At 70.5% G+C, this 57671-nt stretch carries 48 protein-coding genes and 1 pseudogene (1 of these 49 running past the window's edge); 21 read left to right on the forward strand and 28 right to left on the reverse strand.

Going from position 1 to position 57671, the window contains the following annotated elements:
- Together AB0E94_RS43280 and AB0E94_RS43285 are read left to right on the forward strand one after the other, a co-directional pair.
- The coding region (locus AB0E94_RS43280) for a hypothetical protein (RefSeq protein ID WP_360339166.1) at window positions 1–214 on the forward strand (214 nt) is incomplete at its 5' end.
- Window positions 215–225: 11 nt separating this feature from the next.
- The gene (locus tag AB0E94_RS43285) at window positions 226–702 is read left to right on the forward strand and encodes a hypothetical protein (RefSeq protein WP_360339169.1); all 477 of its coding nucleotides are present in this window, start codon (window positions 226–228) and stop codon (window positions 700–702) included.
- On the opposite strand, the gene AB0E94_RS43290 is transcribed toward AB0E94_RS43285, so the two are convergent.
- Together AB0E94_RS43290 and AB0E94_RS43295 are read right to left on the reverse strand one after the other, a co-directional pair.
- Complete coding sequence (locus AB0E94_RS43290; protein ID WP_360339172.1) at window positions 693–1133, reverse strand: SRPBCC family protein; 441 nt, start codon at window positions 1131–1133, stop codon at window positions 693–695. The genes AB0E94_RS43285 and AB0E94_RS43290 overlap by 10 nt on opposite strands.
- Window positions 1134–1919: 786 nt before the next feature.
- Window positions 1920–2579: a hypothetical protein gene (locus AB0E94_RS43295; protein ID WP_360339175.1), complete on the reverse strand. Its 660-nt coding sequence runs from the start codon at window positions 2577–2579 to the stop codon at window positions 1920–1922.
- Between the two features lie 205 nt (window positions 2580–2784).
- Between AB0E94_RS43295 and AB0E94_RS43300 the strand changes: the two genes are divergently transcribed.
- The 4 genes from AB0E94_RS43300 (at window position 2785) to AB0E94_RS43315 (ending at window position 6982) form a co-directional block, all read left to right on the forward strand.
- Window positions 2785–3276 (forward strand): CAP domain-containing protein, encoded by a 492-nt coding sequence (locus AB0E94_RS43300; protein ID WP_360339178.1) that lies wholly within the window; start codon window positions 2785–2787, stop codon window positions 3274–3276.
- Between the two features lie 109 nt (window positions 3277–3385).
- Complete coding sequence (locus tag AB0E94_RS43305) at window positions 3386–4390, forward strand: 2-dehydropantoate 2-reductase (protein ID WP_360339181.1); 1005 nt, start codon at window positions 3386–3388, stop codon at window positions 4388–4390.
- A gap of 24 nt (window positions 4391–4414) precedes the next feature.
- A complete protein-coding gene (gcl, locus tag AB0E94_RS43310) occupies window positions 4415–6100 on the forward strand; it encodes a glyoxylate carboligase (RefSeq protein WP_360339184.1) in 1686 nt (561 codons plus the stop codon).
- 141 nt (window positions 6101–6241) lie between these two features.
- Entirely contained in the window at window positions 6242–6982 is a 741-nt protein-coding gene (locus tag AB0E94_RS43315; RefSeq protein WP_360339187.1) for a GntR family transcriptional regulator, read from the forward strand.
- Window position 6983: 1 nt separating this feature from the next.
- Here AB0E94_RS43315 and AB0E94_RS43320 read toward each other — a convergent pair whose 3' ends face one another.
- Together AB0E94_RS43320 and oxc are read right to left on the reverse strand one after the other, a co-directional pair.
- Window positions 6984–8345 carry an NAD-dependent succinate-semialdehyde dehydrogenase gene (locus AB0E94_RS43320; protein WP_360339190.1) on the reverse strand — a complete coding sequence of 454 codons (1362 nt, stop codon included), beginning with the start codon at window positions 8343–8345 and terminating at the stop codon, window positions 6984–6986.
- A gap of 77 nt (window positions 8346–8422) precedes the next feature.
- Window positions 8423–10159 (reverse strand): oxalyl-CoA decarboxylase, encoded by a 1737-nt coding sequence (gene oxc, locus AB0E94_RS43325; RefSeq protein WP_360339193.1) that lies wholly within the window; start codon window positions 10157–10159, stop codon window positions 8423–8425.
- A 217-nt stretch (window positions 10160–10376) separates the two neighbouring features.
- On the opposite strand from oxc, the gene AB0E94_RS43330 reads away from it, so the two are divergent.
- The gene (locus AB0E94_RS43330) at window positions 10377–10586 is read left to right on the forward strand and encodes a hypothetical protein (RefSeq protein WP_317793330.1); all 210 of its coding nucleotides are present in this window, start codon (window positions 10377–10379) and stop codon (window positions 10584–10586) included.
- 3 nt (window positions 10587–10589) lie between these two features.
- Here AB0E94_RS43330 and AB0E94_RS43335 read toward each other — a convergent pair whose 3' ends face one another.
- The 5 genes from AB0E94_RS43335 to frc form a co-directional block, all read right to left on the reverse strand.
- A complete protein-coding gene (locus tag AB0E94_RS43335) occupies window positions 10590–11546 on the reverse strand; it encodes a TerC family protein (protein ID WP_360339197.1) in 957 nt (318 codons plus the stop codon).
- Window positions 11546–12094: a hypothetical protein gene (locus AB0E94_RS43340; protein ID WP_360339200.1), complete on the reverse strand. Its 549-nt coding sequence runs from the start codon at window positions 12092–12094 to the stop codon at window positions 11546–11548. The genes AB0E94_RS43335 and AB0E94_RS43340 overlap by 1 nt, the downstream gene beginning before the upstream one ends.
- Complete coding sequence (locus tag AB0E94_RS43345) at window positions 12094–13497, reverse strand: Nramp family divalent metal transporter (protein ID WP_360339203.1); 1404 nt, start codon at window positions 13495–13497, stop codon at window positions 12094–12096. Before AB0E94_RS43345 ends, AB0E94_RS43340 begins: the two co-directional genes overlap by 1 nt.
- Window positions 13498–13702: 205 nt before the next feature.
- Window positions 13703–15865 carry an acetate--CoA ligase family protein gene (locus AB0E94_RS43350; protein WP_360339206.1) on the reverse strand — a complete coding sequence of 721 codons (2163 nt, stop codon included), beginning with the start codon at window positions 15863–15865 and terminating at the stop codon, window positions 13703–13705.
- Window positions 15866–15891: 26 nt separating this feature from the next.
- On the reverse strand, window positions 15892–17121 hold the full coding sequence (gene frc, locus AB0E94_RS43355; protein WP_360339209.1) for a formyl-CoA transferase: 1230 nt from the start codon (window positions 17119–17121) through the stop codon (window positions 15892–15894).
- A 192-nt stretch (window positions 17122–17313) separates the two neighbouring features.
- Between frc and sucC the strand changes: the two genes are divergently transcribed.
- The gene (gene sucC, locus AB0E94_RS43360; protein WP_360339212.1) at window positions 17314–18492 is read left to right on the forward strand and encodes an ADP-forming succinate--CoA ligase subunit beta; all 1179 of its coding nucleotides are present in this window, start codon (window positions 17314–17316) and stop codon (window positions 18490–18492) included.
- 5 nt (window positions 18493–18497) lie between these two features.
- Window positions 18498–19373 (forward strand): succinate--CoA ligase subunit alpha, encoded by an 876-nt coding sequence (gene sucD, locus AB0E94_RS43365; RefSeq protein WP_360339317.1) that lies wholly within the window; start codon window positions 18498–18500, stop codon window positions 19371–19373.
- Between the two features lie 257 nt (window positions 19374–19630).
- Here the strand turns inward: sucD and fdhD are convergent, their stop codons facing one another.
- Both fdhD and AB0E94_RS43375 read right to left on the reverse strand, forming a co-directional pair.
- Entirely contained in the window at window positions 19631–20473 is an 843-nt protein-coding gene (gene fdhD, locus AB0E94_RS43370; protein WP_360339215.1) for a formate dehydrogenase accessory sulfurtransferase FdhD, read from the reverse strand.
- Between the two features lie 91 nt (window positions 20474–20564).
- The gene (locus AB0E94_RS43375; protein WP_360339218.1) at window positions 20565–21914 is read right to left on the reverse strand and encodes an MFS transporter; all 1350 of its coding nucleotides are present in this window, start codon (window positions 21912–21914) and stop codon (window positions 20565–20567) included.
- 113 nt (window positions 21915–22027) lie between these two features.
- Here AB0E94_RS43375 and AB0E94_RS43380 point away from each other — a divergent pair, with 113 nt between their 5' ends.
- Window positions 22028–23296: a molybdopterin molybdotransferase MoeA gene (locus AB0E94_RS43380; RefSeq protein ID WP_360339221.1), complete on the forward strand. Its 1269-nt coding sequence runs from the start codon at window positions 22028–22030 to the stop codon at window positions 23294–23296.
- Window positions 23297–24423: 1127 nt separating this feature from the next.
- Here AB0E94_RS43380 and AB0E94_RS43385 read toward each other — a convergent pair.
- From AB0E94_RS43385 to AB0E94_RS43430, 10 genes are all read right to left on the reverse strand, one after another.
- Window positions 24424–25308 (reverse strand): 2-hydroxy-3-oxopropionate reductase, encoded by an 885-nt coding sequence (locus tag AB0E94_RS43385; protein ID WP_360339224.1) that lies wholly within the window; start codon window positions 25306–25308, stop codon window positions 24424–24426.
- Window positions 25305–26135 (reverse strand): TIM barrel protein, encoded by an 831-nt coding sequence (locus AB0E94_RS43390; RefSeq protein ID WP_360339227.1) that lies wholly within the window; start codon window positions 26133–26135, stop codon window positions 25305–25307. Before AB0E94_RS43390 ends, AB0E94_RS43385 begins: the two co-directional genes overlap by 4 nt.
- Window positions 26136–26144: 9 nt before the next feature.
- On the reverse strand, window positions 26145–26354 hold the full coding sequence (locus tag AB0E94_RS43395; protein ID WP_360339230.1) for a formate dehydrogenase subunit delta: 210 nt from the start codon (window positions 26352–26354) through the stop codon (window positions 26145–26147).
- Window positions 26355–26357: 3 nt separating this feature from the next.
- Window positions 26358–29129, reverse strand: coding sequence for a formate dehydrogenase subunit alpha (gene fdhF, locus AB0E94_RS43400; protein ID WP_360339233.1), 2772 nt, complete (start codon window positions 29127–29129; stop codon window positions 26358–26360).
- Entirely contained in the window at window positions 29126–30676 is a 1551-nt protein-coding gene (locus AB0E94_RS43405) for an NADH-ubiquinone oxidoreductase-F iron-sulfur binding region domain-containing protein (protein WP_360339236.1), read from the reverse strand. Before AB0E94_RS43405 ends, fdhF begins: the two co-directional genes overlap by 4 nt.
- Window positions 30676–31116: an NAD(P)H-dependent oxidoreductase subunit E gene (locus AB0E94_RS43410; RefSeq protein ID WP_360339239.1), complete on the reverse strand. Its 441-nt coding sequence runs from the start codon at window positions 31114–31116 to the stop codon at window positions 30676–30678. The genes AB0E94_RS43405 and AB0E94_RS43410 overlap by 1 nt, the downstream gene beginning before the upstream one ends.
- Window positions 31117–31244: 128 nt before the next feature.
- On the reverse strand, window positions 31245–32681 hold the full coding sequence (pntB, locus tag AB0E94_RS43415; protein ID WP_360339242.1) for a Re/Si-specific NAD(P)(+) transhydrogenase subunit beta: 1437 nt from the start codon (window positions 32679–32681) through the stop codon (window positions 31245–31247).
- A 2-nt stretch (window positions 32682–32683) separates the two neighbouring features.
- On the reverse strand, window positions 32684–34201 hold the full coding sequence (locus AB0E94_RS43420) for a Re/Si-specific NAD(P)(+) transhydrogenase subunit alpha (protein ID WP_360339245.1): 1518 nt from the start codon (window positions 34199–34201) through the stop codon (window positions 32684–32686).
- A 211-nt stretch (window positions 34202–34412) separates the two neighbouring features.
- Window positions 34413–34982: a hypothetical protein gene (locus AB0E94_RS43425; RefSeq protein WP_360339248.1), complete on the reverse strand. Its 570-nt coding sequence runs from the start codon at window positions 34980–34982 to the stop codon at window positions 34413–34415.
- On the reverse strand, window positions 34979–35731 hold the full coding sequence (locus tag AB0E94_RS43430; RefSeq protein WP_360339251.1) for a hypothetical protein: 753 nt from the start codon (window positions 35729–35731) through the stop codon (window positions 34979–34981). Before AB0E94_RS43430 ends, AB0E94_RS43425 begins: the two co-directional genes overlap by 4 nt.
- Window positions 35732–35909: 178 nt before the next feature.
- Between AB0E94_RS43430 and AB0E94_RS43435 the strand changes: the two genes are divergently transcribed.
- Entirely contained in the window at window positions 35910–37478 is a 1569-nt protein-coding gene (locus tag AB0E94_RS43435) for a pectate lyase (RefSeq protein WP_360339254.1), read from the forward strand.
- 140 nt (window positions 37479–37618) lie between these two features.
- Here the strand turns inward: AB0E94_RS43435 and AB0E94_RS43440 are convergent, their stop codons facing one another.
- Window positions 37619–37975, reverse strand: coding sequence for a hypothetical protein (locus AB0E94_RS43440; RefSeq protein WP_360339257.1), 357 nt, complete (start codon window positions 37973–37975; stop codon window positions 37619–37621).
- Window positions 37976–38083: 108 nt separating this feature from the next.
- Window positions 38084–38944, reverse strand: coding sequence for a helix-turn-helix transcriptional regulator (locus AB0E94_RS43445; protein WP_360339260.1), 861 nt, complete (start codon window positions 38942–38944; stop codon window positions 38084–38086).
- A 130-nt stretch (window positions 38945–39074) separates the two neighbouring features.
- On the opposite strand from AB0E94_RS43445, the gene AB0E94_RS43450 reads away from it, so the two are divergent.
- From AB0E94_RS43450 to AB0E94_RS43465, 4 genes are all read left to right on the forward strand, one after another.
- Complete coding sequence (locus AB0E94_RS43450) at window positions 39075–39977, forward strand: oxidoreductase (protein ID WP_360339263.1); 903 nt, start codon at window positions 39075–39077, stop codon at window positions 39975–39977.
- Window positions 39978–40114: 137 nt separating this feature from the next.
- Window positions 40115–40552 carry a chemotaxis protein CheW gene (locus AB0E94_RS43455; RefSeq protein WP_360339266.1) on the forward strand — a complete coding sequence of 146 codons (438 nt, stop codon included), beginning with the start codon at window positions 40115–40117 and terminating at the stop codon, window positions 40550–40552.
- A 43-nt stretch (window positions 40553–40595) separates the two neighbouring features.
- Entirely contained in the window at window positions 40596–41195 is a 600-nt protein-coding gene (locus AB0E94_RS43460; RefSeq protein WP_360339269.1) for a YdeI/OmpD-associated family protein, read from the forward strand.
- Window positions 41196–41232: 37 nt separating this feature from the next.
- The gene (locus AB0E94_RS43465) at window positions 41233–41910 is read left to right on the forward strand and encodes an MmpS family transport accessory protein (protein WP_360339272.1); all 678 of its coding nucleotides are present in this window, start codon (window positions 41233–41235) and stop codon (window positions 41908–41910) included.
- A 1-nt stretch (window position 41911) separates the two neighbouring features.
- Here AB0E94_RS43465 and AB0E94_RS43470 read toward each other — a convergent pair whose 3' ends face one another.
- Window positions 41912–42565: a hypothetical protein gene (locus AB0E94_RS43470; protein WP_360339275.1), complete on the reverse strand. Its 654-nt coding sequence runs from the start codon at window positions 42563–42565 to the stop codon at window positions 41912–41914.
- Window positions 42555–42965, reverse strand: coding sequence for an MmcQ/YjbR family DNA-binding protein (locus AB0E94_RS43475; protein WP_360339278.1), 411 nt, complete (start codon window positions 42963–42965; stop codon window positions 42555–42557). Before AB0E94_RS43475 ends, AB0E94_RS43470 begins: the two co-directional genes overlap by 11 nt.
- Window positions 42966–43083: 118 nt before the next feature.
- On the opposite strand from AB0E94_RS43475, the gene AB0E94_RS43480 reads away from it, so the two are divergent.
- Complete coding sequence (locus AB0E94_RS43480; RefSeq protein WP_360339281.1) at window positions 43084–44880, forward strand: S8 family serine peptidase; 1797 nt, start codon at window positions 43084–43086, stop codon at window positions 44878–44880.
- A gap of 183 nt (window positions 44881–45063) precedes the next feature.
- Here AB0E94_RS43480 and AB0E94_RS43485 read toward each other — a convergent pair whose 3' ends face one another.
- Entirely contained in the window at window positions 45064–46065 is a 1002-nt protein-coding gene (locus AB0E94_RS43485) for an NAD(P)H-dependent glycerol-3-phosphate dehydrogenase (protein WP_360339284.1), read from the reverse strand.
- Between the two features lie 197 nt (window positions 46066–46262).
- Here AB0E94_RS43485 and AB0E94_RS43490 point away from each other — a divergent pair.
- Window positions 46263–47219 (forward strand): annotated as a pseudogene (locus AB0E94_RS43490) (MFS transporter); the annotation flags it as partial.
- Window positions 47220–47244: 25 nt separating this feature from the next.
- On the opposite strand, the gene AB0E94_RS43495 reads toward AB0E94_RS43490, so the two are convergent.
- Complete coding sequence (locus tag AB0E94_RS43495) at window positions 47245–48444, reverse strand: hypothetical protein (protein WP_360339287.1); 1200 nt, start codon at window positions 48442–48444, stop codon at window positions 47245–47247.
- A complete protein-coding gene (locus AB0E94_RS43500) occupies window positions 48441–49553 on the reverse strand; it encodes an XRE family transcriptional regulator (protein ID WP_360339290.1) in 1113 nt (370 codons plus the stop codon). Before AB0E94_RS43500 ends, AB0E94_RS43495 begins: the two co-directional genes overlap by 4 nt.
- 695 nt (window positions 49554–50248) lie before the next feature.
- Here AB0E94_RS43500 and AB0E94_RS43505 point away from each other — a divergent pair.
- The 4 genes in view from AB0E94_RS43505 to AB0E94_RS43520 are tightly spaced (at most 19 nt apart) and all read left to right on the forward strand, a layout consistent with a single transcriptional unit that may run on beyond the window.
- Window positions 50249–51253 (forward strand): multicopper oxidase domain-containing protein, encoded by a 1005-nt coding sequence (locus AB0E94_RS43505; RefSeq protein ID WP_360339293.1) that lies wholly within the window; start codon window positions 50249–50251, stop codon window positions 51251–51253.
- Window positions 51250–55179, forward strand: a complete 3930-nt coding sequence (locus tag AB0E94_RS43510) for a ThuA domain-containing protein (RefSeq protein ID WP_360339296.1) — start codon at window positions 51250–51252, stop codon at window positions 55177–55179. Before AB0E94_RS43505 ends, AB0E94_RS43510 begins: the two co-directional genes overlap by 4 nt.
- A 19-nt stretch (window positions 55180–55198) precedes the next feature.
- The gene (locus AB0E94_RS43515) at window positions 55199–56743 is read left to right on the forward strand and encodes a plastocyanin/azurin family copper-binding protein (protein ID WP_360339299.1); all 1545 of its coding nucleotides are present in this window, start codon (window positions 55199–55201) and stop codon (window positions 56741–56743) included.
- On the forward strand, window positions 56740–57671 hold the 5' portion of the coding sequence (locus AB0E94_RS43520) for a hypothetical protein (protein WP_360339302.1). The gene runs 40 nt beyond the window's last position; the window shows 932 of its 972 coding nt (coding positions 1–932); the start codon lies at window positions 56740–56742; its stop codon lies beyond the right edge, outside the window. Before AB0E94_RS43515 ends, AB0E94_RS43520 begins: the two co-directional genes overlap by 4 nt.

Raw genomic sequence — 57671 nt, forward strand, 5'->3', positions numbered from 1 at the left:
GGGCCGCTCGACGGGCCGGGCCGTGCCCGACATGCGGGGCCGCTCGACGGGCCGGGCCGTGCCCGACAAGCCGGGCCGCTCGACGGGCCGGGCCGTGCCCGACAAGCCGGGCCGCTCGACGGGCCGGGCCGTGCCCGACAAGCCGGGCCGCTCGACGGGCCGGGCAGCGAGGGCACCCGCGGATGGGACAGAGCTGATTGCGGAAGGTCTCTAGAGTTTCGCGGCGTGGGCATCTATCTGGTCTCTGTCAGCGCTGCCAACTGGGCGGGTGATGAGTGCGGGCCGCTGCTCGACGAGGCACTCGGCGCCCGGGGCCGGCCGCCCTATCCGGGGCCGCCGGCCGGTGCCGCGGACTTCGAGGAGAAGCTGATCCCGCCGATGGATGCCTTCGCCGAGGTGTGCGAGCGGCACGACGTCGGCGACGTCCTGGACGCGTCGCTGATCGTGCCGGTGGACTTCGCCGGATTGGTCGAGTTGCCGGTGGCGTCGTCCTACAGCGACGTGACGAACGTGATCAGCGCGCAACGGCTGCGGGCGGCGCTGGACCCGATCGTGGCCGAGACCGGCCTGCCCGGTGACCTGCCGACCGGCCCGCTGGCGCTGACCCGCGCGATAGAGGACCCGCTGCTCTTCTACGTGGCGCTGTTCCGGCAGGCCGCCGAGCACTCGCTGCGGCACGGCTGCCCGCTGACCTACGTCTGAGCGAGTCCGGCGAGCCGGTCGATCGAGGCCAGCAGCTTGTCACTGGTGTTGGCCTCGGCCCGGGGGACGCGGCGTTCGTCGGTCAGGCCGGTCCAGTCGTAGGTGTGGGTGACCCGGGTCAGCGCGGGGCCGAGTGGTTCGAGCTCCCACCGCCACAAGTGCCCCGGGGTGTCCTTGCCGACCTCGGACGGCTTCCAGGCGATGAGCCGGCCCTCCTCGAACTCGACGACGTGGTTCTCCCGCCGGTCTCCGGTGGTGATCGTCATGACGAAGACGTCGCCGGCGGCCTGTACCCGCTGGCCGGGATCGGCCGAGGCCAGGTTGGCGTTGCCGTCCCATTCCGGCTGCCGTGCCGGGTCGGCGATCAGTTCGAAGATCCGCCCGGCCGGGGCCTCGATGTCCCGGGCGGCGGTGACGATGCGCGTGGTCATGCCCTCCATCGAAGCAGGTCGTGCCGACCGCTGAAGGCCCGGCCGATCGCGGGCCGCCGGAAGCCGGCGAGCTTTCCCGGTCAAGGTCTGCCCGCATCGACGGGTGATCTTGCGCGGTTCCGCCCGGCGGGGAAGCTGCTTCAAGGCTTCACCCTGTACGCGGTCAATCCCCTCTGCCGCGCGATGCTTCCCGCCCATTTTCGGACTGTCACACCGGTAACGCACGCGGCCGAGGCCGGGAATGTCGCATTAGCGAAGATCGACCCCCGCCCACCTCGTAGATCTTGCACGGTTTTCCACATTCGCGGCGATCTTGCACGACCTTTCACGTCCGGGTGTGCTTTGTCGTGCAAGATCCACTGCGCCGAGGAGACCTTGCAGCCTTCTTCCCGTGGGGACACGGAAAGGGCTGCAAGATCGTCGCGAGAATGAAAATTCGTGCAAGATCCGCGGGCGGCAGGCGGCAGGAGACGAGCGACGGGCGGCGGGCAGCGGGAGACGGACGACGGGAGACGGACGACGGGAGACGGACGACGGGAGACGGACGACGGGAGACGAGCGACGAGCGACGAGCGACGGGCAGTAGGCGACAGGCAGTAGGCGACGGGCAGTGGGCGACAGGCAGTAGGCGACGGGAGACGGACCGTGCGCGACAAGCCGTGCGCGACAAGCCGTGCGCGACAAGCCGTGCGCGACAAGCCGTGCGCGACAAGCCGTGCGCGACAAGCCGTGCGCGACAAGCCGTGGGCGACGGGAGACGGGCGACGAGCCGCGGGCAGGCGATGCCTAGCAGCCTCGGACTTGGATTACCGGGGTGAACAGTTCCTCGGTTGTCTCGCCGTCGGAGCCGTTGAACACCACGTCGCCTACGCCGTAGCCCGGTTGCAGCTGCCAGCGGTAGCTGCCGCCGGTGACTCCGGTCAGCGGCTCGATCCCCTCGACCTCGGCCCATGACCAGTCCGCGCCGGTCGAGCGGTACAGCACGTCGTTCTCGATCATGTAGTCGGCGCCGAGGCCGGCTGGGACCTCCAGGACCGCGTATCCGGTCTTCGGGTCGGAGTCGGTGTCGATGAAGACGTGGCGGTAGCCGAAGTCCTCGGCGAACGTGGCCTTGAAGATCACGGTTCGCCCGTTGGAACACGCCGAGTAGTCGGCGATCGGCTTTCCGGGCGCCGCCGTGGCGGGCCGCGACGATTTGCGGACCGAGGACGGGGAGAGTTTCGCCGGGCGCGGGGCGGCGGTGGTGGCGCCGGCTGACGGTCCGTCGAAGGACGGTGGGAGCACCGGTGGGAAGCCTTCGGCCACCTCGATCGGCGCGAACTTCGGCGCGCCGGTGTCGCCGATCACGGCCCGGTAGACGACGGCCAGCACGGCGACGACGAGCGCAAGAGCTCCCCCGGCCACGGCGAGCGGCCACTTCGAACGGGGCGCACCGTCAGCACTCACGGTAACTCCAAATTGTCTTAAATGATGTTCGATGTCCGACGGCACGGTACACCGGGAACGTTCCCAATCGATATTCGGTCCCATGATCCGCCGCAACCGGACGGAGACCATCACGCACCGTGTTGGCGATCACCGGGGCGGGAGCCGGGCCGAAGTCATCGGTGAGCCCGAAACGCGGGCCCCGTACCGCCGAAAGGGTTTGCTCTTGCGCCAGCTTCTCCGCAGCCTCGCCGTGACCGCTCTCCTCGCCCCCGCCGTCGCCGGCGCCCTGACGATGATCGCGACCCCGGCCGAGGCAGCCCCGGCGAAAGCCTCGGAGCAGACGCTGCAGACCGAGGTCAACCGGCTCACCAACATCGAGCGCACCAAGCGTGGCTGCGGTGCCCTGAAGGTGAACGCGCAGCTGACCACCGCGGCCCGCGGGCACAGCGCGTACATGGCGAAGACCGGCACGTTCTCGCACACCGGCAGCGGCGGTTCGTCGTTCGTCGCCCGGGCCAAGGCCACCGGGTACGGCAAGCCGTCCGCCGAGAACATCGCGTGGGGTTACCAGACCGCCGCGTCGGTGGTGGACGGCTGGATGAACAGCCCGGGCCACCGCGCGAACATCCTCAACTGCAAGTCGAAGTCGGTCGGCGTGGGTGTCGTCTACTCGGCGAGCGGCACCCCGTACTACACCCAGGACTTCGGTTACTGATTCCGCCGACAAGCGTGCCCCGCCCGGGGCACGCTTGTTCTTCGTTATCGGATTGCATACTGTACTCCCCATAACGCATACACATCCGTGTGCAAACAGGGGGTGGCCCATGCGAGTTGCAGTGCTCGGAGCCGGTGCCATCGGCGCCTATGTCGGCGCCGCGCTGTGCCGGTCCGGAGCCGACGTCCATCTGATCGCCCGCGGGGCGCACCTGGCCGCGCTGCGGGCCCACGGGGTGAGGGTGCTCAGCCCACGCGGAGACTTCTCCGCACATCCGCACGCCACCGACGATCCGACGACGGTCGGCCCGGTGGACTACGTCTTCCTCGGCCTCAAGGCGCATTCGTACGCCTCGGCCGGTCCCCTGCTGGCGCCCCTGCTCGGCCCGGAGACGGCTCTGGTCGCCGGGCAGAACGGCATTCCGTGGTGGTATTTCCACAAGTTGCCCGGGCCGTACGAGGGGCAGCGGATCGAGGCGGTGGACCCGGACGGCGAGACCTCCGCGGTGATGGCGCCGGAACGGGCGATCGGCTGCGTGGTCTACCCGGCCACGGTGATCAAGTCGCCGGGCGTGATCCAGCATCTGGAGGGCACCCGGTTCTCCATCGGCGAGCCGGACGGCACGGTGTCGCAGCGGTGCCGGTGGTTCAGCGAGGCGATGATCGCCGGCGGCCTGAAGTGCCCGGTCGAGCCCCGGCTGCGCGACGACATCTGGATCAAGCTGATGGGCAACGCCTCGCTCAACCCGATCAGCGCGCTCACCCGGGCCACCATGGTCGAGATCTGTGAGAGTGCCGGGACCCGCCGGGTCGTCGAGCTGATGATGGAGGAGATCCTCGACATCGCCGCCCGGGTCGGCAGCACCCCGGAGATCTCCATCGCGAGGCGGCTCGACGGCGCGCAGCGGGTCGGGCACCACAAGACCTCGATGCTCCAGGACCTGGAAGCCGGCAAACAACTGGAACTCGACGCCGTGGTCGCCGCGGTGGTCGAGATGGCCGACATCACCGGAGCGCCGGCCCCGACGCTGCGCACCGTCCACGCGGCAACCGACCTGCTGGCCCGGACCATGGTCAAGCGGGCGCCGATCATCCCCACGCCGGCTCCGGCGTGACCCGTTTCTCGGAGGTCTGAACCCATGCCGAAGATCCCCTGTATGGACGCGGTCGTCGCGGTGCTCGCGTCGGAGGGCGTGGACATCGCGTTCGGCTGCCCGGGCGCCGCCATCCTTCCGCTCTACGCGGCGCTGCGGCGCAGCGAGATCAAACACCTGATCGTCCGGCACGAGGAGGGCGCCACCCACATGGCCGACGGCTGGGCCCGCACCAACGGCCGGGTCGGCGTGGCCATCGGCACCTCCGGGCCGGCCGGCACCAACATGATCACCGGGCTGTACACCGCGCACGCCGACTCCATCCCGATGCTCTGCATCACTGGTCAGGCGCCGACCGGCAAGCTGCATCAGGAGGCGTTCCAGGCGGTGGACATCGTGGAGATCGCCAAGCCGGTCACGAAGTGGGCGGTGCAGGTCAAGGAGGCCGCCCAGGCGCCGTGGATCTTCCGGGAGGCGTTCCGGATCGCCCGTTCCGGCCGGCCCGGGCCGGTGCTGATCGACCTGCCGATCGACGTGGCACGGCAGGAGATCGAGTGGGACGCCTCGATCGACGCGCCGCTGCCGGTGCCCCGGGTCGAGCCGCACCCGCCCCGGGTGGAACGGGCGCTCGACATGCTGCTGGCCGCCGAACGCCCGCTGATCCTGGCCGGTGGCGGGGTGATCATCGACGAGGCGACCGGGCTGTTGCGGGAGGTCGCCGAGGCCCTGGACATCCCGGTGCAGGTGACCCTGATGGGCAAGGGCGCGCTGCCCGAGGACCACGACCTGTTCGCCGGGATGACCGGCATCCAGACCACCCAGCGCTGGGGCAACGCGTCCTTCCTGGAGTCCGACCTGGTGCTCGCGGTCGGCGCCCGCTTCGGCGACCGGCACACCGGTGACCTGGAGACCTATCGCGGCGACCGGCGGTTCATCCACGTCGACATCGAGCCGACGCAGCTCGGCAAGGTGTTCGGGCCGGACCTCGGCGTGGTGTCGGCGGCCGGGCCGTTCCTGGCGGCGCTGCTCGACGCGGCCCGGCGGCGCGGTGTCCGGCGTGACCGCGGCGCCTGGGTGTCGACGGTCCGTGGGCTGCGCGAGACGCTGGGCCGCCGGGACGATTTCGACACGGTCCCGATCAAGGCGCCCCGGGTGTTCCGGGAGATCAACGAGTTCTTCGGCCCGGACACCTACTTCGTCACCGCGATCGGGCTCTACCAGATCTGGTCCGGGCAGTTCCAGCGGGTGTTCAAGCCCCGGCACTACCAGGTCTGCGGCCAGGCCGGGCCGCTGGGCTGGGAGATCCCGGCGGCGATCGGGGTCAAGTCGGCGCGGCCGGATGCCGAGGTGGTCGGCGTGGTCGGTGACTACTCGTTCCAGTTCCTGGTCGAGGAGCTGGCCGTCGCCGCCCAGTACGACATCCCGTTCGTGCTGATCATGCTGAACAACGAGTACCTCGGGCTGATCCGCCAGGCGGAGATCGGCTACGACATGAACTACGAGGTGGACATCCACTACGACCAGCAGGGCACCGACAACGTCAAGATCATGGAGGCGTACGGGTGTGCCGGGCGCCGTGTGCACGAGCCGGGTGAGATCGCCGACGCCCTGGCCTGGGCCAGCAAGGAGGCCCGCCGTACCAGCCGGCCGGTGCTGGTCGAGGTGATGATCGAGCGCGAGGCGAACACCGCGCACGGCCTGTCCATCGCCGCGGTGAAGGAGTTCGAGTAGCACGTCAACGGCCGCAGGGGTGGACGGTTCCGGCCGTCGACCCCTGCGGCCGATCCGTCATTGCATCTCGGCGACTGTATGCTATAGCCCAGCTCGATCGTTTCTCGCCGCCTTTCGTTTATCGCAGCCGGAGGTATTCCCATGACCGATCGGAGAGGCGCGACCTCGCCAGCCGGCGCGCGACGTTCACTGGGCGGGGCCCGGGCGGCACGACAGCCCCTGGAGCGGCCCGCGCCCCTGCGCCAGGCGGTCTACGACGCCCTGGCCGAGATGATCATCAATCGGGAGCTCCAGCCGGGTGAGCACCTGGTCGAGAACGAGCTGGCCGCCCACCTCGGGGTGAGCCGCCAGCCGGTCCGCGAGGCCCTCCAGCGGCTGCACAACGAGGGCTGGGTCGACCTGCGGCCGGCGCTCGGCGCGTTCGTGCACGTGCCCACCGAGGAGGAGGCCGACCAGCTGCTCAGCACCCGCACCCTGCTGGAGGCGGAGTCGGCGCGGCTGGCCGCCAAGAACGCGACGCCCGAGCAGGTCGAGCGGCTCCGCGAGCTGCAGCGGGCCGGTGAGCAGGCGCTCAGCGAGGACAGTCAGGTGGCGCTGGTCGAGGCCAACGCGGCGCTGCACGCGCACCTGGTCGACATGTCCGGCAACAAGGTGCTGGCCCAGCTGATCGCGATGGTGGACCGGCGGACCCGGTGGTATTACTCGCCGATCGCCCGGACCCGTGGCCGCGAGGCGTGGGACGAGCACGCGGCCCTGATCGAGACGATCGCCGAGGGCAACAGCAGGCGGGCCGGCGAGCTGATGCGCAAGCACACCGAGCGCACTCGGGAGTCGTACCACCAGCGGCGCAGGGAGTCCGGCGAGCCGGACCCCCTGGGCTGACCTACAGTTTGATCGATTTCTTGTTCATGAACTCCTCGATGCCGGCCGGGCCCAGCTCCCGGCCCATCCCGGAGCGTTTGATCCCGCCGAAGGGCAGGTCGGCCTGCGATCCGCCGGCGCTGTTCAGGTAGACCATGCCGGACTCGATCTGCCCGGCCACCCGGCGCAGCCGCTGCGGGTCGGTACCCCACACGCTGGCCCCGAGGCCGAACGGGGAGTCGTTCGCGATCGCGATGGCCTCCTGCTCGGTCTCGGCCCGGAAGACCAGCACCACCGGGCCGAAGACCTCCTCGTGGTAGAGGTCCATGTCCGGGGTGACGTCGGTGAGCACGGTCGCCTCGAACCAGGCGCCGGGCCGGTCGATCCGGCGTCCACCGGTGCGCAGCCTCGCGCCCTGCCTGATCGCGGCCTCGACCTGGCCGGCCACCTCGTCGGCGGCCGCGATCGACGCCAGCGGTGGCAGCTTGCTGGCCGGGTCGTTCGGGTCGCCGGGCACGAAGGTCTCGGCCACGTACGCGGTGAGCCGGTCCACGAACTCGTCGTAGAGATCGGCCAGCACGATCATCCGCTTCGGCGCGTTGCAGGACTGGCCGCAGTTGCGCATCCGGGTGGTGGCGGTGGCCCGTACCAGATCGTCGATGTCGTCGGTGTCCAGCACGATCAGCGGGTCGGAGCCGCCGAGCTCGAGGACCGCCTTCTTCAGGTTCCGGCCGGCCTCGGCGGCCACCGCGATGCCGGCGCGTTCGCTGCCGGTCAGTGACACGCCCTGGATCCGCGGGTCGGCGAGCATCATCGGGATCTGGGCGCTGGCGGCGAAGACGTTGACGTACGCGTCGGCGGGCACCCCGGCCTCGTGCAGGATCCGCTCGATGGCCAGGGCCGATCGCGGGCAGGCCGACGCGTGCTTGAGCAGGATGGTATTGCCGAGCACCAGGTTCGGGGCCACGAACCGGGCCACCTGGTAGCAGGGGAAGTTCCACGGCATGACGCCGAGCAGCGGCCCGATCGGGTTCTTGGTGATGACGGCCGCGCCGCCCCTGATCTCCAGCGGCTCGTCGGCCAGCAGGGTGGCGGCGTTGTCGGCGTAGTACCGGAAGATGTCGACGACCACGCCGATCTCGCCGCGGCCCTCGTTGATCCGCTTGCCCATCTCCAGGGTCATCGTGGCGGCCAGCTCGTCGGCGCGGGCGGCGAACAGGCCGGCGGCGCGGGCCACGATCGCGGCCCGCTCGGCGACCGGCCGGCGCCGCCACGACTGGTATCCGTGATGGACCCGCCCGATGGCCTCCCGGATCTCGTCGTCGGTGCTGTTCTCGATCTTCTCGATCAGTTCGCCGGTCGCGGGGTCGGTCACTGTGTACATGTGAGCCTCCGTCTTCTACCAGGGCTGGACATACGTCCGGCAGCGGCGATCGCTCGCCGCTGCCGGATCGGCCGTGCTCAGCGCTGGACCGTGATGCCCTTCGGGTTGAGGTGCGCGATGTTGCCGCTCTCGGTGCCGTCGGCGGGGTCGATCACGCAGTCGATCAGCGCCGGCTTGCCGAGCGCCAGCGCCTCGCGGAGGGCGGCGGTGACCTCCTCGGGGGTGGTCGCCCGGTAACCCTTGCCGCCGAACGCGGCGATCATCAGGTCGTGCCGGGCCTGGAGTGCGGTCGGGGCCGGGTCGCCTGATTCGGAGGCGGCCGCGTCGCCGCGGTACACCCCGCTGTTGTTCAGCACGACCGTGACGATCGGCAGGTCGTAGCGGCAGATCGTCTCCAGCTCCATGCCGCTGAACCCGAACGCGCTGTCACCCTCGATGGCCACGACCGGGTCGCCGCTCTCCACCGCGGCGGCGATGGCGAACCCGAGTCCGATGCCCATGACGCCCCACGTGCCGCTGTCCAGCCGGTGCCGGGGCACCCGCATCCCGATCGTGTTGCGGGCCAGGTCCAGTGCGTTCGCGCCCTCGTTGACCACGTACGCCCGCGGGTTGTCGTGCAGCACGTCCCGGATGGCCTGGAGCGCGCCGAGGAACTTCATCGGGTGGGCGGTCGCGGCCGCCGCCAGGCGTTTGGCCATCTTGGCGACGTTGTCGGCGGACCGGGCGGCGAGCTCGTCGCGCCACGGGGCCGGCACCGTGATCCGGCCCGGCCCGGTCCGCTCGATCAGGGCCTCGAGGACCGAGCCGACGTCGCCGACCAGCGGCGCGGCGATGGGCTGGTTGCTGTCCAGCTCGGTGCTGGCGATGTCGACCTGGATGAATTTGACGTCCGGGTTCCACTGTGGGGCGTCGCCGTGCCCGAGCAGCCAGTTCAGCCGGGCGCCGACCAGCATCACGACGTCGGCCCGGCGCAGGGCCAGGGACCTGGTGCTGGCCACCGACTGCGGGTGGTCGTCGGGCAGCAGGCCCTTGGCCATCGACATCGGCAGGTACGGGATCCCGGTGCGCTCGACGAACTGGCGGATCTGGTCGTCGGCCTGGGCGTACGCGGCGCCCTTGCCGAGCACGACGAGCGGCCGCCGGGCGCCGGCGAGCAGCTCGATGGCCCGGTCCAGGGCGGCGGGCTCGGGCACCTGTCGCGGCGCCGGGTCGACCACCCGCCACAGCGAGGCCGCGCCCAGATCGGCGTCGATGACCTCGCCGAGGACGGCGGCCGGGATGTCCAGGTAGACCCCGCCGGGCCGGCCGGACACCGCGGTGCGGATCGCGCGGGCCACGCCACGGCCGATGTCCTCGGCCCGGTGTACCCGGTAGGCCGCCTTGCAGAACTGCCGGGCCGCCGCCAGCTGGTCCATCTCCTCGTAGTCACCGCGCTGCAGGTCGACCAGGTGCCGCTCGCTGGAGCCGGAGATCTGCACCATCGGGAAGCAGTTGACGGTGGCGTTGGCCAGCGCGACCAGCCCGTTGAGGAAGCCCGGCGCGGACACGGTCAGGCAGATGCCGGGTTTGCGGGTCAGGAATCCGGCCGCCGCGGCGGCGTGCCCGGCGGCGCTCTCGTGCCGGAAGCCGACGTAGCGGATGCCCGACGCCTGGGCCAGGCGGGCCAGGTCGGTGATCGGGATGCCGACCACCCCGTAGATGGCCTCGACCTCGTTGAGCTTGAGCGCGTCGACGACCAGATGGATCCCGTCGGTGAGCTTCTGCGGGCCGACGGTGTCGCCGGCATCTGTTTCCCGGAGTGATGCGATGGTCATGATCCGAGCCCTCCATGGTCGCGCGACTGCGGCATGTATCACCCTCCTCGGTACCGGTGATTGCATACCGTATGGGGTACACACTAATCGTGGACCATGGTGCGGCAGGGTGTCCAGTGGGGCGGTGGCTTTGGTCACTAGATCGTTTATTGTATACCGAAGCCTGTATGCTGGAGTTGCGTCTCAGGCAAGACCGACAAGCAGGAGTGATGTAGTCATGACCACGTGGCGGAAGTTCACCCGTACCCTGAACCGCCTCACCGACCGGCTGGCACTGCCGTCCGGCTCCCCCGCCGACGGCCGCACCCTCGGGCTCGGCCTGGCGGCCGCGCTGGAGAACCAGCGTCGGGCCGCCCGGCCGAGCGACGAGGAGATCGCGCGTTTCCTCAGCGGCTCCGCCCCGGAGGAAGGCCTGATCAACGCCTGACGATCAGGCCGGCTGCTCCTCCCGCTCACTTCTGCGGGACTTGATTAGGCTGGCGACGGTGGTGATGATCAACGTGCCGACGATGACACCGAGCGAGACGGTGATCGGCACCGCCGGCGCCCAGGACACCCCGTCGTGGTGCGCCGCCTCCAGCATCAGCTTGACGCCGATGAAGGCCAGGATGAACGCCAGGCCCTTGCTGAGGTAGACCAGCCGGTCCAGCAGCCCGCCGAGCAGGAAGTAGAGCTGCCGCAGACCCATCAGCGCGAAGGTGTTCGCGGTGAACACCAGGTACGGCTCCTGGGTCAGCCCGAAGATCGCCGGGATCGAGTCGAGCGCGAAGAGCAGGTCGGTGGTGCCGATCGCGACCATCACGATCAGCATCGGCGTCACCATCCGCCGGCCGTCCACCCGGACCAGCATCGACGCGCCCCGGTAGGACTCGGTGGTCGGCAGGAACCGTTTCGCCGTGCGGAGGGCGAAGTTCTCCGAGAACTCGTCCTCCTGCTGCGGCCCGACCAGCTTCACCGCGGTGTAGATCAGGAACGCCCCGAACAGGTAGAACAGCCAGTCGAAGCGGGCCACCGCCGAGGCGCCGGCGGCGATGAACAGTCCCCGCATCAGCAGCGCCAGCACGATGCCGATGAGCAGCACCTTCTGCCGGTACTTCACCGGCACCGCGAACCGGCTCATGATGATGATGAAGACGAACAGGTTGTCGACGCTGAGCGAGTACTCGGTGAGCCAGCCGGCGAAGAACTGCCCGCCGTACCCGGGCCCGTAGGTCCCCATCAGCAGGAACCCGAAGGCGACCGCCGCCAGCACGTAGAAACTCACCCAGGCGACGCACTCCCGGAAGGACGGCTCCCGGGGGTTCCGGGCGACCAGGTAGAAGTCGAAGGCGATCATCGCGACGAAACCGATGATCGTCACGGCCCACACCCAGAACGGCAGATTCATCAGGCTCCCTTTGATCGGGCGGCGGCCCGGGCCCGGCGGCGGGTCTCTCGCGCCTTCCACTGGGCCTCGGCGTGCCGCAGGTAGAACTGGTAGAGGCGCTCGGCTCGCGGGTTGCCGTGCCGGATCCGGCGCAGCCAGCCCGGCGCCACCCGCTCGTGCAGCCAGCTGAAACCGATCGCGAAGCCGAGGCTCACGATCGCCTGGTAGGCGAGGAAGCCGAGCACGTCCGGCGGCAGCACCGGACGGCCGGTCAGGAGCAGGCCGACCAGCACCTCGTGCGCCAGCCGGGCCAGCGGGAACCCGAGGAGCCAATACAGCGCGGTCGGGGCGAAAACACCGGGTGTGATGACCCCGGCCGCCAGCAGCACCCCGAACCCGCCGCCGAGCAGCGCCAGCGGCAGTCCGAGCGCCACACCGGTGGCCAGGGCCCAGCCGACGGGCTGGCCCGAGATCAAGGCCAGTCCGAGGGCGGCGAACCCGGCCAGCGCGCCGATGCCGGCGCCCGGCAGTGCGAGCTGGCCGAGGTGACGCAGGTTCGCCCCGGTCATCAGATGACCACGCCGAACCGCACCAGGCTGTAGATCAGCATGCCCAGGTAGAACACCGCGCCGAACCCGATCACGACGTTCTGCAGGATGCCGGGACGGATCGGTTTCGGCAGCATCCGGTTGTTGACCAGCAGCAGTACGACGCAGTAAGCGCCCATCGCGAAGGTGGACAGGAAGGCCAGCACGTCGAGGATCGCGCCCGGACCGTCGGCGGGGCCGAAGTTCAGGATCAGGATGCCGAACGTGATGACGCCCCAGAGGAAGCCGGCGTACAGCTTGGACATGCTGAACCGCTTGGCGCCCCGGACGAAGTGGTAGGTCATGTCGGCCTGGCCGCGGGAGAACGAGTCGAACAGGCCGAGGGTGGCGTTCAGCCCGATCAGCGCGATGAACCCGAGGAACACGCCGTGCAGCACGGGCGCGCCGGCCGAGGCGAAGGCGTCGGCCATGGCGGTCAGCGCCACCTCACGGTCGCCGTCGCGGATCAGCTCACCGACGTTCGGGTTGACCCGTACGGCGGTCTGGGCGAGCACCGTGAACGACACCGTGACCAGCATGGTGACGCCCCAGAAGAGCAGCAGGGCGTCGAAGGTCACCCAGCGCCGCCAGCCTTTCCACTTCTTCATCTCCTCCGGGTTCGCGGTGTCGAACATGAAGCCCCGCGACGGCATCTCCTCCTGCTCGCCGGCATGCCGCAGCCCGCGGATCTGCGGGATGTGCGCGCCCATGCCGGCGCCGGAGTCACGCAGGTGCAGCGTGTACCACATCTGCTGCATGCCGGACGGTCCGGCGAAGGCGATCGCGCCGACGATGACCGGGAACCAGGTCGCCGACATCGCCTCGTCGGGCAGGTAGCCGAAGTGGAACATGCCACCGAGCGTCGAGGTGACGTCGGCCCACCGGCCGACCAGTGACGCGACGATCGACGTGCTGACCACGAGCAGCCCGATCAGCAGGCCGAGCAGGCTCTCCAGCAGCGGGTAGATCACCTTGGCCAGGCTGAACAGCACACCGACCAGGATCAGCCCGACGCACGCCGTGACGGTCCAGGGGATGCCGGTGACCTGCTCGAAGGCGGCGGCGCCGGTGGACAGATGCCCTGGCCAGATGTAGACCAGGATCGCCGTGACGAAGAAGAACCACATGAGCGGTTTGAAGACCCGCGCGGCGCCGAAGAAGATGCTCTCTCCGGTCGCCATCGCGTACCGGGCCATCTCCAGCATGACGAAGGCCTGGAGGGTGACGCCGATCAGGAACAGCCACCTGATCTCCGGGCCGAAGATCAGGACCAGACGGGGCCACATGTACGACTCGCCCATGCCCACGCCGAGAGCGACGAGGAACACGGTCGGGCCGAGCAGGTGGATCGAGGGCGGCGCCTTCGGCAGCTCCCGGATCGGCATCGGTTCGAGCCGTCCGGCCCGCCATACTCGCTCGTCGGGAGCGGTGGCAGTGGCTGTTGCGGTCGGTGGTGACGTGCTACTCGGTTCGCTGGGCGAGGGAGAACTGGAAGCCTCCATGGTGGACCTCCTGGGGATTGGCCGCGGAGCGGTCGCTGTGTCGCTAGTGGCCCCTCCAACTACCGGGTGAGGTGGAACTGAGCACGGCTCAGCGGTCGTCCGATCGGCCGCCGAGCAGGCCGGCGGAACGTGCCCACCGGTACTTCGCGCCGAGCACGGCGACGGGCTTCTCCGTGGTGTACGGATAGGCGACGATGCCGTGCCGGTACAGATGTTCGCTGGCCACCTCGACCTCGACGTCGCCGGCGAGCGAGGCGACCACGGGCTTGTCGATGCCCTTGGCCCGGAACTCACTCACGACGTCGACCACGAGTTCGGCGAAGACCATCGGCGGTGTGACGATGGTGTGCCAGTAGCCGAGGATCAGCGAGTGGATGCGCGGGTCGGACAGGCCGAGCGCGATGGTGTTGCGGTAGGTCGACGGCGGTTCGCCGCCGGTGATGTCGATCGGGTTGCCGGCGGCGCCGAACGGCGGGATGAACTTGCGGAACGCCTCGTCGAGGTCGGCCGGGATCTCCATCAGCGTGAGCCGGTTGTCCACGCACGCGTCGGAGAGCAGCACCCCGGAGCCGCCGGCGCCGGTGATGATGACGACGTTCTCGCCCTGCGGGGTCGGTAGCAGCGGGATGCCGCGGGCGTACTCCAGCAGGTCGTTGAGGCCCGGAGCGCGGATCACGCCGCTCTGCCGAAGGATGTCGTCGTAGACCTTGTCGTTGCCGGCCAGCGCGCCGGTGTGCGAGCTGGCCGCCTTGGCGCCCTGGTCGGTGCGGCCGGCCTTGAGCACGAGCACCGGCTTGCTGGCCGAGACCCGTTTGGCGGCGCGGGCGAACGACCGGCCGTCCTTGAGGTCTTCCAGGTGCATGGCGATGAGCTGGGTGTTCGGGTCGCTCTCGAAGAACGTGAGCAGGTCGTCCTCGTCGATGTCGGCCTTGTTGCCGACGCCGACGATCGCCGACACACCCATCTGCGCGGACCGGCTGAAGCCGAGGATGGCCATGCCGATGCCGCCGCTCTGCGAGGAGAGCGCCACACCGCCCTTGACGTCGTACGGCGTGCAGAACGTCGCGGACATGCTCTCCGGGGTGTAGTAGTAGCCGTAGATGTTCGGCCCGAGGATGCGTACGCCGTGGCGGCGGGCGATCCCGAGGACCTCGGCCTGTAGCTCGTGGTTGCCGATCTCGCCGAAGCCGGACGGGATCATGATCGCCCCGGCCACGCCCTTGGCGCCGACCTCCTCCAGGGCGGCCGGCACGAACTTGGCCGGGATCGCGAAGATCGCGACGTCGACCGGGCCGGGCACGTCGGAGATGCTGGCGTACGCCTTGCGGTCCAGGATCTCGGCGGCCTTCGGGTTGATCGGGTAGATCTCGCCCTGGTAGCCGCCGTTGACCAGGTTCTTCATCACCGAGTTGCCGATCTTGCCGGACTCGGCGGACGCTCCGATCACGGCGATCGAGGCGGGCCGCATGATCCGGTTCATGCTGGCCAGGATCTCCTCGTCGGTGAATTGCCCGGGGCGCTGGGCGGCCTTCGGGTCGACCAGGATCCGCACGTCCACCGCGGTCGCGCCGGCCGGGGTGGCCAGCACCGGGTTGAGGTCGACCTCGGCCAGCTCCGGGAAGTCGGTGACCAGGTCGGAGAGCCGGACGATGAGGTCGGACAGGGCCTCCCGGTTCGCCGGCGCCGCCCCGCGTACGCCGCGCAGGATCTCGGCCGAGGCGATGCCGTCGATCATCGACAGCGCGGTGGCGGTGTCGGTGGGGGCGAGCCGGAAGGTGACGTCCTTGAGCACCTCGACCAGCACCCCGCCGAGGCCGAAGGCGACGATCTTGCCGAACGTCGGGTCGGTCACGGTGCCGACGATCACCTCGTGGACCCCGGGCCCGGTGCTGAGCTGTTGCTGCACCTGCACTCCGACGATCGTCGCGTCGGCGTCGTAGGCCCGCGCGTTGGCGAGGATCGTGTCGAAGCCGGCGGCGACCTCGGTGGCCGAGCCGAGCCCGACCAGCACCCCGCCGGCCTCGGTCTTGTGCAGGATGTCCGGCGAGACGATCTTCAGGACCACCGGCAGGCCGATCTTCTCGGCCAGCGCCACCGCCTCGTCGGCGCTGCCGGCCAGGCCCTCGCCGGGGGTGGCGATCCCGTACGCCTCGACCACCAGCCGCCCCTCCGGAGCGGTCAGCGAACTGCGTCCCTCGGCGCCGGCCTGGTCGAGCACCCGGCGTACGGCTTCGCGGTCGTATTTCGACATGTCGTCTCCCTAGTCAAGGACAGTCGTCAGATGACGCCGGCGGCACGCAGGTCGCCGATGCCCTGCTCGGTGAAGCCGAGTTCGCCGAGAACCTGCTCGGTGTGCTCGCCGAGCAGGGGCGAACGCTCGATGTCGACGGTCGAGTCGGACAGCTTGATCGGGTTGCCGACGGTCTTGAACGGGCCCCGTTCGGGGTGGTCGACCTCGACCACCGAGCCCAGCGCGGCCAGGGTCTCGTCCTCGATCAGCTCACGGGTGGACAGCACCGGCCCGCACGGGACGTTGCGGGCGTTGAGCTGTTCCATGACCTGCTGCTTGGTGTGCCGCTCGGTCCACTCCTCGATCAGCGCGAACGCCTTGTCGAGTTTGTGCAGGCGGGCCTGCGGGGTGCTCCAGGCCGGGTCGTCGGCCAGTTCGGGTTTGCCGATCAGGTCGCAGATCGGCTTCCAGCCGACCGGCTGGATGATCACGTAGATGTAGTCGTTGGGCCCGCCCGGGGCGCAGCGCACCGCCCAGCCGGGCTGTCCGCCGCCGGACGCGTTGCCGGAGCGGGGCACCTCGTCACCGAAGTTCTCGTTGGGGTACTCCCCCAGCGGCCCGTGCGCCAGCCGCTGCTGGTCACGCAGCTTGACCCGGCACAGGTTGAGCACGGCGTCCTGCATGGCGACCTGGACCCGCTGGCCCCGGCCGGTACGGGTGCGCTGGTAGAGCGCGGCCAGGATGCCGGCGACCAGGTGGATGCCGGTGCCGGAGTCGCCGATCTGGGCGCCTGTGGCGGTCGGCGGACCGTCCTCGAACCCGGTGGTGCTCATCGCCCCGCCCATCGCCTGGGCGATCACCTCGTACGCCTTGAAGTCGGCGTAACGACCGGGTCCGAAGCCCTTGATCGACGCGTACACCAGGCCGGGGTTGATCTCCTGCAGTTTCTCCCAGGGGAAGCCGAAGCGCTCGACGACGCCCGGCCCGAAGTTCTCCACCAGGATGTCCACGCCGGACACCAGCCTGGTGAAGATCTCCTTGCCCTCCGGGTGCTTCATGTTGAGGGTGATGCTGCGTTTGTTGGCGTTCAGCATCGTGAAGTAGAGGCTGTCCACGCCGGGGATGTCCCGGAGCTGGGAGCGGGTGATGTCACCCTGTCCCGGCGCCTCCAGTTTGATGACGTCCGCGCCCAGCCACGCGAGCAGCTGCGTGGACGAGGGACCGGACTGCACATGTGTCATGTCGAGGACCCGAACGCCCTCAAGTGCCTTACCCATGAGCGAGCCTCCTGTGTGCGCCACCGCTGCTGGTGGTGCTGATCCGCGGTCAGCTTCTGGGATTGCATACCGTATGGGGTAGGCAATATCGTGGCGCATGTAACAGCCAGGTGTCTAGAGGGTCGCGGAACGTTTTCCGCGCTCGGCACCTCATTCGCATCCGGTCCCGATTTCCTCCTGAAGGGAGGCCCGGTGGATCTGTTGGAACACCAGGCACAGGAACTCTTCGCCAAGCACGGCGTACCGGTCAGCCGCAGCCGGGTCGCCGCCACACCCGAGGAGGCGTACGCGGCCGCCGCCGACATCGGCGGCCGTGTGGTGGTGAAGGCCCAGGTCAAGACCGGTGGCCGGGGCAAGGCCGGCGGTGTCCGGCTGGCCGACGGACCGGACGACGCCCGCGAGGTCGCGGCCGCGATCCTCGGCATGGACATCAAGGGCCACACCGTCCACAAGGTGCTGATCACCGAGGCCAGCGACATCGTCGAGGAGTACTACGTGTCGCTGCTGCTCGACCGGTCCAACCGGACGTTCCTCGCGCTCGCCTCCCGCGCCGGCGGCGTCGAGATCGAGCAGGTCGCCGCCGAGAACCCGGACGCGCTGGCCCGGCTCGACGTGAACCCGGACGCCGGGCTCGGCTGGGAAGACGCGCTGCGGCTGGCCGCCGGCGCCGGGCTGCCCGACGACGTACGCGACCTGGCCGCCACCGTCCTGGTCCGGCTGTGGAACGTGTTCCGCGCCGAGGACGCCACCCTGGTCGAGATCAACCCGCTGGCCAAACTCGCCGACGGCACCGTGCTCGCGCTGGACGGCAAGGTGACCCTGGACGACAACGCCCGCTACCGCCAGCCCGGCCACCCGCAGTTCGTCGACGTGACCAGCACCGATCCCCTCGAAGGCCGGGCCGCCGCCAAGAACCTCAACTACGTCAAACTCGACGGCTCGGTCGGGGTGATCGGCAACGGCGCCGGCCTGGTGATGAGCACCCTGGACGTGGTCGCCTACGCCGGCGAGCGGTACGGCGGGGTCCGGCCGGCGAACTTCCTCGACATCGGCGGCGGCGCCTCGGCACAGGTGATGGCAGACGGTCTGGAGATCATTCTGGGCGATCCGGACGTCCGCAGCGTCCTGGTCAACGTCTTCGGCGGGATCACCGCCTGCGATGCCGTCGCCGACGGCATCGTCCAGGCGATCGGCCTGCTCACCGATGCGGGCGAGACGATTTCAAAACCGGTTGTGGTACGGCTGGACGGCAACAACGCAGCGCGGGGGCGCCGGATCCTCGCCGAGGCGGCACTACCCGGAGTGATCAGCTCGGACACCATGGACGGCGCGGCCCGGCTCGCCGCCGAACTCGCCGGCAAGGGGGCGTGACCATCATGGCAATCTTCCTCACCGACAAGAGCCGGGTGCTGGTCCAGGGCATCACCGGCGCCGAAGGCACCCGGCACACCCGCCGGATGGTCGCCGCCGGCACCAACATCGTCGCCGGGGTCACCCCCGGCAAGGGCGGCCAGGACGTCGACGGGATCCCGGTCTTCGGCAGCGTCGCCGAGGCCGTCGAGGCGACCGGCGCCGACACCTCGGTGGTCTTCGTGCCGCCGCGCTTCGCCAAAGCCGCGGTGATCGAGGCGATCGACGCGCGGCTCGCCCTGGCCGTGGTGCTCACCGAAGGCATCCCGGTGCACGACACCGCCGCGTTCTGGGCTCACGCCCAGGCCGCCGGGGACACCACCCGCATCATCGGGCCGAACTGTCCCGGACTGATCAGCCCCGGACTGTCCAACGCCGGCATCATCCCCGCCGACATCACCACCCGCGGGCGGATCGGCCTGGTCAGCAAGAGCGGCACACTGACGTACCAGATGATGTATGAATTGCGGGATCTCGGTTTCTCCACCTGTGTCGGCATCGGCGGCGACCCGATCGTCGGCACCACCCACATCGACTGCCTCCAGGCGTTCCAGGACGATCCGGAGACCGAGGCGATCGTGATGATCGGCGAGATCGGCGGCGACGCCGAGGAACGCGCCGCCGACTACATCCGCGAGCACATCAGCAAACCCGTGGTCGGCTACATCGCCGGGTTCACCGCGCCCGAAGGTAAGACCATGGGGCACGCCGGCGCGATCGTGTCCGGATCGTCGGGAACCGCGGCGGCCAAACAGAAGGCCCTGGAAGCAGCAGGTGTCCGGGTCGGCCGGACGCCGTCGGAGGCGGCCGCCCTGATGCGCGAGACGTTACCGGCACGCTGACCGGCCCGCTCGCGGCGCCGGGCCGGCCGGACCACCCCTCCGGCGGGCCGGCCCGTACGCGCCGAGCCGCCGGCAGCGTCGGTCCGGGCGGAGGCCGCCGCCTCCGCCCGGATCTCGCACGCCGTTCACATCCGGCCGGCGTTTACGTCAGGCCGGCGCTTTACGTCACGCCGCCTGCGTCAGGCCGGCGTTTTGCGTCAGCGCAGCGCTTTGCGTCAGGCCGGCGTCTTTGTCAGGCCGGCTGGCCGGTGTCTTTGTCAGGCCGGCTGGCCGGTGCGGCGCAGGACGCGGTGGGCGCCGGTGTACACGTTCATCGACGTGCCGCGCAGGAACCCGATCAGGGTGAGGCCGGCGTCGGCGGCCAGGTCGGCGGCGAGCGAGGACGGCGCGGAGACCGCGGCGAGCGCCGGGATCCCGGCCATCACCGCCTTCTGCACCAGCTCGAACGACGCCCGCCCGCTGACCATCAGGATCGTGTCACGCAGCGGCAGCCGGCCGTCACGCAGCGCCCACCCGACGGCCTTGTCGACGGCGTTGTGCCGGCCGACGTCCTCCCGCAGGCAGAGCAGACGCCCGTCGGCGGAGAACAGCCCGGCGGCATGCAGGCCACCGGTGCGGTCGAAGACCCGCTGCGCGGCGCGCAGCGTGCCGGGCAGGGCGGTGATCACCGCCGGGTCGAGCCGGACCGGATCGTCACGGACCGACCAGGACGCGACGGTACGCACAGCGTCCAGACTCGCCTTGCCACACAGCCCGCACGACGAGGTGGTGTAGAAGTTACGTTCCAGCGACGGGTCGGGCGGCGCCATCCAGGAGGCCAGCACCACGTCGACCACGTTGTAGGTGTTCACCCCGTCGGCGGTGGCGCCCAGGCAGTACCTGATCCCGGCGATCTCCCCGGCCGCCCGGACGACACCCTCACTGACCAGGAAACCGGCCGCCAGATCGAAGTCGTCGCCGGGCGTGCGCATGGTCACCACCAGGGACTTCCCGTTCACCCGGATCTCCAGCGGCTCCTCGGCGGCCAGAGTGTCGACGGGTTCGGCGGCCACCCCGTCGACGATCCGTGTCACCCGGCGCCTACTCGTCACGCGTCCCATCCCGCCACACCTCTCCTCACGGCTTCATTCACCTTCTCCACCCGACGGCCTTCCGGCGGCCCATCCGACGGCCTTCCGGCGGCCCGTCTGGTCATGGCGTGGACGGCAGTTGCACCGGGGCTGGGCGGGGCTGGCGCATCCAGCGGGTCAGCGCCGCGCCGAGCAGGCCGAGACAGCCGGCCGCCACGAACGGGAGGGCCGAGTCCGGGTTCGTCACCACGAAGCCGGCGAGCGCGACCCCGGCCACTCCGCCGACCGCCTTGCCGCTGTAGACGATGCCGTAGTTCGCCACCGTCGCGTCGTCGCCGAACCAGTCGCGGACCAAGCTCACCAGCAGCGAATAGCCGGCGCCGGCGCCCGCTCCGGCCAGCGCGGCGAAACACACCAGCGCGACCGGGTGATTGTCGTTGCGGGCGGCCGCGAGCAGCCCGAACTGGGCCACGCCACCGGCCAGCAGGGACAGGCCGAGGGTGGCGCGACGGCCGATCCGGTCGGCCAGCGAGCTGGTCACCGCCCGGCCCAGGCCGTTCGAGGCGGCCAGCGCGGCCATCGCGGCGACCAGGGTCGCGGCCGATAGCCCCCGGACGTATCCGGCGCCGGCCAGGTAGGCGATGTCGAACAGGGCCATCGCCGCGGTGAGCACCACCACCACGAACATCATCGGGAGCATGCCGCTGCGCATCGCGGCCATCGGCGGGTACGGGCGGGCGGCCGGCCGGTTGTGCGCGATGCTGCGGTTGAGGCGCCGGTCGAGGGCCCAGCGTTGCGGGTCGATGTGTTCCGGCCACCAGTTGCGCGGCGGTCTGCGCATCAGCAGCCCGCAGGCCGCCACCACCGCGAAGACGACCACTGCCGCGATGTCGAGCACGGCCGTCCGGTTCGCCGGGGTGAGCAGGTGACCGGCGACGACGACGAACGGGATCGCGCCGTAGCCGAACGCGGCGCCGACCATGGCCACCCGGGACGCCAGCCGCTCGGGGAACCACTCGGTGACCGTGGCGATGCAGGTCATGTAGATCAGGCCGGCGCCCAGACCGCCGAGCAGCGAGTAGCCGAGCAGGACGGTGGCCAGGTCGCCGCGGTGCGCCAGGGTGACCAGCGCGGTCAGGCAGCAGACGGCGCCGGCGAGCATCGTCACGCCCGGGCGCACCCGCTGATACAGCCATCCGCCCAGCGGGGAGCCGGCCGCCTGCGCGACCACCCACAGCCCGAGAACGCCGAGCGCCTGCCACACGCTCCAGCCGTTCGCGGTGGCCAGGGTGGGCAGGGCGGCGCCGTAGCCGTACTGGAAAAGGCTGATCGAAAGCATCGCGAACCAGGGCAGCCCGGCCATCCAGGATCGTGACCGTCCGAGCAGGAGCCGGTCGCTCTCGCCGATCCGGTAGCGACGGCCGTAGAAGTCGCTGACCTCGCGCACTGTCCTGGGGTGGGGATCCGTCATCTGGCACCTCCGACCGATCATCGTATACAGTATGTGGAATGCATATTGTCCACCCCGGGACGGGGAACTGTCCAGGATCGGGACATCGCTTCGGCAGATGACGAGGAGCCGGGATGAGCGACCTGCGTGGGCTGTTTCCACTTGCTGATCGACAGGCGGCCGGCGCGGTGACCGCCGTCGGCTGGCAGCGGGCCCGGCGGCTCGCCCGGGATGCGGGCCACCCGCTGCCCGCAGTCGAACTGCCGCTCGGTGAGGCGATCGGAGCGACGCTCGCCGAGCCGCTTGTCGCGCTCTCGCCGTTGCCCGCCTACGACGCGGCCGCCATGGACGGGTTCGCTGTCGCCGGTCCCGGCCCGTGGCGCATCACCGGCCGTGTGCTGGCCGGTGACCCGGTCCTGCCACCCCCGCTGTCGCCCGGCAACGCCATCGAGATCGGCACCGGCGCGGTGGTCCCGGCCGGCGCCGACGCGGTGCTGCCCTACGAAGGCGCGTCGCGTTCGGGCCGTGCGCTGACCGGCGGGGTCTCCCCCGGCCGGCACATCCGCCGCCGTGGTGAGGACTGCCCAGCCGGTCAGGAGGTGCTCGCCGCCGGTGCCGTGGTCAGTCCCGTGCTGCTCGGGCTGGCGGCCGGTCTCGGGCACGACACGCTCACCGTGCACCGCCGTCCCCGGGTCGGGACCGTGGTCACCGGGGGTGAGCTGCGGCGCAGCGGGATCCCCGCGGCGGGCCAGGTCCGTGACGCGATCGGGCCGATGCTGCCCGGCCTGATCCGGGCGGCCGGAGCCGAGCCGGCCTGGGAGACCCGGATGCCCGACGATCCCGACGCGATGGTCGACGCGCTGCTACGCCGCGACGCCGATGTGCTGGTGGTCTGCGGAGCCACCTCGGCCGGGGCCGCCGACCACCTGCGCGGGGCGCTCGACCGGCTGGCCGCGCGGGTTTCGATCCACGGTGTCGCCTGCCGGCCCGGTCATCCGCAACTGTTCGCGACAATGCCGGACGGACGCTTCGTCGTCGGGCTGCCGGGCAACCCCTTCGCCGCTCTGGTCGCCGCGTTGACCCTGCTCACACCGTTGCTCGGCCGGCTGGCCGGGCGGTCCGCACCGCCGTCGCCGACCGCCGCCCTGGCCGGGCCGGTGACACCGCACGACCGGGACACCCGTCTGGTGCCGGTGACCCTGATCGGCTCGACGGCCCGGCCCGTCGGTCACGACCGTCCGGGTTCGTTGTGGGGCGCCGCCGGGGCGGACGCGCTCGCAGTGGTGCCACCGGGCTGGACGGGCGGCCAGGTCGAACTGCTCGCGCTACCCGCCGGCACCTGGCCCGCCGCAACCATCCCGGTCGCCGACGCCGCCCGCCCGGTCGCCGGCGCACTGCACTGACTCAACGACGGGCCGCAACCTGACAGACCGCCACAATGCCGGGAAGCCGCCGTTCGGTGGCACCCCGATCAGCCGATCTTGTGAAGTTCCGGGGCGCAGGGGCGTGCCGCAAATCAACAAGATCGGCGAGTGGGCCGCGAGCGGGTGCGGGCCGACACAGCCGTGCCCGGAACCGATCCTGTGAACTTCGGCCAGACTCGAGTTTCGCCATTTTGCGCAGCGACATCGCCGGTCAGGGTCGACGCTGGGGTGAATCTTGCATCCGTCCTGGCCAGCGTGATCCTCAGCGAGCTCCGCAAGATCACCGTGAGGTCTGACGACCTTGGGCGGCCGTCCGGAGGCGATGCCAGGAGCGGGCCGCCGAGAGCGGGTCCGGCGGCCTCAGCGACGGCCGGCGCACACGTTCGCCGGGCCGGAGCGATGGTCAGCGCACACGTTCGCCGGGCCGGAGCGGTGGTCAGCGCACACATTCGCCGATCGTGTGCGCCTGCTTCGCTCCGACGGGGACGGGCGCACACGTTGTGTCGTCCGTGTGCGCCTGCCGTCGTCCCGGCGAGGGTGGAATCGCACGTTGCCGCATTGTGTGCGCTGGTCGTCGCGCGCCGGCGACCACGCCGGGCCGGTCGCCGGCGACCGAAACGAACAGCCTTCCTGTCGCGGAGGGCAAGGTTCGTCGATGCCCCTTCCCGCGGTCTATCCCGACGGACACCCGGTGCGCTGTCACCTCGGGCAGCGGCGTCCACAGGGCTGGCGCGACCGACGCAAACGATCCCCACATGGCGAAACTCGAGCGCGACAGACGTGTACCGCAAATCAACAACATCGGCGGGTGAGGCGGCGCGCGGCGCAGGCCGAAAAGCGGCCGCAGGCCGAAAAGCGGCCGCAGGCCGAAAAGCGGCCGCAGGCCGAAAAGCGGCCGCAGGCCGAAAAGGGCTGCGGGCCGAAAAGGGCTGCGGGCCGAGAAGGGCTGCGGGCCGCGTCTCGGCGGGTCGGAGGGACGGCACTCGCCCCCGGCCGACGAGACGCGGCCCCGCCTCTGCGGGCGCCCGGCTGACGGCGCCCGCCGAACAAACGCGAAGCGGCCGGCCGGTGCGCTGGACGGCTGGTCAGCGCACCGGACCGGGCGGTCAGCGTGGGGATCGGCCGGAGAGCTGTTCGACCAGTTTCAGCAGGGCGCTGTGGTCGAGACCGCCGTCGCCCTGTGCCTTCAGGGCGGCGATCAGCTGCGCCACCGCCGCCCCCAGCGGAATCACCACCCCCGCCTCCCGGGCCGCCGACGTGACGATACCCATGTCCTTGTGGTGCAGGTCGATGCGGAAACCGGGTTCGAAGGTGCGGGCCAGCATCCCGGCGGCTTTGCGGTCCAGGATCCGGTTGCCGGCCAGCCCGCCGGCGAGCACCCGGACGGCCGCTTCGGTGTCCACTTCGTAGGCTTCGAGGAAGACGATGGCTTCGGCGACGAGTTCGATGGTGCCGGCCACGATCAGCTGGTTGGCGGCCTTCACGGTCTGGCCGGCGCCGTGCGGGCCGACGTGCACCACTGTCGCGCCGACCACCTCCAGGATCGGCAGCGCCGCCTGGAAGTCCTCGGCGTCACCACCGACCATGATCGACAGGCTGCCCTCGATCGCGCCCGCCTCGCCCCCGCTGACCGGGGCGTCCAGGACCCGTACCCCCAGAGGTTTCGCCGCGGCGGCGACCTCGCGTGAGGTCCTGGGCGCGATGCTGCTCATGTCGATGTGCAGCAGGCCGGGCCGGGCGTGGGCGAGGATGCCCTGCTCGCCGAGGGCGACCGTCTCGACGTCGGCCGAGTCGCGGACCATCGTGACGACGACGTCGGCTTTCGCCACCACGTCGGCGATGCTCGCGGCGATCCGCCCGCCGGCCTGGGTGAGGAAGCCGTTGCGGGGTGCGACCACGTCGTACCCGATCAGGTCGAATCCGGCTTTGGCCAGGTTGACGGCCATCGGGCCGCCCATGATCCCGAGTCCGATGAAACCGACTGTCGTCATGCCGGGGTTCCTTTCGTCGCGGCGCGGCGGTGGCGGGGCAGCCAGTCGAAGCCGGGGCCGGTCGCGACGTATTCCAGGCTGACCCAGCCCTGGTAGCCGGCCTGTTCGAGGCGGCTCAGGTGGCCGTCGATGTCGATGTCGCCGGTGCCCGGCTCGTGCCGGCCGGGGGCGTCGGCGATCTGCACGTGCCCGATCCGGTCGAGGTGTTCGGCGAGGACCTTGGCCAGGTCGTCGCCGTTGACGGTCAGGTGGTAGAGGTCGGCGAGCAGCTCCAGGTTCTGCGCGCCGCGTTCGGAGCGGACCCGGTCGAGCACGGCGACGACGTCGGCGGCGGTGCGCAGCAGGTAGGGGAACGGCCCGCTGACCGGTTCGACCAGCACCGTGCCGCCGATCCGGGCCACCGTGTTCGCGGCGAAGGCCAGGTTCGCGACGGCGGTGTCGTCCTGCAGTTCGCGGGTGATGAACGGGATCCGGTTGCCGTACAGGGCGTTGAAGGACCGGCAGCCGGTGGCGGCGCCGATCATCGCGACCAGTTCGACGTTGTCGCGGAACTCGGCGGAGTGCGCGGGTGAGGACAGCACGCCCCGGTCGCCGCCGGGCATGTCGCCGGCGAAGAAGTTGAGGCCGATCAGGCGTACGCCGGCGTCGTTGACCGCGTCGAGGAACGCCCGCACGTCCGGGTCGGGCGGCACCGCGGCGGCGAACGGCCACCAGAACTCGACCGCGTCGAATCCGGCCGCCTTCGCCGCCGCCGGCCGCTCCAGCAGAGGCAGCTCGGTGAACAGGATCGAGCAGTTCACGGCGTAGCGGAGGTGATGTGCGGGCACGTGTTCTCCCTAGGGTCGGGTGAGCAGCAGCAGGGTGGCGGCCAGCGCGAGCGGGTCGAGGGTCTCCGGTTCGGCGTCGACGCGCCGGATCAGTTCGGCGCGCATCCGTGGGTCCCAGAACGTCCGGACGTGCTCGGCGATGGCGGCCGCGGCGGTGTCCAGCCCCTGGTGGCGGAACTGGACGGCGATGTCGTTGATCATCCGGACCTGCGGGGACACCGGTCAGCCCGCCATCGCCGGGCTCTTCAGCCCGACCTGGACGGCGGTCACCTTGTACTCCGGGCAGTTGGTGGCCCAGTCGGAGTTCTCCGTGGTGACGACATTCGCGCCGGTCACCGGGTGGTGGAAGGTGGTGTAGACGACCCCGACCGGCATCCGGTCGGCGAGGACCGCGCGCAGCGAGGTGGCGCCGACCCGGCTGGTCAGCAGGACCTCGTCGCCGTCGGTGATGCCGCGGACCTCGGCGTCGTGCGGATGGATCTCCAGGACGTCCTCCGGGTGCCAGGCCACGTTGGCGGTGCGCCGGGTCTGCGCGCCGACGTTGTACTGACTGAGGATGCGCCCGGTGGTCAGGATCAGCGGGTATTTGCGGGTGCTGCGTTCCCGGGTCGGCACGAACGGGGTCTGCACGAACCGGCCCTTGCCGCGGACGAACCCGTCCATGTGCATGATCGGGGTGCCCTCGGGCGCGTCGTCGTTGCAGGGCCATTGCACGCTGCCGAGTTTGTCGAGTTTCTCGAACGACACCCCGGCGAAGGTGGGGGTGAGCGCGGCGATCTCGTCCATGATCTGGCTGGAGGTGTCGTAGCGCATCGGGTAGCCCATGGCCTGGGCGATCTCGGCGACGATCTGCCACTCGTGTTTGCCGGTCTTGGGCGCCATCACCGGGCGGACCCGGTTGATCCGGCGTTCGGCGTTGGTGAACGTGCCGTCCTTCTCCAGGAAGGAGGTGCCGGGCAGGAACACGTGCGCGAACTTGGCGGTCTCGTTGAGGAACAGGTCCTGGACGACGACCAGTTCCAGGGCGGCCAGGGCGGCGTGCACGTGGTTGATGTTGGGGTCGGACTGGGCGATGTCCTCGCCCTGCACGTAAAGGGCCCGGAAGCTGCCGTCGATGGCGGCGTCGAACATGTTGGGGATGCGCAGGCCGGGTTCGGCGGCCAGGGTGCTGCCCCACATGTTCTCGAACACGCCGCGCACGACGTCGTCGGAGACGTGCCGGTAGCCGGGCAGCTCGTGCGGGAAGGAGCCCATGTCGCAGGAGCCCTGGACGTTGTTCTGCCCGCGCAGCGGGTTGACGCCGACGCCTTCGCGGCCGATGTTGCCGGTGGCCATCGCGAGGTTCGCCATGCCCATCACCATGGTCGAGCCCTGGCTGTGCTCGGTGACGCCGAGGCCGTAGTAGATCGCGCCGTTGCCGCCGGTGGCGAACAGCCGGGCGGCTGCCCGCACTTCTTCCGCCGGTACGCCGGTGAGCTCCTCGACCGCTTCCGGGCTGTTCTCCGCACTCGCGATGAAGGTGGCCCAGTCGTCGAAGTCCTCGCAGCGTTCGTCGACGAACTGCCGGTCGGCGAGTCCTTCGGTGAGCACCACGTGGGCCAGCGCGTTGACGATCGCCACGTTGGTGCCGGGGGCGAGCTGCAGGTGGTGGCGGGCCTCGATGTGCGGCGAGCGGACCAGGTCGATGCGGCGCGGGTCGATCACGATCAGCTGGGCGCCCTCGCGCAGCCGGCGTTTCATCCTCGACGCGAACACCGGGTGCCCGTCGGTCGGGTTGGCGCCGATCACCATGATCACGTCGGATTTGGCGACCGACCGGAAGTCCTGGGTGCCGGCCGAGGTGCCGAAGGTCTGTTTCAGGCCGTACCCGGTCGGTGAGTGGCAGACCCGGGCGCAGGTGTCGACGTTGTTGTTGCCGAACGCGGCCCGGATCATCTTCTGAACGACATAGACCTCTTCATTGGTGGTACGCGACGAGGTGATCCCGCCGATCGCGCCGACCCCGTGCCGGGACTGGATGTCGCGCAGCCGGGCGGCGGTGAACGCGATGGCGGTGTCCCAGTCGACCGGCCGCCATTGGTCGGTGATGTTCTCCCGGACCATCGGGGTGAGCACCCGGTCGGGGTGGGTGGCGTACCCGAACGCGAACCGGCCTTTGACGCAGGAGTGGCCCTCGTTGGCGCCGCCGTCCTTGTAGGGCACCATCCGGACCAGTTCCGCGCCGCGCAACTCGGCTTTGAACGAGCAGCCGACCCCGCAGTAGGCGCAGGTGGTGATGACGCTGCGGCTCGGCATCCCGAGCTGGACGACCGACTTCTCCTGCAGCGTCGCGGTCGGGCAGGCCTGCACGCACGCGCCGCAGGACACGCATTCGGAGCTCATGAAGTCGGTGCCGCCGGCCGACACCTTCGACTCGAAGCCGCGGCCCTCGATGGTGAGCGCGAACGTGCCCTGCACCTCGCCGCAGGCCCGCACGCAGCGGGAGCAGGAGATGCATTTGGAGGCGTCGAAGTCGAAGTACGGGTTGCTGGTGTCCTTCTTCTCGTCGAGGTGGTTGGCGCCCTCGTAGCCGTAGCGGACCTGCCGCAGCCCGACCGTGCCGGACATGTCCTGCAACTCGCAGTCGCCGTTGGCCGAGCAGGTGAGACAGTCCAGCGGGTGGTCGGAGATGTACAGCTCCATCACGCCCTGCCGGAGTTTCTCCAGCTTGGGGGTCTGGGTGCGGACTCGCATGCCGTCGGTGACCGGGGTGGTGCAGGAGGCCGGGGTGCCGCGGCGGCCGTCGATCTCGACGAGGCACAGCCGGCACGAGCCGAACGCCTCCAGGCTGTCGGTGGCGCACAGTTTCGGCACGTCGATCCCGCACAGGGCGGCCGCCCGCATCACCGAGGTGCCCTCGGGCACGGTCACCGGCAGGCCGTCCACCTCGACCGACACGGTGTCCGGGCCGGGCCGGGCGGGAGTGCCGAGGTCGGGTTCCTTCAGCAGGCTCATGAGCGTCGCCTTCCGTTCGGGCCGAAGTCGTCGGCGAAGTGCAGCAGCGCGCTGCGTACCGGCATGGGGGTGAGGCCGCCCATCGCGCACAGCGACCCTTCGGTCATCAGTTCGCACAGGTCGCCGAGCAGGGCGAGGTTGTCGTCGGTGTCCTGGCCGGCGACGATCCGGTCGATGGTCTCCACGCCGCGGACCGCGCCGACCCGGCACGGGGTGCATTTGCCGCACGACTCCTCGGCGCAGAACTCCATGGCGAACCGGGCCATCGCCGCCATGTCCACGGTGTCGTCGAAGACCACGATGCCGCCGTGCCCGAGCATCGCCCCGGCGGCGGCGAACGCCTCGTACTCCATCGGCAGGTCCAGGCCGTCGGCCGGCAGATACGCCCCCAGGGGGCCGCCGACCTGCACGGCACGAATCGGGCGGCCGGTACGCGTACCGCCGCCGTAGGTGTTGATCAGGTTTTGCAGTGTCATGCCGAAGGCGGTTTCGAAGACGCCGCCGCGGGCGATGTTGCCGGCCAGCTGGAAGACCTGGGTGCCGCGGGAGCGTTCGACGCCGAGGGCCTGGTAGGCGGCGGCGCCGCCGGCGACGATCGCCGGGACCGACGCCAGGGTGAGCACGTTGTTGACCACGGTCGGCATGCCGAACAGGCCGGTGATCGCCGGGATCGGCGGTTTGGCGCGGACCATGCCGCGTCTGCCTTCCAGGCTTTCGAGCATCGCGGTCTCTTCCCCGCAGATGTACGCGCCCGCGCCCTCGCGCACGAACAGGTCGAACCGCAGCCCGGCGCCGAGGATGTCGGAGCCGAGCCAGCCCTGCTCGCGGGCCACGGCGATGGCCTCGCGCATGGTGCGGATCGCGTCCGGATACTCCGACCGGATGTAGAGGTAGCCTTCGGTGGCGCCGACCGCGTACGCCGCGATGGTCATGCCCTCGATGAGGGTGAACGGGTCGCCCTCCATCAGCATCCGGTCGGCGAAGGTGCCGCTGTCGCCCTCGTCGGCGTTGCAGCAGACGAATTTCTGCGCGCTGGCCGTGCCGGCGACGGTCTGCCATTTGATGCCGGCCGGGAAGCCGGCGCCGCCGCGGCCGCGCAGCCCCGACTCGGTGACCTCGGTGATCACGTCGGCCGGGGGTGTCTGCAGGGCGCGGCGCAGGCCGGCCAGCCCGCCGTGGGCGAGGTAGTCGCCGGGTGAGAGCGGGTCGGTGAGCCCGACGCGGGCGAAGCAGAGCCGGGTCTGGTCGCGCATCCACGGCAGGTCGGCGACCACGCCCTGGCACAGTTCGTGGTCGGCGCCGTCGAGCAGTCCGGCGGCGACGAGGCCGTCGACGTCGTCCGGCGTGACCGGGCCGTAGCCGATCCGGCCGCGGTCGGTGACCACCTCCACCAGCGGTTCCAGCCAGAGCATGCCGTGCGAGCCGTTGCGCACGATCCGGACCGGCCGGCCTCTGTCGGCCGCGGCCGCTTCGAGGCGGGCGGCGACCTGGTCGGCGCCCAGCGACAGGGCGGCCGAGTCGCGGGGCACGTAGATCGTGGTCACCATCAGCGCACCAGCTCCTGGAGAAGGGCCGGGCTGAGCCGTCCGCGGACCTGCCCGTTGATCTGGCCGGCCGGGCCGAGCGCGCAGTTGCCGAGGCAGAACACCTGCTCCAGGGTGATCGCGCCGTCCGGGGTGGTCTGGCCGAGCTTGATCCCGAGGAGCTGCTCGGCGTGCGCGATCAGCTGCTCGGCGCCGACCGCCTGGCAGGCCTCGGCCCGGCAGAGCTTGAGCACCGTCGCACCGGCCGGCTCGGCGCGGAAGTCGGTGTAGAAGGTGATCACGCCGTGCACGTCGGCGCGGGAGATGTTGAGCTCGGCGGCCAGCACCGGCACCACACCGGGGTCGATGTAGCCGAACTCGGCCTGGAGCGCATGCAGGATCGGCATCAGCGCGCCGCGATCCGCTCGATGCGCCGCGACCAGCGCCCGCACCCGATCCGTCATCGAACTGACCACGGCGTCCCCTCTCCATAGCTGAGGAATCCACCATACTGTATGCAATCTTGTCGGACAATGGATACGGCTGCGCCCGGCGGCACGGGCCGCCGGGCGCGCACGATCCACGGGCCGGGTTACGCGGGGGTGAGCTGGCGGACCGCGTTCAAGATGTCCTCGACGCGGTCCTTGGCGTCGCCGAAGAGCATCGCCGAGTTCTCGCGGAAGAAGAGCGGGTTCTGCACTCCGGCGTAACCCGAGGCCATCGAGCGTTTGAAGACGATCACCTGGTCGGCCTCCCACACCTTCAGCACCGGCATGCCGGCGATCGGGCTGGCCGGGTCCTCGGTGGCGGCCGGGTTGACGGTGTCGTTGGCGCCGATCACCAGGACCACCGACGTGCCGGTGAAGTCGTCGTTGATCTCGTCCATCTCCAGCACGATGTCGTACGGCACCCGCGCCTCGGCCAGCAGCACGTTCATGTGCCCGGGCAGCCGGCCGGCGACCGGGTGGATGCCGAACCGCACGTTCACGCCGCGGTCGCGCAGGGTGCGGGTCAGTTCGGCGACGCCGTACTGTGCCTGGGCGACCGCCATGCCGTACCCGGGGGTGATGACGACCGTGTCGGCGCCGGCCAGCAGCTCGGCGACGCCCTCGGCGCTGGTCTCCCGGTGCTCGCCGTATTCCTTGTCCTGGGCCGGGCCCGCCTCGATGCCGAAGCCGCCGGCGATCACCGAGATGAACGACCGGTTCATGGCCTTGCACATGATGTACGACAGGTAGGCGCCGGACGAGCCGACCAGTGCCCCGGTGACGATGAGCAGGTCGTTCTCCAGCAGGAACCCGGCGGCCGCGGCGGCCCAGCCGGAGTAGCTGTTGAGCATCGACACCACGACCGGCATGTCGCCGCCGCCGATCGAGGCGACCAGGTGCCAGCCGAGCGCCAGCGCCAGCAGCGTGACCACGATCAGCAGCCACAGCTGGGGGTCGATCACGAACCAGGCGGTGAGCACGGCGAAGACGGCCAGCGCGCCGAGGTTGAGGAAGTTCTTGCCGGGCAGCATCAGCGGGCTCGATTTGATCTTCGCGGAGAGTTTGAGGTACGCCACGATCGAGCCGGTGAACGTGACCGCTCCGATGAACACGCCGATGAACACCTCGGCACTGTGGATGCCAAGCATGTCCTGGGCTCCCAGAGCCAGCGACTCGAGACCGTCCGGGTCAGCCTCGACGTGCAGGTAGCCGTTCCAGCCGACCAGCACCGCGGCCAGGCCGACGAAGCTGTGCAGCAGGGCGATCAGTTCCGGCATGCCGGTCATCTCGACCTTCGCGGCCCGCTGCAGGCCGATCGCGGCGCCGATCACGACGGCGACCACGAGCAGCGCGAGGTTGGCCGCGCCGATCTTGCCGTCGATGGCCAGCCCGATGGTCGCGACCAGGGCCAGGGCCATGCCGGCCACGCCGAAGGTGTTGCCCGACTTCGCGGTCTCGTGCCGCGACAGCCCGGCCAGGGCCAGGATGAAGAGCAGGGCTGCGACGATGTACGCGGCGCTGGCCGCCGTGGCGATGGTCATGCTCAGCTCCTCGAGAACATGGCGAGCATGCGGCGGGTCACCGCGAAGCCACCGAAGACGTTGATGCTGGCCAGCAGGATCGCCACGAAACTGAGCCCGGTGACGACCGGTCCGCCGTGGCCGAGCTGGAGCAGCGCGCCGACGACGATGATCCCGGAGATCGCGTTGGTGACCGACATGAGCGGGGTGTGCAGGGCGTGGTGCACGTGCCCGATCACGTAGTAGCCGATCACGATGGCCAGCGCGAAGACCGTCAGGTGGCCGCGCAGCGCGGCCGGGGCGGCAGCGATGAGCAGGAACAGCGCGGCCGCGCCGGCACCCGTGACGAGCAGCGGGTTGACCGGCTTGCGGACCGGTTTCGGCGTGGTCTCGACCGGTTTCTCGGCCACCGCGGCCGGGGCGGCGGACACCGACACCGGCGGCGGGGGCCAGGTCAGCTCACCGTCGCGGACCACGGTCATCGACCGCAGCACCACGTCGTCGAAGTCGAGGACCAGCTGCCCGTCCTTGCCCGGGGTCAGCAGCTTCATCAGGTTGACCAGGTTGGTGCCGTAGAGCTGGCTGGCCTGGGCGGGCAGCCGGCCGGGCAGGTCGGTGTAGCCGATGATGGTGACGCCGTTCGCGGTGACGACGACCTCGCCGGCGACCGTGCCCTCGACGTTGCCGCCGTTGGCCGCGGCCATGTCGACGATCACGCTGCCGGCCTTCATGGTGGCGACCATGTCGGCGGTGATCAGTTTCGGCGCGGGTCGGCCGGGGATCAGCGCGGTGGTGATGATGATGTCGACCTCACGGGCCTGGTCGGCGTAGAGACGCGCGGCCCGGTCGTTGTAGTCGTCGGACATCTCCTTGGCGTACCCGGTGGCGGAGACCTCGACGTCGGCGGCCTCGACCGACAGGTATTCGCCGCCCAGCGAGCGGACCTGGTCGGCGACCTCGGGCCGGGGGTCGGTGGCCCGCACGATCGCGCCGAGGCTGCCGGCGGCGCCGATGGCGGCGAGCCCGGCGACACCGGCCCCGGCGACCAGCACCTTGGCCGGGGGGACCTTGCCGGCGGCGGTGACCTGCCCGGTGAAGAACCGGCCGAAGGCGTGCGCCGCCTCGACGACCGCACGGTATCCGGCGATGTTGGCCATCGAGGACAGCACGTCCAGTGACTGGGCCCGGGAGATGCGTGGCACCGCGTCCATCGACAGCGCCGTGATCGGCCGCCGCGCGAGGTCCTCGACGAGGTCGGGCGCGAGGCGGGGGTTGAGCATGCCGATCAGGGTGGTCCCCTCGGCCAGCTTGTCGAGCCGCTGCACCGGTGGGTTGATGGTGAACACGACGTCCGCGGTCAGTGGGTCGCCGATCGCGGCGCCTGCCTCGGCGAACGCCTCGTCGGAGAAGGAGGCCGCGGCACCGGCGCCGGGCTCCACCACTACCTGATATCCCAGTTTGGCCAACTGCTCCACGGTGGCGGGAGTGGCCGCCACACGACGCTCACCCGGATCCGGGTCCCTCAGTACACCGATGATCACCGTCGACTCCTCGGTAGATGTTGACCATGGAAACGGCGAGCCAGGGCCGCCGGTTCAATACGCCGGGTGATTGTTACCCACCAGTACGCCAATATCCAGGGGCGTCTCACCACCGTCTCACGGCAACCACACGGTCACCATCGCGCACCGTATCGGCGATCGAGTCGCTTGGGAACGGGCCGAAGGTAATGGTGAGCGTGCGAATTCCGGTTCAGCCGCCCCAGGACTGCGATGCCCCAGCCGATCCCCCTGCGGCTGGGGCATCGCCGCGCCGGCGCAGCGCCCAGGCCGTGGCCAGGCCGGCGAGCAGGCCCGCGATCTTCAGCGGCGTCCACGGGACACCCACTTCGAAACGGAAGGCCAGTGCCGGGTACGGGCCACTGCTGCCGATCTCGACGCCACACCATTCCGGGTGCCGCGGTTCGCAGAAGTCGGCGTTGTAGCCGCGCATCGTCAGGCCGTCACCGGCCGCTTCGAGGTCGCCTGTGCGCTCGACGTCGAGTGTCGTCCAGCCCATCCGCTGGAAACCCTGTTCGACGCGGACGGCCAGGTCGGACTCCTGCGCGCCCTCGGGATAGTTGATCGTGATGGTCACGTGGCCGGCGCCGAACGTCGGGTCGAACCGGTCGGCGATCGCCGCCTGCTGATCAGGAACGGCCTCGGCGAGGATGGCGCGGGCCTGCTGCTCGGTGGGCAGGTCGACGATGAGCAGCCAGGCCGACCGGCCGGCGGCGATGGTCACCGCGGCCACCGCCAGCGCGACGAGAAGTCTGCGGATCATGCGCGACGGCCTTTCACCAGGGCCACGGCCAGCAGCAGCGCGCCGGTCGCGGCGAGCGGGCGCAGCAGCAGGTACATGTAGCCCTCCCACACCGGGTCGTCACCCGGGGCCAGGGCGAAAGCGGTCACCATGATGGAGGCGGGGGCGGTCAGGGTCAGGCCGTGCCACCACAGGCGGCGGTCCGGGCCGATGGCCGCGAGCAGCCATCCGGCGGCCAGGCCGAGCAGCCAGCCGGTCACCGTCAGCGCGACGGCGAGCGGTGGGCGGGTGCGTTCGAATTCGAAGGCCAGCGCGGGGTACGGGCCGGACGACCGTGGCGCGCCGCAGGACTGCACATCGCCGGGTGTGCACGGATGGGCCCCGTAGGTGGTCACTTTCAGCCCGTCGAGCCGGGCCACGAAACCACCGTCACCTGCCGGATCGTCCGCCGTTCGCCAGCCGAGCGCGTCGAAACCTCCTCTCGACCGGGTGACCAGTGCGGCGTACTCCCCCTTGGTGTTGATCGTGACCACCGCGAACCCGGCCTGGTATTCGTCGCTGCCCAGCAGGCGGTCCTCGGGGTAGGCGTAACCGAAGATCGCGTCGAACCGCTCCACGTAGGCCGCCGGGGTCTCGGACGTCGCGGCCGTGACCAGCGCCCGGGCCTGCTCGTCGGTGGGCAGCGCGGCCGGGTCGCGCCAGGCCAGCCACGCGCCGGCCGCGGCGCCGAGCGCCGCGACGGTGAGCGCGGTGAGGATTCTGCGGAGCATGCCCGGCACCTTAGGCGGTGAGCGCTTGCCTCATTCACCGCAGTCGCTCTATTCTGCGTAACCAGGCAGGAGGAAAGCGCTTTCCTGCACCTAGCGGTGGTCATCCCCTTTACCGGCCACCGCGCCATCCCCCATGCGCGCATCCCGACTGCGCGCTGAGAAAACAGGTGAATCGAAGATGAGACGATCAGTCGTTCTGCGACTCTCCGCTGTGGCCGGCGTCGCCGGACTGGCCGGGGCGATCGCCCTGGGCCTGCCCCAGCACGAGGCATCGGCCGCCACCGGTGGCGTCACCGGTTTCGCCACCCAGAACGGCGGGACCACCGGCGGCGCGGGTGGGACCACCGTCAAGGCCACCACCGGCACCCAGATCCACAATGCGCTGTGCACCCGGGCGGCCAGCAACACGCCGATCATCATCCAGGTCGAAGGCACGATCAACCACGGCAACACCACCAAGGTGTCCGGCGACAGCTGCAACACCGCCGCCGACAAGATCGAGCTCAAGGAGATCAGCAACGTCACCATCATCGGTGTCGGCGCCGGGGCCACGTTCGACCAGCTGGGCATCCACATCCGCGACTCCAGCAACATCATCATCCAGAACGTGACGGTCAAGAACGTCAAGAAGTCCGGCTCACCGACCTCCAACGGCGGCGACGCCATCGGCATGGAGAGCACGGTCCGCAACATCTGGGTCGACCACGTCACCCTGGAGGCGTCCGGCGGCGAGTCGGAGGGCTTCGACGGGCTGTTCGACATGAAGGACGACACCGAGTACGTGACGCTGTCCTACGCGATCCTGCGCAACTCCGGCCGGGGCGGCCTGATCGGCTCCAGCGAGTCCGACACCGGCAACAGCAACATCACGTTCCACCACAACAAGTACGAGAACATCGACTCCCGTACGCCGTTGCTGCGCGGCGGGGTCGCGCACATCTACAACAACCACTACGTCAGCCTCAACGAGTCCGGCATCAACTCCCGCGCCGGGGCGAAGGCGAAGGTGGACAACAACTACTTCCAGAACTCGAAGGACGTCCTCGGTACCTTCTACACCGACGCCGCCGGCTACTGGCAGACCTCCGGCAACATCCTGGACAACGTGACCTGGTCGGCGGCCGGCACGGACAACAACCCGGCCGGTCCGGCGATGGCCTCGACCACGACGGTGAGCATCCCGTACGCGTTCACCCTCGACGCCGCCTCGTGCGTGCCGTCGGTGGTCGCCGCGACCGCCGGCGCCGGCAAGGGCCTGGCCGTGTCGACCGGCAGTTGCTCGGTCACCACCGGCCCGACCACCTCACCGTCCGCGTCGGCGTCGGCCAGCGCCTCGCCGTCGACCTCGGTGTCGCCGTCGCCCAGCACCAGCACGCCGACCGGCACCAACCTGAGCCTCGCCTCCGGCGCCGGCGCCGACGGATCCAGCAAGGCCAGCGGCACCAGCTACGGCAACGTCCGCGACGGCAGCCTCACCACCATCTGGTCGCCGAGCGGCGCGACCGGCGACATCTCCATCAAGTGGGGTTCGGCGGTCACCGTCTCGAAGATCAACATTGTCGAGGCGTCCGGCTCGTCGATCGGCAACGTCCAGATCCTCAACGGCGCCACCGGCGCGGTCCTGGCGTCGGGCACCGGCGGCGGGGTGAAGACCTTCGCGGCCACCTCGACCACGAAGATCACCTTCAAGATCACCAGCTCGTCCGGCACCCCGAAGATCGCCGAGTTCCAGACGTTCGCCTCCTGATCCAGCACCACCTCTCCGCCCCGCCCGGGCCGGCCCGTCCGCCGGCCCGGGCGGGCCCATCCCACGACCGGGTTCAGTCCACCGGCGGGCTCGTTCCGCGACCCGGTTCCGTCTGCCGGCAGGGCGTTTGCGGCCCCGGTTCAGTCCACCGGCGGGCCCAGGCGCAGGATTCGGCGGGCCCGCCGACGGTCCAGCCAGCGAGGCTGCGGCGCGTCGGCCGGGTCGGCGGCGGCCACCAGATCGACCAGGATCAGCAGCCAGAAGAAGCAGGCGCTGACCGCGTTGCGCCACCGGCCGGGCTCGGGCGCCCCGACCGGCAGCACGGTCTCCGCCCACTGCCAGGCCACCCACGCGACCTGCGGATCGGGGTGACGCCGGCCCGCACGGCTCAGCCGGCGCACCTCACGCCGGGTCACGGCCGGCAGCCGCCACCACCGGCGAAGCAGCTCGAGACGGTCCACTGTGGGATGTTGTTCCTCGGAATATCGACCGCTCATGCCGCCGACAGTAATGGACAGCGGCGGGCCGCCGGTCACTCACCGGCCGCCGGCTGTCCAGTCACCCACCGGCACCGGGCCGCCTGTCTTTCACCAGCCGCGTGTCTTTCACCGGCCGGCGGCCCGGGTCGCCTGCAACGACGCCAGCAGCCGCAGTCGGTCCGCGCCGGGGCTGCCCGGCTCCGCCGTCCACACCAGCATCACCGGCCCCGGACTGCCCGGCAGCGGATAGCTGTCCCAATCCAGCACGATGTCACCGACCTCCGGCACCCGGAACGTCTTACGCCCACTGACCTGCACCCGCACATCGTGGCGCGCCCACAGCCGCCGGAACTCGGCACTGCGGATGCTCAGCTCCCCGACGATCGCGGTGGCCCGCGGATGCGCCGGATCGGTCGCCACAGCGGCCCGCATCATGCCGATGTAATCCAGCGCCTGCTGCTCCCAGTCCGGGCACGTCCGGCCACCGGTGCGGTCGTCGTCGAACATCAGCAGCAGCATGTTCAGCCGGTCCGCCGGACGACCGGCCGGGTCACCGAGCAGCGCCTCAGCCATCGGGTTCCAGTCCAGCAGATCCAGATGCCGGCCCAGCACCACAGCCGGGGTGTCCATCACCCGCAGCAGCCGGCGGGTGCTGTCCGGCACCCGCTCCGGACCGGGGTCGGCCCGCGCCGGCACCGGCCGACGAGCCGCCCGGGCCAGCGTGAACAGATGCCGCCGCTCATCCTCGTCGAGCCCCAGCGCACCGGCGATCGCGTCCAGCACGTCATCCGACGGCCGCACCTCCCGGCCCTGTTCCATCCGCTGGTAGTAGTCGGTGCTCAGACCGGCCAGCAGAGCCAGTTCCTCACGCCGCAGCCCGGCCACCTTACGGCGGCCGCCCGGCTCCAGGCCGACGTCGGCGGGCCGCACCCGGGCGCGCCGGGCCCGTAGGAAATCGCCCAGCTCACGGGCGTACGGATGGGTCATCCCACCAGTGTGCCGCCACCTCGCCCGCCGAAGGTAGGTCGCCCAGACCTAGGCAAGCGGGTACGACCGACACGCCCGCTTCCGCTCGTAGCGTCATCGCCGCACCGCACCGACGACCTGGGAGCAGCACATGGACCGCATTCCCGACCTGACCGGCCGGACCGCCGTGGTGACCGGCGCCAACTCGGGCCTCGGCCTGGTCACCGCCACCGAACTGGCCCACCACGGCGCCCACGTGATCCTCGCGGTCCGCGACACCGCCGCCGGACACGACGCGGCCAGGCGGATCGGCGGCCCGGTCGAGGTCCGCGCCCTGGACCTCGCCGACCTTGATTCGGTACGCACGTTCGCCGCCCACCTGAACGCCGACCACCCCACGATCGACCTGCTGATCAACAACGCCGGAACAGTGCTGCTCGGCCCCCGCCACACCTCCGCCGACGGACACGAACTGCACCTGGCCACCAACATGCTCGGCCACTTCGCCCTCACCGGCCTGCTCCTGGACACCCTGGCCAAGGCCCCGGCGGCCCGGGTGGTCAGCCTCAGCTCGATCACCCACCGCAACGCCCACCTCGACTTCGGCGACCTGATGTTCGAACACCGCTACCGCGCGTCCACCGCCTACGGCCGATCCAAACTCGCCACCACCGTCTTCGGCGTCGAACTGGACCGCCGCCTGCGCGCCACCGCCTCCCCGGTGATCTCGGTGCTGGCCCACCCCGGCCTCACCCGCACCAACCTCACCCCACGCGCCTGGCAGCACCGCGGCCGCGCCGGACAGCTGATCGCCCGGCTCGGGCTGCTCGCCACCCAGCCGGTCGAACAGGGCGCGCTCCCACAACTGCGGGCCGCCACCCGGCCCGGCATCGGCGGCGGCACGTTCCTCGGCCCGGCCGGGCTCGCCGAAACCCGCGGCCCGGTCGCCGACGCCAAACTCAGCCGCGAGGCCGCCGACCCGGCCGTCGGGCGCCGGCTGTGGGCGGCCGCCGAGAACCTGACCGGCGTCACCTACCTGAACACGGCGCCGTAGCTGCGCCACCACTGGCACCGCGATGCCCAACTCCCAGAAGGATCCGCCGGATTCCTTGGCCGGGTGCCCGTCCGTCCGATATTCCAGATGATCCGTCGCCACCCGGCCCTCGGCGGGCACCATCCCAGGAGTTGCGCATGTCGAGTCGCCAGTTCGTCACCTTCGAGGTCGCCGGCCAGTTCTTCGGCGTGGACGTCGACGCCGTCCAGGAAGTCCTGTCGTACAGCGAGTACACGCCGGTCCCGATGGCCCCGAACGCCGTCGGCGGCCTGTTCAACCTGCGCGGACAGGTGATCGCCGCAGTCGACCTGCGGGTACAGTTCGGGCTGCCGCGCCGAGACATGTCCGGCCTGGTCATGAACGTCATCGTCAGGTACGCCGGCGAGCCGGTGAGCCTGCTCGTGGACCGTATCGGACAGGTCGCCTACCTCGACGAGCAGCTGTTCGAGGAGCCACCGGCGACCCTGACCGGCCCATCCCGCGCGCTGGTCACCGGCGCGTACAAGATCGAAGGCAGGCTGCTGCTGGTGCTGGACGTCGCCGAATGCGTGAACACCTCACGCGTCCCCGCCTGACACGCCACCCACCGCCCGGCCCGAGGGCGCTAACCTGCCCGCTATGGGGAAGGCCGAACTCGACGAACTGATCGTCACCGACGCCGCGGCACTGCGCGCCTGGCTGCTCGACAACCACGAAACCTCCGACGGGGTGTGGCTGGCACTGACCAAGAAAGGCGGCACGGTCACCACCCTCACCTGGCAACAGGCCGTCGACGAGGCACTCTGCTTCGGCTGGATCGACGGCCAGGCCCGCCGCCGCGACGAACAGTCCTCCTGGATCCGCTACACCCCGCGCCGCGCCCGCAGCTCCTGGTCCCAGCGCAACGTCGAACACATCACCCGCCTCGAAGCGGCCGGCCTGATGTACCCGGCCGGCCGCGCCGCCGTCGACGCCGCAAAAGCCGACGGCCGGTGGGCCGCCGCCTACCCCCCGGTGTCGGAGACCGTCGTCCCCGACGATCTCGCCGCCGCGATCGCCGCCGTCCCGGCCGCCCAGGCGATGTTCGACGTGCTCACCCGCACCAACCTGGTCGCGTTCGTCCACCGGCTCAACGCGGTCAAACGCGCCGAGACCCGCGAACGCAAGATCGGCGAGTACGTCGCCATGCTGGCCCGCCACGAGACCATCTACCCGCAGAAAGCCCGCCCGGCGCCCTGACCCCTCGCCGTTGCACGCCGGGCCTAGCCTCAACAGCGTGACCAGTCTCGATGACGACGGTTCCACCCAGGACGAAGCACGGCGCACCTCCCCCGCCGACCCCTGGCTGACCGAGGCGCCCACCTCCGCCTTCAGCGACGCCCCCACACCCCCACCACCGGACGTCACGAAGATGGCGCCGTACCCCGACTGGTACCAGCAGCCCCGCCCCGGCCGCCGCCGGGGCCGCCGCCTGCTCGTCGCGGTCCTCGCCGTCATCGCGGTGCTGATCGCCGGACGCCTCGCCATCGACCAGTTCGGATCCGACGACGACAACGACAGCAACACCGCCGGGCCCCGCCCGACCGCTGCCAAGACCACCACCGCGGTCCAGCCCGCAGCCAACCCGCCGGCCACCACCTCAGCCGCGCCCTCGCCCACACCCGCAGCACTACAGGTCGTCTACGAGATCACCGCCAGCGGCGCCAAGAACACCGGCAGCATCGCCTACACCGACCAGGACGGCCAGATCATCCGCCGCAACGGCATCCCACTGCCCTGGCGCACCACCTTCACCGCCGGCGACCAGCGCAAACCACTCATCCTCGACGCCCAGCGCAAAGGCGGCGGCGACGCCGGACCCATGACCTGCACCATCACCGTCGACGGCAAGGTACTCGCCAGCACCACCGCTGAAGGCCGCTACGCCTCCGCCCTGTGCAGCGGATCGGCCTGACTCACCCGGCCCGGACCGGCGACCGCCCCTCCAGCAGCGCCTTCTCCACCGCATCCCGCACCGGACGGCCGTGCTCGTCGAGGAACTCGGCGACCACGGCGTCCGCGAACTCCTCCACCACCACACCCGCACCGAAATACGGGTTGCCGGCCGCCCCGATCAGCCGCCCACCCGGCACCTCGGGAAAATAGATCGCACCCCGCCCACCGGCCTCGATCCACGCCCCAGCCGTCACCGGACCGTGCGCCACCAGATGCCCCGCATCATCGAAATCGGTGAACAACAACCCCGCCACCACCAGCGCGCCACCGACGAACAACTGCCCATGCCAGAAACACGCCAGATCCCGCACCCGCATGGACCCGGTCACATACAACGCCGTGTTGCTGTCCATGTTGCGGAACACCGCCGGACCGTTCACGGTCAGGTCACCCTCGACGACATACAGCGTGCTGATCTCGTCACCCCAGTCGTCCTCGGCGACCAGCGGCCCGTCGACCGTCACATCACCACGATGGACGAACAGATACTCCGGCTCCGCACCGTACAGATCCTCCAGATACACACTGTCCTGGCTGATCTCACCGAGGTCGTGACCCGCCGCCTCCACCGGCACCCGCTCCCACACCGGCCGCGGCTCACCCTCAACGAACATGCCTCTCCTCCACCACCCGCCGGACCAGGAATTTCGGGGCCATCTCGCAATAACTGTCGGTCACCAGCTCAGCGATCTCCACCCAGTCGGTGTGCTCCCCCAGCACCACCGCGACGACATTACGACCCCAGCCGGCGCGGAAGAACGGAAACCCACCGGCCGTCAGACCGTGCAGATCCTCCAGCGGCGCCCGGAACGTCATCACCGTCGCCGCCCCCGTCAGATGCGCATAAACCCGATGCCGGCCCGGCTCCGGCGTATACACGTGCGCCACCGTCCGCGCCCGGATCCGCCACCGCACACCGATCCACGCCGGCTCCTCATACGTCTCCGGCAGCCCGCCACAGATCGGCCGCAACCGCTCCAGAATCTCCGGTGACACGTCCCCAGGCGCCGACACGACCCCGACCCTAACGCCCCGGACCACCGCTACCGGAGCGCACCCGGCCGATATCTCAAGTCACAACCCCTCCCCCGCAATCTGGGTCCTGTCAGTCATTCGGGGGAAGGACGTCATCTTGAAGGTTCAGATCCGTAGGTATGTCATCGCCGCCGCCGCGGCCGGTGTGTTCACCGCCATCGGCGCCGTCGCCCTGCCGACCGGCTCGGCCGGCTGGGAGCCCGTCACCTACGGCCTGACCACCAGCCCCGACCAGCTGCTCCCGGCCACCGTCTCGGCCGACAAACCGGCCCGCGTCGTCACCACCACCGTCGGCGCCGACGGCCGCCCGGTCGTCACCGTCAAGGAGGCCACCGACAAGCAGGCCGCCACCCGCCTCGTCGAGGACGGCCAGCGCACCGACGACGCCGTGAGCGTCGAGGTCGACGCGCCGATGTACGCCTACGACGCGCCCACCGGCACCGACCCCAGCCGCACCCAGCAGTGGAGCCTCACCACCCTCAAGGCCGACGAGGCCTGGAAGAAGTCGACAGGCGCCGGCGTCACCGTCGCCGTCATCGACAGCGGCGTCGACTCCCGCCACCCGGACCTCGCCGCCAACGTGCTCAGCGGCTACGACGCCACCACCGACACCGCCGGCCCCACCACCGACGCCCACGGCCACGGCACCCACGTCGCCGGCACCATCGCCGCCGTCACCGGCAACGCCGTCGGCATCGCCGGCATGGCCCCCAACGTCAAGATCCTCCCGGTCAAGGTGCTCGGCGCCAACGGCAGCGGCAACATGTCCGACGCCGCCGAAGGCATCATCTGGGCCACCGACCACGGCGCCAAGATCCTCAACATGTCCCTCGGATCGACCCAGAAGGTCACCGCGGTCACCAACGCCATCAACTACGCCCGCAGCAAGGGCGTCACCGTCATCGCCGCGATGGGCAACTCCCGTACCTCCGGAAGCCCGACCTCCTACCCGGCCGCCGACACCGGAGTCATCGGCGTCGCCGCCACCGACTCCAACGACCGCGTCGCCACCTACTCCACCGCCGGCAACTACGCCGACGTCGCCGCCCCCGGCACCAACATCCTGAGCACCTACCCGACCAGCCGCGGCGGCTACAAGACCATGAGCGGCACCTCGATGGCGTCACCGCACGTCGCGGCGGTCGCCGCACTGCTCAAGAGCGCCAACCCGGCGCTCACCCCGGACCAGATCGAGACCACGCTGGAGAAGACCGCCACCGACCTCGGCACGCCCGGCTTCGACAACGACTTCGGCAACGGCCGCATCAACCCGGTCGCCGCCCTGGCCGCCATCGCCCCGGCCGCCCCCACCACACCCGTGACCAAGACCCCGACCACCCCGGCCACCAAGGCCCCCACCACCGCACCGGCGACCAAGGCCCCGACCACCGCGCCGACCACGCCGCCGGCAACCAAGGCGCCCACCACCGCACCCACCACCAAGGCCCCCACCACGGCCCCGACGACCAAGACGCCCACCACCGCGCCGACCACCAGCGCCCCGACCGGCGCCGCCGCCTACGAGGCGCAGGTCATCACCCTGACCAACGCCCAGCGCACCGCCAACGGCTGCGCCGCCGCCCGCACCGACGACCGGCTCACCACCGCCGCCCGCGCCCACAGCACCGACATGGTCACCAACAACTTCTTCAGCCACACCGGCTCCGACGGCAGCAACTTCGTCACCCGCGCCAGCCGGGCCGGCTACACCGCGCCCTCCGGCGAGAACATCGCCTACGGCTACCGCACTCCGCAGGACGTCGTCACCGGCTGGATGAACAGCCCCGGACACCGGGCCAACATCCTCAACTGCCAGAGCATCGCCATCGGCGTCGGCCTGGCCACCAAGGCCGACGGCACCCCGTACTGGACCCAGGTCTTCGGCCGGGCCTGACCCTAGATCGAGCGCGGCCGGACATCGTCCGGCCGCGCTTCATCACGTCTACCGCCACCAGCCACCCCCGGCGACATCCGCGAGATACGTGGTGACGTGCGGCTCGAATCGGACCGCGGGTGGCCACGCGGACCGAAGGGCCCGGCAGCGTGGTGGCGCGCGGTCCGACGCGAGATGCGCCGGTCAGCCCGGTTCGGACTCGTGGCCCGCCGGATGCGACCGCAACAACCCGTCGTACGCGCGCACCGCCGTGATGTCACCGGTGATGACGCGGTGGATCGTACGCGTGATCGGCATCGCCAGCCCGTGCCGGTCGGCCAGCTGAACCGCCGCATGCACTGTCTTGACGCCCTCGGCCACCTGGCCCATCTCGGCCAGGATCTCCTCCAGGGTCCGGCCCCGGCCGAGTTGCTCGCCGACGTGCCGGTTACGGCTGTGCGGGCTGATGCACGTCGCCACCAGGTCGCCCATGCCGGCCAGCCCGGCGAGCGTGCTCGGCTCGCCGCCCATCGCGACCGCGAGCGTGGTGAGTTCGGCCAGCCCGCGGGAGATCACCCCGGCCCGGGTGTTGTCGCCGACGCCGAGCCCCTGGGCGATGCCGGTGGCGATGGCGACGACGTTCTTCAGCGCTCCGCCGACCTCGCAGCCGATCACGTCGTGGTTGGTGTAGACGCGCAGCAGCCCGCGCCGGAACACCCGCTGGATCTCGCTGGCGACGGTCAGGTCCTCGGTCGCGATGACGGTGGCGGCCGCCATCCCGGCCATGATCTCCTTGGCCAGGTTGGGCCCGGTGAGCGCGGCCGCCGGATGTCCCGGCAGCACCTCCTTGATCACCTCGGTCATCCGCAGCAGCGAGTCCCGTTCGAGGCCTTTGCTGAGGCTGACCACCGGGATCCACGGGTGCAGCGACGGCCGGACCTGAACGAGGGTGTCCCGGAACGCCCCGGTCGGCACCCCGACGACGAGCAGCTCGGCGTGCGCGGCGGCTTCGGCCAGGTCGGAGGTCGCCCGGAGCCGGTTCGGCAGCGGGAAGCCGGCCAGGTAGCGCTCGTTGACGTGTTTGGCGTTGATCTCCTCAGCGGTCTCCGGATTTCGCGCCCAGATGAGCGACTCATGATCCCGGCGGGTGAGGACAGAAGCGACCGTGGTCCCCCACGACCCGGCACCCAGCACGGTGATCCGCATGATTCGCCCTTCCGTAGGCAGGCGCCGGCGACGGTGGACCGCGGCGCGAGTTGAGAATACGACCGCACTCACACCCGCTACAGCATCCTAGGAGGATAGCCTGTTTCCCATCCCGCAACGGATCGACGTGGAGCGATACTCGCCAGTACAGTCATCGGCGGGGGTGACCAGTGCGGCCGACTCGGGCCATCAGTCTCGTGTTCGCCGGCAGTGGTGCGACGCAGGCCTCCTGGATGTCCCGGCTTCCCGCGATTCTCGATCAAACCCACACCGATGTCGTACGCCTGAGCGCCGGCCTGGCCATGCTGGGTGTCGGCACGCTCGCCGCGATGGCGCTGACCGGGTTCGCCGCCACCCGCCTCGGTCACCGGCCGGTCGTCACCGCCGGGTTCGCGCTGACCATGTCGGCCCTGCTGATGATCGCGGTGGCGGATTCGCCGGCGGCGCTGACCGCGGCGATGCTCGCCATCGGCGTCGGCGGCGGGATCTGGGACGCCGGCATGAACATGCAGGCGTCCGCCCTGGAACGGGATCACGGCACACACCTGATGAGCCGCTGCCACGGCTGGTGGAGCATCGGCAGCATGGCCGCCGCCGGGTTGGGCGCGGCCGCCGCGGCGCTGTCGATCGGCCTGCTCCCGCATCTGTCGGTGGTCCTGCTGGGCACCGCCGCGCTCTGTGCCGCCGGCGTCTCCGCGTTCGGGGAGCCGAAGACCGGCCCGCCGGACGCCATGGGCACGGCCCGCCGGTCACCGGTGCGGCGGCTGGCGGCGATCGGCACGCTGCTGTTCTGCGGCGCCGTGGTGGAGGGCGCCGCCGGTGACTGGCTGGCCGTCTACCTGCACCAGGAACGGCAGCTGAGCCACGCCGGAGCCGCCCTCTGGTACACCGTGTTCGTGTCCGCGATGGCGGCCGGCCGGCTGATCGCGGACCGCCCGCACCGGCACTTCGGCGCGGTGGGCCTGGTCCGCACCGGCGCGGTGGTCACCGGCCTGAGCATCGTCCTGGTCGTCGCCGGGCCCACCGGGTCGTGGCTGCACCTGGGGGCGCTGGGCTGGGGCGTGGGGATCTGCTGGGTGTTCCCGGCCGCCCTGAGCGCGACCGGCAACCTCGCCGCGCCGTCGGCGGTCGCGACGATGACCGCCGTCGGGTACAGCGCCAGCGTGGCCGGCCCATTCGTCATCGGACGGCTGGCGCACTCCGCCGGGCTGGAGTCGGCGATTGCGGCAATGTTGCCGCTAGTGCTGGCCGTGGCGCTGTTCGCTCCGGCTTTGACCGGCGCCGACCCCGAGGCTCCGACGTGAAGCTGCGCAGGCCGAAGGCGCCCACCGCGGTGTCGAGCCCGACGTTCGGCGCGAGGTCGCCGATGAAGTCGCGCCAGGTCTTGCGGTCGTTCTGCCAGGCCTCGATGTAGCGGACACAGTCGATCGGCCGGATGGACCGCAGCCGGCCCTTGGCCGCGTGCAGCGCCCGCCGCATCGCGACGCCTTTCGGCGTGTCCGGGCCGATCCGTTTCTCGATCCGTTCGATCAGGCCGAGCCGCGCCGCGAGGAAGTCACCCCAGTAGCCGGTCTCCGCGGCGATCGGCTGGCGCTGGTCGAGCCGGGCGAAGATCCCCTCGGCCAGCACGTCGCCGAACTCCTCGGCACGGGCCCGGTCCGGGTCGGAGAACGGGTCGTACGAGCGTTGCAGCGCGTGGCCGACCTGACTGACCGGTCGCAACGCGGTGTCACCGAGCAGGAAGAACCAGTCCTCGTTGTAGATCTCCGGGAAGAACGAGTCGATCCGGCCGGCCGGCACCGCCAGGGCGCCCCCGCCGACGAAGGTGTCCTGCTTCTCGCCGGTCTCCCGGTTGGCGTGACAGACGACCGAGTTGTCCGGGAAGCCGCCCAGCCGCAGGCCGACGCCGTCGTGCACGTCGAGCAGCGCGGCCGCCCGTTCCAGGTCGGCCGCGTCCGGCACGACGATGTCGTCGTCGAGGAAGACCACGTTGTGCCACCCGGACATCCGGGCCAGCGCCAGCCCGAGGTTGCGTTTGGCGCTGGTGTCGGCCTTGCGTTGCAGGTGCGACCGGCCGAGCACGGTCGACGTCTCCAGAACCGGCAGGTATGGCGCCCCGGCCGCCGGGAAGTCGACCGCGACCACCTGGAGCGTCGACAGGCGCGCGAGCCGGTCCGGCACGGCACGGGCCCGGGACCACCCGCTGCACAGCACCAGCAGGGTGGCGTCCAGAACAGCGGCCAGACGGCCGGCCTCGACGAGCGCGAACTCGGGGCGGCTGCTGGGGACGATGATCGCGTCGACCGGGGCACGGCCGTCGACCGGCCCGGGCGCCTGGATCAGGCCGCGGTGGGAGTTGTGGTGACCGACCCGGCTCATGCCTCGATCACGGACGGCCACTCGTGCAGCCGTTCATCATCCTGCGTCCAGTCGGGCGTCACCACGGTTCCGTTCGGGTTGATCCGGACGCGCATCAGGATGCTGAACGCGGAAGCGTCCGGGAAGCGCCGCCGGATGAAATTCTCGTTTCGATCCCGGAACTTCGCATCGGTCAACGCGCGGACCGCGCCATACGTTCCGCGCCCGTACATGCCATTACACAATGTCACTGTTCGTCGAGAGTTGTACGGGCTTTTCCCACGGAAGAAGTGCGCGACGTCCTCCAGCAGCATTCCGTTCGACGTATCGAGCAGTGGCTCGAAGACCCCTCCCTCGCCCGCCGTGAAGAAGCCGGGGTCGTCGTCGTGCGGCCGGGCCTGCTGGCGGACCGGCAGACCGAGCCGCCGGACGATGTCGCGGTTCACCGCGTTCCAGTCGACGCCGCCGATCAGCACGAGATGGGAGGTGAAGTCGTCCTCCTCCATCTCCTCGGACCGGCAGATCCGGACCTCGGTCTCCGGGTTCACCGCCCGGATGTGCCCGTGCACCTCGAGCAGCGCGTCGAGGTCGGCCAGGCTGTAGGAGCGGACGTAGTCGGGGTCCTTGGTGTCGGTGAACGGCATCCGCTCCCGGATCCGCCGGGGCAGGCTCCCGCTGACGATGACGATCGGCCGGTGGTCCGGGAAGAACCAGGTGCCGCTGCCGACCACGCCGGAGGCCGCGCCGGACTGCGACGAGCCGGGCGGGTCCAGCTCGGTGGACCCGCCGTCGACGAAGCGCATCTCGAACAGCTCGGCGTGCAGCCGGTCCCGCTCGTGCCGTTCGTCCTCGGTCAGGTCGTGCTCACCGAGCAGCCGGGCCGGGCTGGCCTCCACCGTTCGGCGGGTGGCGAAGAACATCGCATATCCGGCAAGCCGGCTCGCCGGTGGCAGCGCCGGATTGCGGGTCGACTCCCACGAGGAGATCAGCGACAGGCTCAGCGGACCGTGCTCCCCGCCGAGCGCCTCGGCGATCTGGAGCTGTGTGACCTTCAGGTCCGGCCAGTGCTCGGTCCGCAAGCTGCGCAGACGCCGAGCGAGGCGCGCGCTTTCGGGCACTCCCGGCTGCATGAGTGAATCCTTCACTGAACTTCAGACAATCCGTAGAGCCTAGGGGAAGCGCTTCCCCTACGACCAGTAGGTAACCGGAAACTCTGCGCTCAATGCGGAACACCGTGCTGGAGCGTGAGTGAAACCGAGACTCAACCTTGCTTCATCCAACTACAGGCACCTAACCTGAACTTCATTGAAGAACCTGAAGTTCCGGTGTTGCGGCAACAACACCGACTGGGTCCCGCGGAAGCCGAGGGGGGCGGCCGCGGGACCTTTTCATGTTCGCCGGGCCGCGATCACACGCCGCGTGATTACTCATCGTCATATTCGATGGTATCGCTCCCATGGGGACGAACCGCAGGCGAGGCCGTGAGCGATCGATCATCACTGATGACGCGCGGCCTGATCTTGTATTGACGCAACGTCATCGAAACAAACATCGCGCTCGCGGATCGAACACCGCTCGACGGTCCACAGGCCCGGCCGATGCCCCCTGAAGTGCGAAGACTCCGGCAACGAACCGGCGGACTTATCGCTTAGGGACCTTTACTTTCGTCTATACGACGCATAGCTTGGTGCCATCCAGCGAAAGTTATGGATTTCCTGAGCGACACCTCGACATCACCCTCCCCTATCGACGGCGTGTCCGGTGGGACGACCTACCGCGACACTCCGTGATGTCGTGCTGCCGTCTCACGAGTGGAAGGAGACGCATGGACGACGCCGTCCTCTCCCGCCGGGCCGTGCTCGCCACCGGCGCCGTCGGTCTCGCCGTGCCCGCCATCGGGGCGGCCGTGGCACTGACCGGCAGCGCGGCGAACGCGGGGGCGACCAGGAGGATCACCATCTGGGCCGAAGCCCTGCCGGGCGGGCTCTTCGGATACGGGCTGGCGCCGGGACAGGCCACCGTGCCCGGCCCGCTGCTCGAGATGTACGAGGGCGACACCCTCGAGATCACGCTGGTCAACACCACCAACCAGCGGCTGTCCATCCATGCGCACGGCGTCGACTACAGCACCACCTCGGACGGCAGCCCGCTGCACGAGTCGTACAACAACCCGGGCGAGATCCGCACCTACGTGTGGCGGTCACGGGAGATGTTCGCGGCCGCCGGCCGGCGGTTCATGCCCGGCAGCGCCGGCTACTGGCATTACCACGACCACGCGATGGGCACCGACCACGGCACCGGCGGCGTGGCCAAGGGCCTCTACGGCGGCCTGATCGTGCGCAGGCGCGGCGACATCCTGCCGGACAAGCAGTTCACCGTGGTCTTCCACGACATGACGATCAACAACAAGGCCGCCCCGAACACGCCGATGTTCGAGGCGAACCTCGGCGAGCGGGTGGAGTGGGTCGCCATCGGCCACGGCAACCTGTTCCACACCTTCCACCTGCACGCGCACCGCTGGGTCGACAATCGCACCGGCATGTTGGAGAGCGTCAGCGACCCCAGCCCGACGATCGACAACAAGGACCTCAACCCGGGCAGCTCGTTCGGTTTCCAGGTGATCGCCGGCGAGGGCGTCGGCCCCGGCGCCTGGATGTACCACTGCCACGTGCAGAACCACTCGGACGGCGGGATGTCCGGGATCTTCCTGGTCCGCAACGCGGACGGCAGCATGCCGCCCGGCGCCGAGGAGGCGATCCACCGCTTCCAGGGCCACGCACACACCACCACGTCGCAACGCACCGACGATCATGGGGGGCACGGCGCATGAGAGCAAAAATCCATCATCCGGTACGGCGAACGCTGACCGCCGCCACCGCGGCACTCCTCGTCCTCACCGGATCAGCCCAGGTCACCACCGCACCCGTCGCCGCGGCGGCGCCCGCGGCCGCACCGCAGCAGTCGGTGCTGGTCTTCCACGGCGCGGCCACCAGCCAGGACGACCCGGTCGCCAAGGCCACCGCCACCATCGACGCGCTCGCCGAGCCGGCCGGGCTGACCGTCACCGAGTCCACCGACCCGGCCGTGTTCACCCCGTCCGGGCTGGCCGCGCACCGGGCGGTGGTCTTCCTGTCGGCGGCCGGCGCCGACCTCACCCGTGATCAGGAGGGCGCGCTCCAGTCGTACATCAGAGGGGGTGGAGGTTTCGTCGGCATCGCCGATGCGGCCAAGGCCCAGCTGGACTCGACCTGGTTCACCGGCCTGATCGGCACCCGCCCGGCCGGCTCGATCCCGGCCGCCGAGCCGGTCAGCAAGGTCACCGCGAGCGGCGAGAACCCGCCCAACGAGACCAAGGAGAAGCTCACCGACGCCGACAACGCGACGAAATGGCTGGTCCGCACCGCGACCGGCTGGGTCACCTACGAGCTGGCCGCCGCGAAGGCGATCACCGGGTACGCGCTGACGTCGGCCAACGACTTCCCCGGCCGGGACCCGAAGGACTGGACGTTGCAGGCGTCCGCCGACGGGCAGACCTGGACCGAGGTCGACAAGCGGACCGGGCAGAGCTTCCCGGACCGGTTCCAGACCCGCCGGTTCGACCTGGCCGCGCCGCAGAACTTCCGGTTCTTCAAACTGGACGTCACCGCCAACAGTGGCGAGCCGCTGATCCAGCTGGCGAACCTGCGGCTGTTCACCGCCGAGGCCGTGGTCCCGCCGCCGCCCGCGGTCAACCAGGCGGTCGTCGACGTGCTGGACACCCGGCACCCGTCCACGGCGGGCCTGCCGCGCACGATCACCAGGTCGGACCGCTGGTACAACTGGGACCCGAACCCGCTCGGCACGGTGCACACCGTGGCGCAGGTCGAGGAACGCCACTACAACGCCGGGACCAGCGCGAACGGCGCGTTCCACCCGGTCTCCTGGTGCCGTGACTACGACGGCGGCCGGTCCTTCTACACCGGCATGGGCCACACCGCCGGCAGCTACGACGAGGACGCCTTCCGCAAGCACCTGACCGGCGCCCTGAAGTGGGCCTCCGGCATCGTGCGCGGTGACTGCCAGGCCACCGTCGCCGCCAACTACAAGGTCGAGCGGCTGACCGTGGCCAACCAGACCGGGCAGCTGGACCAGATCGGCGAGCCGCACGGCCTGACCATCGCCGCCGACGGCACCGTCTTCTACGTCGGCAAGGCCGCCTGCCCGACCGGGCCGGTGGTCAGCTGGGACGACCCGAAGGTGGGCCTCGGCTGCGGCACCATCCACTCCTGGAACCCGCGCACCAAGCAGGTGAAACTGCTGACCACGCTGCCCGTGATGGGCAACCGGGGCAGTGGCACCGAGCTGGTCAAGAACGAGGAGGGCCTGCTCGGCATCGTGCCGGACCCGAAGTTCGCCGAGAACGGCTGGCTCTACGTCTACTGGATGCCGCACGACTCGGTCGACCGCACCAAACGGGTCGGTGACCGGACCGTCAGCCGGTTCACCTACGACCACGCCGCGCAGACCATCGACCAGGCCACCCGCAAGGATCTGCTGCGGTTCCCGGTGCAGATCCACAGCTGCTGCCACGCCGGCGGCGGGATGGCCTTCGACAAAGCCGGCAACCTCTACATCGGCTCCGGCGACAACAACTCGTCCGAGGGCTCGTCCGGCTACTCCGGCAACAACTGGACCCAGGAGTTCGCCGGCATCTCGTTCCAGGACGCGCGCCGGACCTCCGGCAACACCAACGACCTGGCCGGGAAGATCATCCGTATCCACCCGGAAGCGGACGGCACCTACACCATCCCGCCGGGCAATCTGTTCCCGCCGGGCACCGAGAAGACCCGGCCGGAGATCTACGTGATGGGCGTACGCAACATCGCCCGCCTGCAGATCGACCCGGAGACCGACTGGCTCACCGCCGGCTGGGTCGGCCCGGACGCCACCAACCCGAGCCCCGAGCTCGGCCCGGCCAAGTACGAGACGGCCACCATCATCACCTCGGCCGGCAACCAGGGCTGGCCGTACTGCATGGGCAACCGGCAACCGTACCGGGACCGCAGCACCACCGACGCCACCCAGCTCACCGGCTGGTACGACTGCAACAACCTGAAGAACAACTCGCCGCGCAACACCGGCCTGACCGACATCCCGCCGGCCCGGGACAACATGATCTGGTACGCGCCCGGCGGTGGCGGCCCGGTCTTCCCGCCCCGCGCCGACGGCAGCGGCATCCCGAACTACGTCAACGCGGACGCCGTCTACACCCAGCCGTACCTGCGCGGCGGCGGCCAGGCGATCATGTCCGGCCCGACCTACCACCACGACCTGGCCGACCCGGCCAGCACGGTGAAGTGGCCGGTCTACTGGGACGACAAGTGGTTCATCGGCGACCAGTCGAACGCCGCCAACCGCGTCGCGATCACCGTCGACCCGGCCGGGGTGCCGCAGCAGAAGCCGCCGCTGTTCGGGGAGACGCTGCGCGCCATCCTGCCCGGCGGCAACGCCGACAACCGGCTGATGAGCTGGATGGACGCCAAGTTCGGCCCGGACGGGGCGCTCTACCTGCTCGACTACGGCGGCGGCTTCTTCAGCCTGCACGCGGCACAGAAGCTGCTGCGGGTGACCTACACCGGCGGCCCGGCCAGCCCGGCGCCGCAGGCCACCTCGGTCGCGGTGCAGAACAAGCCGCTGACGTACGCCTTCACCGGCTCGAAGTCCGGCGGGGTGAGCCACCGCTGGGAGTTCGGCGACGGCGCCTCGTCCACCCTGGCCGACCCGCAGCACGTCTACGCCGCGGTGGGCGCGTACACGGCCCGGCACACCGTCACCTACGCCGACGGCGAGACCGTCACCACCCAGGTCAGCGTGGACGTCGGCTGCGCGGTGCCGGACACCAGGACGAACGTCTGGCTCGACGGCTCCGACACCGGGGTGCCCAGCAAGGCGGTGGGCGGCGGCTGCACGGTCAACGACCTGATCGACGACGAGAGCACCTGGCCCGACCACGACGGTTTCGTCAGGCACGTCACCGCGGTCGCCCGCGACCACTACGACGCCCGGCAGGCGGGCGTGCTGACCCGTGCGGCGGCCGCCACGCCGATCGGCCGGCCCGGTCACACCGGATACGACCCGCTGTTCGACGGCACCGCGTCCTCGCTGGCCGGCTGGCAGCAGGCGCCGAGCGGGCAGTTCACCATCCGGCCGGACGGGTCGCTGCGCCCGTCAGGTGGCCTGGGCATGCTCTGGCACACCCGGGAACTGGCCGACTTCTCGCTGAAACTCCAGTTCAAGGACGTCGCGGCCGGCACCACGAGGGCCAACAGCGGCGTGTTCACCAGGTTCCCCGACCCGCGGATCCCGCTCGCCGACCGCCCGGCCGGCAGCTGCGGGACGGTCGGATCGGCGCGCACCTCCCAGGCGTGGGTGGCCATCTACTGCGGACACGAGATCCAGCTCTACGACGGTGACACCGGCGAACCGCAGAAGACCGGCTCGATCTACAACTTCGACCCGGTGACCCTGGCCGACGCCCGCGTCACCCCGAAGAACCAGTGGAACGACTACGAGGTACGGGTCGTCGGGCAGCACTACACGATCCTGCGCAACGGCGTGGTCATCAACGAGTTCGACAACACGCCCGGCAAGCAGTCGTCACGGGCCGGCGACCCGGCCACCGACCTGCGGCAGTTCCTGCGCGGGCACATCGGGCTGCAGAACCACGGCGACGCCGACCTCATGGAGTTCCGCAACATCCGGGTGCGCGCCCTCTGAGCACAGACAGGAAGAAGCCGTGAACCGAACCATCCCACGCCTGCAAGCGGGAGCGGCGCTGATCGTCGCGCTGCTGCTCGCGGTGCTCGCCGGCGCCACCCCACCGGCGGCCGCGGCCGCACAGACCCTGACCTGGACCGCGGGCGACGACATCACCGCCTACCGGTCCGCCCCGGCCACCGCCGTCGCCGGGGAGACCACGATCGTCTGGGAGAACAGCGCGGCCACCGGCAACACCACCGGCATGCCGCACACGCTGACCTTCGACACCAGCACCGACGGCTACAACCACGACGTCAACCTCAACATCCTGGCCAGCCCGTTCGACACCAGCAACGGCCGGCACACCGCGACCGTCACCCTGACGCCCGGCAAGTACCGGTACTTCTGCACCATCCCCGGGCACAGCACGATGGTCGGTGAGCTGACCGTCACCTCGGGCAACCCCGATCCGGACACCACCGCGCCGACCGCCACGGCACAGGTGTCCGGCAGCCGCGACGCCCAGGGCGCCTACCTCGGATCGGCGACCGTCACCGTCACCGCGAACGACGCCGGCTCCGGGGTCCGCACCATCGAATACCAGATCAACGACACGAGCTGGCAGCCGTACGCCGCACCGGTCCCGATCACCACGGCCGGCGACTACTCGGTGCAGTTCCGGGCGACCGACAACGCCGGGAACACGTCACAGCCCGGGTCGGTGGCGTTCCGGGTGGTCGCCGCCCAGCCGCAGGACACCACTCCCCCGGTGGTGTCCGGGCAGACCACCGGCGCCCGCGACAGCGCCGGGAACTACGTCGGCCCGGCCACCACCACGCTGACCGCGACCGACACCGGCGGGTCCGGGTTGGCCCGGATCGAGTACCAGCTCGACGGCGGCGCGTGGACCGTCTACAGCGCGCCGGTCGTGGTGAGCTCGGTGGGGGCGCACATGCTGCACTACCGGGCCACCGACAACGCCGGCAACACGGCGGCCGAGCAGATGGCGAGCTTCACCATCGTCGCGCCACCGGTCGAGGACACCACGCCGCCGCAGGTCACGGCCACCGTCACCGGGGAACGCGACACCGGCGGCAACTACCTCGGCAGCGCGACAGTCACCGTCACCGCCAGTGACACCGGCGGTTCCGGGCTGAAGGCGATCGAATACCGGCTCGACGACGGGGCCTGGACGGCGTACACCCAAGCGGTCGGGATCTTGACCTTGGGTTCGCACACCGTGCGTTATCGGGCCTCGGACAACGCCGGCAACACCGCGGCGGAGAAGTCGGTCGCGTTCACCGTCGTCGAGCGGGGCGCGGACGCCTGCCCCGGCTCGGACACCCGCGACACCGTGATCGTCGACGGTCACGACACCCGGATCCGCAACATCGACACCGGCAACGGCTGCACCATCAACGACCTGATCGGCGAACGGGCCGGCCACCCCACCCACGCCGCGTTCGTCAGGCACGTCGAAAGCGTCACGAACACGCTGGTCACGGCCGGGAAAATCACCCAGCGGCAGGCGGGGACCATCGTCCGCGCCGCGGCGGCATCGGACAGAGGAGAACAAGCATGAGGCTCATCGCCGCTACCTTCACCGCCGTGCTCGCCACGGTCGTGCTCACCCCCGCGCCGGCCGGGGCCGCGCTGGTCACCTACTGCATCGGCACGGGCGGGGCGGTCACCGTACCCAATGATCTGTATGTCCCGGCCGGCGAGTCCTGCGACCTGACCGGCACCGTGATCACCGGAAACGTCAGCGTCGCCGCCGGCGCCAACCTGGTCATCGACGGCGGTCGCGTCGACGGCGACGTCCGGGTCGCCGCCGACGGATACCTCGACGCCGCCGGCAGCACGGTCGGCGGGTCGGTGGTCCTCGCCGCCGGCGGCTACGGCCTCTACCTGCGGGACGCTTCGACCGGACCGGTCACGGTACGGCCGAAGGGCACCGCCACGGTCGACAGCTTCCTGTTCGCCGAGGCGACCACGATCACCGGCTCGGTCAACTCGCAGGCCGGCGAGGTGCGCCTGGACCGCGGCAGCGAGGTGACCGGCGGGGTCAGCACCACCGGCACCTACTACACCGACCTGCACGACTCGTTCGTCGACGGGGTGCTGTCCGTGCTGAACAGCTCCACCGGCAGTGTGGTCTGCGGCAGCGCGGTCCGCGGCCGGTCCACCTTCGCCGGCAACCTCGGCGGGGTGCAGCTCGGGCCGAACGGCGGGCTCGACAGTTGCGCGTCGGGCGGCTACTTCGGCCGGGAGGTCAGCATCACCAACACCACCGGCGGGGTCAGCGTCGAGGACACCATCATCGACGGCGCCCTCACCGTGAACAGCAACAACCCGGCCGCCCGGATCGCCGCCGACAACCGGATCCGCGGCGGCGTGATCAGCACCCAGGCAGCCGCCGGCACGGCCGGGCTCGCCGCAGCCCAGCGCCGGGCGGCGGTGGCCCGGGAGGGCGACGCGGCCGAGCGCACCGAGTCACGCCGTACCGAGGC

This window comes from Actinoplanes sp. NPDC026670, from assembly GCF_040638175.1.
Taxonomy (GTDB): domain Bacteria; phylum Actinomycetota; class Actinomycetes; order Mycobacteriales; family Micromonosporaceae; genus Actinoplanes.

What these genes read in the sequence shown, in the direction of transcription:
- AB0E94_RS43505 (WP_360339293.1), top strand. Translation starts at nt 50,249, where the DNA reads ATGGACGACGCCGTCCTCTCCCGCCGGGCCGTGCTCGCCACCGGCGCC.
- AB0E94_RS43330 (WP_317793330.1), top strand. Translation starts at nt 10,377, where the DNA reads ATGACCACGTGGCGGAAGTTCACCCGTACCCTGAACCGCCTCACCGAC.
- AB0E94_RS43510 (WP_360339296.1), top strand. Translation starts at nt 51,250, where the DNA reads ATGAGAGCAAAAATCCATCATCCGGTACGGCGAACGCTGACCGCCGCC.
- AB0E94_RS43315 (WP_360339187.1), top strand. Translation starts at nt 6,242, where the DNA reads ATGACCGATCGGAGAGGCGCGACCTCGCCAGCCGGCGCGCGACGTTCA.
- AB0E94_RS43435 (WP_360339254.1), top strand. Translation starts at nt 35,910, where the DNA reads ATGAGACGATCAGTCGTTCTGCGACTCTCCGCTGTGGCCGGCGTCGCC.
- sucD (WP_360339317.1), top strand. Translation starts at nt 18,498, where the DNA reads ATGGCAATCTTCCTCACCGACAAGAGCCGGGTGCTGGTCCAGGGCATC.
- AB0E94_RS43320 (WP_360339190.1), bottom strand. Translation starts at nt 8,345, where the DNA reads ATGTACACAGTGACCGACCCCGCGACCGGCGAACTGATCGAGAAGATC.
- AB0E94_RS43410 (WP_360339239.1), bottom strand. Translation starts at nt 31,116, where the DNA reads ATGACGGATCGGGTGCGGGCGCTGGTCGCGGCGCATCGAGCGGATCGC.
- AB0E94_RS43335 (WP_360339197.1), bottom strand. Translation starts at nt 11,546, where the DNA reads ATGAATCTGCCGTTCTGGGTGTGGGCCGTGACGATCATCGGTTTCGTC.
- fdhD (WP_360339215.1), bottom strand. Translation starts at nt 20,473, where the DNA reads ATGGGACGCGTGACGAGTAGGCGCCGGGTGACACGGATCGTCGACGGG.
- AB0E94_RS43440 (WP_360339257.1), bottom strand. Translation starts at nt 37,975, where the DNA reads ATGAGCGGTCGATATTCCGAGGAACAACATCCCACAGTGGACCGTCTC.
- gcl (WP_360339184.1), top strand. Translation starts at nt 4,415, where the DNA reads ATGCCGAAGATCCCCTGTATGGACGCGGTCGTCGCGGTGCTCGCGTCG.
- AB0E94_RS43345 (WP_360339203.1), bottom strand. Translation starts at nt 13,497, where the DNA reads ATGCCGATCCGGGAGCTGCCGAAGGCGCCGCCCTCGATCCACCTGCTC.
- AB0E94_RS43375 (WP_360339218.1), bottom strand. Translation starts at nt 21,914, where the DNA reads ATGACGGATCCCCACCCCAGGACAGTGCGCGAGGTCAGCGACTTCTAC.
- AB0E94_RS43350 (WP_360339206.1), bottom strand. Translation starts at nt 15,865, where the DNA reads ATGTCGAAATACGACCGCGAAGCCGTACGCCGGGTGCTCGACCAGGCC.
- oxc (WP_360339193.1), bottom strand. Translation starts at nt 10,159, where the DNA reads ATGACCATCGCATCACTCCGGGAAACAGATGCCGGCGACACCGTCGGC.
- AB0E94_RS43500 (WP_360339290.1), bottom strand. Translation starts at nt 49,553, where the DNA reads ATGCAGCCGGGAGTGCCCGAAAGCGCGCGCCTCGCTCGGCGTCTGCGC.
- AB0E94_RS43405 (WP_360339236.1), bottom strand. Translation starts at nt 30,676, where the DNA reads ATGGTGACCACGATCTACGTGCCCCGCGACTCGGCCGCCCTGTCGCTG.
- frc (WP_360339209.1), bottom strand. Translation starts at nt 17,121, where the DNA reads ATGGGTAAGGCACTTGAGGGCGTTCGGGTCCTCGACATGACACATGTG.
- AB0E94_RS43495 (WP_360339287.1), bottom strand. Translation starts at nt 48,444, where the DNA reads ATGAGCCGGGTCGGTCACCACAACTCCCACCGCGGCCTGATCCAGGCG.
- AB0E94_RS43450 (WP_360339263.1), top strand. Translation starts at nt 39,075, where the DNA reads ATGGACCGCATTCCCGACCTGACCGGCCGGACCGCCGTGGTGACCGGC.
- AB0E94_RS43460 (WP_360339269.1), top strand. Translation starts at nt 40,596, where the DNA reads ATGGGGAAGGCCGAACTCGACGAACTGATCGTCACCGACGCCGCGGCA.
- AB0E94_RS43425 (WP_360339248.1), bottom strand. Translation starts at nt 34,982, where the DNA reads ATGATCCGCAGACTTCTCGTCGCGCTGGCGGTGGCCGCGGTGACCATC.
- AB0E94_RS43455 (WP_360339266.1), top strand. Translation starts at nt 40,115, where the DNA reads ATGTCGAGTCGCCAGTTCGTCACCTTCGAGGTCGCCGGCCAGTTCTTC.
- AB0E94_RS43290 (WP_360339172.1), bottom strand. Translation starts at nt 1,133, where the DNA reads ATGACCACGCGCATCGTCACCGCCGCCCGGGACATCGAGGCCCCGGCC.
- AB0E94_RS43430 (WP_360339251.1), bottom strand. Translation starts at nt 35,731, where the DNA reads ATGCTCCGCAGAATCCTCACCGCGCTCACCGTCGCGGCGCTCGGCGCC.
- AB0E94_RS43340 (WP_360339200.1), bottom strand. Translation starts at nt 12,094, where the DNA reads ATGACCGGGGCGAACCTGCGTCACCTCGGCCAGCTCGCACTGCCGGGC.
- AB0E94_RS43485 (WP_360339284.1), bottom strand. Translation starts at nt 46,065, where the DNA reads ATGCGGATCACCGTGCTGGGTGCCGGGTCGTGGGGGACCACGGTCGCT.
- AB0E94_RS43445 (WP_360339260.1), bottom strand. Translation starts at nt 38,944, where the DNA reads ATGACCCATCCGTACGCCCGTGAGCTGGGCGATTTCCTACGGGCCCGG.
- AB0E94_RS43305 (WP_360339181.1), top strand. Translation starts at nt 3,386, where the DNA reads ATGCGAGTTGCAGTGCTCGGAGCCGGTGCCATCGGCGCCTATGTCGGC.
- pntB (WP_360339242.1), bottom strand. Translation starts at nt 32,681, where the DNA reads ATGACCATCGCCACGGCGGCCAGCGCCGCGTACATCGTCGCAGCCCTG.
- fdhF (WP_360339233.1), bottom strand. Translation starts at nt 29,129, where the DNA reads ATGAGCCTGCTGAAGGAACCCGACCTCGGCACTCCCGCCCGGCCCGGC.
- AB0E94_RS43470 (WP_360339275.1), bottom strand. Translation starts at nt 42,565, where the DNA reads ATGTTCGTTGAGGGTGAGCCGCGGCCGGTGTGGGAGCGGGTGCCGGTG.
- AB0E94_RS43385 (WP_360339224.1), bottom strand. Translation starts at nt 25,308, where the DNA reads ATGACGACAGTCGGTTTCATCGGACTCGGGATCATGGGCGGCCCGATG.
- AB0E94_RS43380 (WP_360339221.1), top strand. Translation starts at nt 22,028, where the DNA reads ATGAGCGACCTGCGTGGGCTGTTTCCACTTGCTGATCGACAGGCGGCC.